We start from the raw sequence: 55,844 nt of genomic DNA on the forward strand, positions 1-55,844 counted from the left end.
TCGTCGCTCCTCACAGAGCGGTCAGGCGAGCACGGGAGATCCGGCCCGTCGTTCCGCATGGTAGCCCCGACCCAGCGACCCGCTCCTTGGCAGAAGGGTTCCCCAAGCGCAGGGCGTTCATGCTCTATCCAACCCCCTGCCGGGGGTGACATGTTCCCGATACGCCGCAAGCGAACGAGGTTTTAAGGGAGCACAAACACAATCGCGCGGTTATGCGATCGTCAGATCCTCCGACGACTTGCCATAACCGCGCGATCAAGGTTCAAGTTAGGGACTGTCCCCGCAGATCTTGCCCTCGCCAGGATCGTCCAGGCGGATGCGTCGCAAGGTGGAGGAGGAGCCAATAGCGGAGCTATTGACACCGGCTCCGCGCCCTTGCGGAGATTCGAAGGCCGTGAAGAATCTCCGTGGGTAGGGCGGCGACGCAGCCAGGTGCCGTCTGGACGACCCCAGTAGACAGCCGTTCCGAGCGACGCGACCCAGAGGTCGTGCCCGGCAAATCAAGCCCTGCCGCCCGCGGGGCGGCATCTGCCGGACACTGTCTAGTGCGCTTCCTCGTACGCCTGGACGATCGAGGCGGCAATGCGACCGCGCTCGCTCACAGGGTGTCCGTGGGCCTTCGCCCAGGCACGGATCTCCGCGCTCTTCTCGCGCGTCATCGCTCGCTGGCCCCCGCCGCCCGCACCACGACGGCGCCCACGGGCCTGCCCGCTGTCGGCGCGCCTCGCGCTGCTGACGAAAGGCGACAGAGCCTCGCGAAGCCTCTTCGCGTTGCCGTCGCTCAGGTCAATCTCATATGACGTGCCGTCAATCGCGAAGGTGACCGTCTCATTGGCCTCGCCGCCATCGAGATCGTCGATGAGAATCACCTGCGTGTGCTTGGCCATCCGGCAATCCTTTCGCAGCCCATAGTTTGATTCGTCAGCCAAACATATACCCGGTTTCCCCTGGCTGACAATTCATGATTGCGGATTCTCAGGAACCTCTGAGTCCGGTGACTTCTCGCGTGGCTCCCGTGCCGTGCGGAGGCCCGCCGCGTCGGAACGTACCAACTTTACGATGCCGTAGACGACCGCGCCGGCGACGACCGCGGAAGGTATCAAGGCGGACAATACCTCTGTCATTCTGCCTCGCTCGTGCCGGGGGTGTCATTAGGTGCACCCGAGGAAATTCCGAGGACGTGGCAAGGCTGCCGGCCTCTTGCCCGGGCCGGGCGCCCTGATACGACCATAGCGCCGGGAGGGACCAGGCGCGCCTTCCGGGGTGCCCCTGGAGGGCCGAGGTAATCCTCGTCTCTCCAGCGGCCTTACCGGATGCACTCGAAATCGTACCCAGAATGCCGACCCCGCCGGTCACCGATCCCGGGCCGTCCGGTCGTTTCAGCCGCTTGCGCGCTTCCCCGGCCACGGCCGGCGACGGGGTCACGCCTCCCACAACATGCCGTAGCCGCAGGTGAGGAACCTGACGATCCGTACGGACAGGCGTGGGGGAACACGCGTCAAGCGGCAAACACACCCCGCGGAAAAGGGCCGGACCGGGGACGTACGGCCGTTGAAGAGCTCGGCTGAAACGAGGAGCCGCGTCACGGCGGCCGGATCTTCACAAGGAGCCCGGCACCCTTCTCGTACGGCGTGCACGCCTTGCGTGATATACGCGCAAGCAGATCGTCACAGCCCGGAAGCCTCGTAAAAAGAGTGGACCACCGGTTCCGTCAAGATCGACAAGAGGGAGGTCCGAAGATCGAAAAAAGGAGCGGGGGGCACAATCACGCGGACGGCCCGGACGGTCGTGGCGCCGGAGTTTCCCACGGCCAAACGATCCCCGCATTCCGCGGACGCCGCCTCCGGGCGGCCGGAGCGGGCGGGCATCGGGGAGTGCCATAAGGGCCTGTGCGGCTCCATACGGCCCCATAAGCGCCCCTGACGGTTCCTTAAGCCGCCCGTGGGGGATATGACCCCGGAGACGGCGGGGGCGAGTCTTAAGGATTGGCGCCGGGGGCGGTCTCGCGGTCATTGGGCACCTCTCGGGACGGTAACCCAAGCATGACATGCCCCGTAGAGGCCGCAAGGATTTTCCGTCACAGCCACGCGGGCGCGGTGCGATCGGAGCCATAGCGACCCATAGAAAAACGGGGCCGATGGTCCGTTCCATCGACCCCGTCCGTCGTCTTACTTGACCTTGACCACTACGGTGTTGGCGACCTTGTCATGGAGCGCCTGATGCAGCGGCTTGTCCCACAACAGCCACAGCACGTTCAGAAGAGTGCCGAGGTTGGCGATGTAGGTGATAACGGGAATCCACTGCAGGAACTCGAAAGCGTAGAGCACGCCGGCCCGCTTGAGCGCCGCGTCCTGCGGAAGCCCACCCGCGTCGAGAGTGCCTCCGACCCGGACGACCTTGATGCCCATGAGTTTCTTGCCGAGCGTCTGGCCCTGTGCCCGCAGCATGAGGAATTCGTAGACGACCATGACGAGGCCGCCCAGGATCGCCGTGAGCAGCGACGCCAGGAAGTAACCGCTTCCGGGGTTGTAAACCCCGCTCCTAATGTCGACGCTCGCGTTGGTGACGACGATGGCCGCGACCACGACCGTGATGATCCCGAGCGGAATACCGACGATCACGCCATCGATGATGCGGGCGACGAGACGCTGCCACCACTCCGCGAGCGGAGCCGGGGCGCCGGGCGGGATCGGGCCGGCGGGCGCGTACGGCTGGCCGTAGCCGGGCTGACCATAGGCGGGCTGGCCGTACGGCTGCTGGCCATAACCGGGCTGCTGCCCATAGCCCGCCTGGGGGCTCGGCTGGGCGAACTGCTGCTGCCCGTACTGGTCCTGGCCGTACGGCTGCTGGGCCTGCGGCTGGCCGTAGCCCTGCTGGCCGTAACCGGGCTGCTGCTGAGCGCCGTAGCCCTGCTGCTGGCCGTACGGCTGCTGCGGGCCGGTCTGACCATAGCCCTGCTGGGGGTGACCCTGCTGCGGCCCGGTCTGGCCATAACCCTGCTGCTGCCCATAGCCCTGCTGCTGGCCGTACTGGTCCTGACCATATGGCTGCTGGGCCTGCGGCTGGCCGTAGCCCTGCTGGCCGTAACCGGGCTGCTGCTGAGCGCCGTAGCCCTGCTGCTGGCCGTACGGCTGCTGCGGGCCGGTCTGACCATAGCCCTGCTGGGGGTGACCCTGCTGCGGCCCGGTCTGGCCATAACCCTGCTGCTGCCCATAGCCCTGCTGCTGGCCGTAGTCCTGGGGACCGGTCTGCTGGCCGTACTGCTGCTGGGCCTGCGGGGCCTGCTGACCATAGCCCTGCTGGCCGTACGGCTGCTGCTGGGCGCCGTAGCCCTGCTGCTGGCCGTAGCCGCCCTGAGCGGGGTCGTAGGCGGGCGGCTGCTGCGGACCCGTGTGCTGCCCGCGATAGCTGACCACCGTGACGTCGGGGTCGTATTCCTGGGGTTGTCTGTCCGTGTTGTACCCGGGGTTCGATGACGGCGGTGGCGTTCCGTCCGACTCGTCCTGGGGGTACGGCGGCTGTCCGGTGCTCACCGTGTCACCTCGTTTCGAAGACGCATGCGCCGCACGTCTGTAGCACACGCTGATATTGCCAAAAGTAGCGACAGGCGTATCAACAGTCACCTTTGCAACAGTCGACAACCACCGTCAAGATCGATGATCAATGCCCATCAATGGTGATCAATGACGGTCGAGGTGCAGCAACATCCGGGTGTTCCCCAGCGTGTTCGGCTTCACGTGCTCCAGGTCGAGAAACTCGGCGACACCCTCGTCGTACGACGCCAGGAGCTCCGCGTAGACCTCAGGGGAGACCGGGGTGCCCTGGATGGGCCGGAAACCGTGCCTGGCGAAGAAGTCCACCGCGAACGTGAGGCAGAAGACCCTCCGCACGCCGAGGTCCCTGGCGGTCTCGATGAGCGCGGCGACGATCCGGTGGCCGATGCCCCCGCCGCGCGCCGCGGGGTCCACCGCGACGGTCCTGATCTCGGCGAGGTCCTCCCACAGCACGTGCAGCGCGCCGCAGCCGACGACCTGCCCGGCCGTCTCGGCCACCCAGAACTCCTGGACGTCCTCATACAGCGTGACCGTGCTCTTCTTGAGCAGGCGGGGCCCGTTGCCGGAGTACGCGTCGACGAGACGCCGGATCGCCCGGACGTCCGGCGTCCTGGCCCGGCGCACCGTCACGGCCGTGGCACCCGACTCACTGGGCGTCTGCGCGGCGACCTGCTCCATGACCGGTCAGCCTAGCCGCAGCGCGGCCTGATCCCATGCGCGGAGCGTCCCCCGGATAACGGTCATCCCCAAACGCCAGACCCCACATGAGTTCTGACCGTGTGTAGCCGCCCGGACGCGGACGGACGTACGGTCACACCCCAAGGCCACTGTCCACTTTTGTCCCAGTTTTTTCACCAGCCCGAGCAGCACATCCAAACTCTCGGATCGCTCCAAACCCCTGTGAACACGGACGTTTCACAACCGATCCCGTGATCCGACCGTGATCCTTTGGTTGTCAAACCTAGACGGGTTTCGGAGTTCTGGTTGAGCAAGAACTCGCGGTGCACTATCGTCCAGCGACGATGCCGGTCATCGTGAGCGCTCGCGGCGACCGGGCGCCGAATCTTCGAAGCACCGAGTGCGAAGGGGAGCCGGGGACCCAACTGCAGGATCCAGGATCGGTTCGGTCTCAGATCGACAAGGGGTGAATCCGCCAGGTAGGGCTACTCCGGCCCGAACCCGTCAGCTAACCCGGTAGGCGCTCAGCAGCGCCCCGCCGTACGGCCCCGTCTCGACGACGGGCCCGCCGCGGGGCGCACATGGGAGAGGAGCTCGGTTGCGCATGCGTGGCAAGAGGCCGGCGGGCAGGCACGCCCGCGGCCGGCGATCCGGATCCGGCACGGCCGGTCCGGGTCCCCTCCGCCGTTTGGCGTTCGTCGGACTCGCGATCAGCGCGATCACGTTCGGCGCCCCGGTCGTCAGCGCCACCGCCGACCCGAAGCCGAGCCTCAAGCAGCTCACCAAGCAGGTCGAGGACCTCTACGACGAAATCGAGACGCTCACCGAGCAGTACAACGGCGAGCGGGTGCGTCTGAAGGCGGCCGAGCGGTCCGCCGACCTCGCCAAGAAGAACCTCGCCAAGAGCGAGGCCGAGCTGGAGGTCCGCCGGCAGAAGGCGAGCGCCCTCGCGCAGCACTCCTACATGACCAACGGGCTCGGCAACGCGCTCGCGCTCATCGACAGCGACATCGACCCCCGGCGCTACCTCGACCAGGCCTCCACGACGTACGCGCTGGAGCTGCAGCAGAGCCAGGAGGTCGCGGAGGTCACCAAGGCCATGGACGCCGCCGCGCGGGCCAGGCAGAGCGCCTCCGCCCGGCAGGCCGAGGTCAAGAAGCTCCTCAGCGGCCTCGACGCCCGGCGCGACAAGATCACCAGTCTGATCAAGAAGACCGAGAGCAGCCTCTACCGGCAGGTCTCCCAGACGATCGGCAGAGAGACGCGCACGAGGACGGACTTCCCCATCATCGGTGACGGCAAGGCCGCCCAGGCGGCGCGCTGGGCCCTCGCGCAGCAGCTCAAGCCGTACGTGTGGGGCGCCGATGGGCCCGGCTCCTTCGACTGCTCCGGCCTGGTCATGGCGGCCTACCAGTCCGTCGGGATCAGCCTGCCGCACTACACGGGCGACCAGTGGACGGCCGGCACGCACATCCCGCGTGACCAGCTCCGCCCCGGCGACCTGGTGTTCTTCTACTCCGACCTGCACCACGTGGGCATCTACATCGGCAACGGCTACATGATCCACGCGCCGCGCACAGGAGACGTCGTCCACATCGCGAAGATCGACGGCCGGCCGTTCGCGGGCGCGGTGCGCGTCGCCGACTGAGTCTCTGGCCACGGGGCCTCTGACCACGGGGCCTCTGACCACGGAGCCTCTGTCACAGGGGCCTCGGTCTACGGAGCCCTTCGTCTACGGAGCGCCTCGGTCTGCGAGGGCCTCTGTCTGCGGGCGCTCTTCCACGGAGCCTTCCCGGGGGCCTTTCCGGGGAGCCTTCCCGGGGAGCCTTTCCGGGGGCCTTTTCGGAGAGCCCCTCCTCCGTTGGAGGGGCGCCGGTCCCTTTCGCAGCGAACGCGGCCGGACAACGCAGTCGGATAACGCGCTTAGATGAAACACTCAGATGAGGCGGCGGCGTGCCGCCCAGGCGACCGCCTCGATCGCCGTCGCCACACCGATGCGGTCGCAGATGCACCGCAACCGGCGCCGCACGGTTCGGCCGCTGACGTCGAGACTGCGGCCCACCCGGTCTGCTGTCACTCCCTTGGCCAGCTCCGCGAGGAGAAGCAGATCCTCTTCGGTGAGACCGGCACGCTCAAGGTCCGAGGCAGGATTGTCACCTCGGTAGACGACCTCGGGAACACCCATCGTCCGCCCTCCCCCACGACGATGTCGTCGGCCCACCCTTCAGGGAAGGTAAACGCCTCGCCTGAAGGTCGTCAAGGTCGGTGGCCGGAGCGGCGGTCGTACGCCTGCCTGGCCGCTTCGACATCCTCCATGTGGATCTCGGCCCAGCGCTTGATCGCTTCGAGCAGCGGCATGAGGTCCTCGCCCAGCGGCGTGAGCCGATAGTCGACCCTCACCGGCACCGACGGAGTGACCGTGCGTGACACCAGGCCGTCGCGTTCCATCGTCCGCAACGTCTGCGTGAGCATCTTCTGGCTGACTCCGGCGATCGTCCTCGCCAACTCGCTGTAGCGGCGCGGGCCGCCGGCGAGCGCGGTGAGCGCCAGGCTCACCCACTTGTCGCTGAGCGTGTCGAGCAGCTTCCTGGACGGGCAGGTCGCGACGTAGGCGTTGTAGCGCTGACGCGCCTCCTCGCGCCGCTCGGCCGCCGTCTGAGTCGCCATGTCTTCCCTTCTCCTCCCTTACGCACTTCCAGGTGCCTTCTTACCGAAAGAGAGTAGATCTTCCTACGCTCCGTGCCATCGCGAAAGGAGAAAGACGCTCATGAGAGCACTGATGGCACGGGATGGAGCCGTACGGATCGTCGACGTGCGGGAGCCGGATCCGGGGCAGGGGCAGGTGCGGATCAGGGTCGAGGCGGCGGCCGTCAACCCCGTCGACCTGGCCACGGCCGCGGGCGTCCTCGCCGACAACGGGCTCATGCCGCACCAGGAGACGTACGCGCTCGGCTGGGACGTCGCGGGCGTGGTCGACCGGGCCGGGCCGGGGGTGACGGGTCTGCGGCCGGGCGAGCGGGTCATCGGGCTGTCGGACCGGCTGACCGACCCGCTCAAGGCCCAGGCGGACCTGGTGGTGCTGGACGAGACGGCGGTGGCTCCCGCGCCCGTGGGGGTGGCCGCGCCCGAGGCGTCCACGTTGCCGCTGAACGCGCTCACCGCCGTCCAGGCACTCGACCTCGCCGGGCTCGCCGAGGGCGAGACCCTGCTCGTCACGGGGGCGGCGGGCGGCGTCGGCGGCTATCTCGTGGAGCTGGCCGTGGCGCGGGGGCTCCGGGTCGCGGCGGTCGCCGCGCCCGGCGACGAGACGGTGGTGCGGGGCTTCGGCGCGGAGTGGTTCGTGCCGAGGGGCGCCGACCTGGCGGCCGCGGTCAGGGCCGCCGTTCCCGGCGGCGTGCACGGCCTGGTGGACGCGGCGCTCGTCGGCCTGCCCGCGCTCGACGCCGTGCGCAACGGGGGCGCGTTCGTCGCCGTCAACGCCGGGCTGGCCCCCGTGCCGCTGCGCGGCATCCGGGTCTCCACGGTGTTCATCCGCGCCGACGCGGCCCAGCTGCGGGACGTCGCGAAGCTGGCCGAGGCGGGACGGCTGAGCCTGCGGGTCGCCGGCACCTACCCGCTGGAGCGGGCGGCCGAGGCGTACGAACGCCTGCGGAAGGGCGGCCTGCGCGGCCGGCTGGTCCTGCTGCCCTGAGTCTCCCGATCCCCTGCGTTTCCCGATGCTCTGGGTTCCCGGCGCGCTGCGTTTCCCGATGCTCTGGGTTCCCGGCGCGCTGGTTTCCCCTTCCGGCATGCCCGGCCGGGCATGCCGCGGGCCGGACGGCGATGCCGTCCGGCCCTTTTGTCGAAGGCGGCGATCAGGCGCGGCCGAGGAGCTCACGCACCCGGTCGCGGCCGACGGCCAGCAGCAGCGTGGGCAGCCGCGGGCCGGTGTCGCGGCCGACGAGCAGCCGGTAGAGCAGGGCGAAGAAGGCCCGCTGGGCCGCCTTCAGCTCGGGCGTGGCCGCCTTGGCGTCCATGTCGAGCCCGGCCTGCACCTTCGGCACGCCGTAGACGAGCGTGGTCAGCCCGTCGAGCGACCAGTGCGCGTCGAGTCCCTCCACCAGCAGGCGCAGCGACTCGCGGTCCTGCTCGCCGAGCGTGTCGAGCAGCTCCTTGTCGGGCGTCTCGCGCACCTGTGTGCGCTCCTCGGCGGGCACGTAGGTGTTCACCCAGTGCTGGGCGCGATCGAGCCGCGGCCGCAGCTCGTCGAGCCCGCCGATCTCCGGGTCGAACGCGCGCAGGATACGCAGCGTCTGCTCCTCGTCTCCGGTCGTGATGTCCACGACCGAGGCGAGCGTCCGGTAAGGCAGCCGCCGCGGCGTCTCGGGCAGGACCCGGGAGGCCGTGCTCGACGCCCGGCGGTAGGCCGCCTGGTCGGCCGGCAGCGCCGTGCCCTCCTGCACCTTCTTCGTCAGCGTGTCCCACTCGTCGTACATGCGCTGGATCTCCTGATCGAAGGAGACCTTGAACGACTGGTTGGGACGGCGGCGGGCGTACAGCCAGCGCAGCAACGCGGGCTCCATGATCGACAGGGCGTCGGCCGGGGTCGGCACGCCGCCCTTGGAGCTGCTCATCTTGGCCATGCCGCTGATGCCGACGAAGGCGTACATCGGGCCGATCGGCTGCGGCGCGTCGAACACCTCGCGGACGATCTGGCCGCCGACGACGAACGACGAGCCCGGCGAGCTGTGGTCCACGCCCGACGGCTCGAAGATCACGCCCTCGTACGCCCAGCGCATCGGCCAGTCGACCTTCCACACCAGCTTGCCGCGGGTGTGCTCGGACAGCAGGACCGTCTCGCTGTGGCCGCACACGCAGGTGTACGACATCGCCGTGGTCTCGTCGTCGTACGACGTGACCGTGGTCAGGTCGCGGTCGCAGACCGAGCAGTAGGGCTTGTAGGGGTAGTAGCCCCCGGCCCCGGAGCCGTCGTCCTCGCTCGCGGCCCCCGAGCCTTCGAGCGCGGCGGCCTCGTCGGCGTCCGTGACCTGCTTGGCCTTGGCCTTCTTGGTGCGGTACTGGTCGAGGATCGCGTCGATCCGCCGCCGCTCGCGCATGGCGAGCAGCACCTGCTCCCGGTATGCCCCGGAGGTGTACATCTGCGTCTGGCTGATGCCGTGGAACTCCACGCCCAGCTCGGCCAGCGCGGCGATCATCGGGGCCTTGAAGTGCTCGGCCCAGTTCGGGTATTCGCTGCCGGGCGGGGCCGGGACGGTGGTCAGCGGCTTGCCGATGTGCTCGTTCCAGGCGGGGTCGATGCCCACCGGAACCTTGCGGAAGCGGTCGAAGTCGTCCCACGAGATGATGTGCACGCACTCGTAGCCGCGCCGCCTGATCTCGTCGGCCACCAGGTGCGGGGTCATGACCTCGCGCAGGTTGCCCAGGTGGATCGGGCCGGACGGGCTGAGGCCGGACGCGCAGACGACGGGTTTGCCCGGTGCGCGCCGTTCAGCCTCGGCGATGACCTCATCGGCGAAACGCGCCACCCAGTCGGCGTCCATCACGTCAGTCCTCTCTGAACGGGATCCTGCCTTCTATGGTCCCGTACGCGAGGGAGTCGTCAGGACGCGTTACGGGCGTAGACCAGCCGCAGGCCGATCAGCGTGAGCCAGGGCTCGTGCACGTCGATCGTACGGGCCTCGCCGATGACGAGCGGGGCACCGGTGCCCGTGGCGACCACGGTCACGTCGTCGGAGTCGGAGGCCAGCTCGGCCGTCATCCGGTCCACGATGCCGTCGACCAGGCCCGCGAAGCCGTAGATGATGCCCGACTGGAGGGCCTCCACGGTGTTCTTGGCGATCACCGACCGTGGGCGCACCAGCTCCACCTTGTGGAGCTGGGCCCCGGCCGTGGCCAGCGCGTCCACCGAGATCTCCAGGCCGGGCGCGGTCACCGCCCCGACGTACTCGCCCCGGGCCGAGACGGCGTCGAACGAGGTGGCCGTGCCGAAGTCCACGATCACACACGGCCCGCCGTACAGGGTGGTGGCGGCGAGCGCGTTCACGATGCGGTCGCTGCCGACCTCCTTGGGGTTGTCCATCCGGACCGGGACGCCGGTGCGGACGCCCGGCTCGACGACCACCGCCGTGACGTCGCCGTAGTAGCGCCGCGACATCTCCCGCATCTCGTTGAGCACCGACGGCACCGTGGAGCAGATCGCGATGCCGCTGATGTCGGCGTCCTTGAGAAGCGGCGACTGCCCGAGGAGACCCTGGAGCACCACCGCGATCTCGTCCGCCGTACGGCGGGGGTCGGTGGCGATGCGCCAGTGTTCGATCACCTCTTCACCCTCGAACAGGCCAAGCACCGTATGGGTGTTGCTGACGTCGATGGTGAGCAGCATTCCCTGATTATGCATCACGAAGATCTAGACCAAGGTCGAGTGCCGGGGCCGAGTGTGTGAGCGCGCCCACGGCCAGGTAGTCGACCCCGGTCTCGGCGACCGCGCGGGCCACGTCGAGGGTCAGCCCGCCGCTCGACTCCAGCCGCGCCCGGCCGGCCACGAGCCGTACGGCCTCGGCGAGCTGGTCCACGGTGAAGTTGTCGAGCAGGATCTCGTCGGCCCCTTCGTCCAGAACCGGCTCGATCTGGTCGATGCGGTCCACCTCGACCTCGATCAGCACGCCGGGGAAGGCCTGCCGTACGGCGCGGAACGCCTCGGCGACGCCTCCGGCGGCGACGACGTGGTTGTCCTTGATCAGCGCGGCGTCGTGCAGGCCCATCCGGTGGTTGACCCCGCCCCCGGCCCGTACGGCGTACTTCTGCAGGGCGCGCAGCCCCGCCAGGGTCTTGCGGGTGTCGCGGATGCGGGCGCCGGTGCCCTCGACGGCGTCCACCCAGCGGCGGGTCTCGGTGGCGATCCCGGACAGGTGGGTGAGGAAGTTGAGCGCGGTGCGCTCCATCGTGAGCAGGTCCCTGGTCGTGCCCCGCACGGTCATCACCACGTCACCGGGGCGCACGCGGTCGCCGTCGGAGGCGTGCCGCTCGACCTCGACCGGCCCGGCGGCCTGCCGGAAGACGGTCTCGGCCACGGCCAGCCCGGCGACCACGCCCTCCTTGCGGGCCACGACGTCGGCGACGGACCGCTGGCCGGCCGGGATGGTGGCGACCGAGGTCACGTCCTGTCCCCCGGCCAGGTCCTCCTCCAGCGCGGTCCGGACGAGGCCGAGCACCGCGTCCGGGTCGAGTCCGGCCTTCTCCAGCTCGGTCCGCAGTTCCTCGTGAGGCGTGTACGTCAAGGTCAGTCCCTCCGCCGTCAGGGCGATGTCGATGTGCGCCCGCCAGTGGGCGTCGTCGCGGTCGGGGTGGTCCTCCCGCCAGTGCGAACCGCGGGTCTCCTCTCGTACGGCCGCTGCGGCGACCAGCGCGGACGCCACCGTGAGGAGGTTGGTCGCCTCCCACGACTCGGTGCAGGGCTCGACCGCGACCGGCGTCCAGCGGGCGTCGGAGAGCGCGCGGGCGACCTCCGCCAGGCTGCGGTCGCTGCGCAGCACCCCGGCGCCCCGGCTCATGTGGCTCTGCACCCTCGTCCGCGTACGGGGGTCGACCAGGCCCTCGGGACGGTCGTCCGGCGCGGGCTCGCCCGGGGCGGGCCGTTCCGCGACCAGGTCGGCGGCGATGCGCTCGCCGTAGACGAGCCCTTCCAGGAGGGAGTTGGAGGCCAGCCGGTTGGCACCGTGCACGCCCGTGCAGGCGACCTCTCCGCAGGCGTACAGGCCGGGCACGCTGGTCCTGCCGTACAGGTCGGTGCGCACGCCGCCGCTCGCGTAGTGGGCGGCGGGGGCGACGGGGATGGGCTCGGTGACGGGGTCGATGCCGTGCTCGCGGCAGACGGCGAAGATCGTGGGGAACCTGGAGCGCCACTTCTCCTCGCCGAAGTGGGTGGCGTCGAGGTAGACGTGGTCGGCGCCGGTCCGCGCCATCTGGCGCATGATCGCCTTGGCGACCACGTCGCGGGGGGCGAGGTCGGCCAGCTCGTGCACGCCCCGCATGAAGCGCTCGCCGTTCGCGTCGATGAGCACGGCGCCCTCGCCGCGCACGGCCTCGGAGACCAGCGGCTGCTGGCCGGTCGAGCCCTCGCCCAGCCACAGGACCGTGGGGTGGAACTGCACGAACTCGATGTCCCTGACCACCGCGCCGGCCCGCAGCGCGAGCGCCACGCCGTCCCCGGTGGACACGACGGGGTTGGTGGTGGCCGCGTAGACCTGGCCCATGCCGCCGCTGGCCAGCACCACGGCCCCGGCCCGTACGGCGCCGACGCCGTCGCGAGCGCCCTCGCCCATGACGTGGAGCGTGACCCCGCAGGCGCGGCCCTCGGCGTCGCGGAGGAGGTCGAGGGCGAGGGCGTGCTCGATGACCTCGATGCGGGGCTCGGCCAGCACCGCCTCGGCCAGGGCCCGCTGCACCTCCGCGCCGGTCGCGTCGCCGCCCGCGTGGACGATGCGGTTGCGGTGGTGGCCGCCCTCGCGGGTGAGCTGGAGCTCGCCGTCGACGTCGCGGTCGAACTCCGCGCCGTGGCTCATCAGCCGCTTCAGCGCGTCGGGGCCCTCGGTGACCAGGACGCGCACGGCCTCCTCGTCGCACAGGCCGACCCCGGCGACGAGCGTGTCCCTCAGGTGCTCGTCGGGGGTGTCCTCGGGGTCGAGGACGGCGGCGATGCCGCCCTGCGCCCACCGGGTCGATCCGGCCGACAGCACATCCTTGGTGACCACGAGCACCCGCGCCCGTGGGTCGAGTTCGACGTGGCGCAGCGCCACGGTGAGGCCGGCGATCCCCGACCCGATCACGACCGCGTCGGCTTCGACGGTCCAGCCGGGTGCGGGGGCGGTGAGTCTGCGTGCGAGCGCGACCATGAGGGGGTCCCCTTTCGTCATAATGACGATAACGCCCCCGGGTCGATGGTGCCGCCCCGGCCCCTCCTACAAGAGACGTGCCGCAGGACCGGCGCCCGCGCCGGGCGCGACGCCTGTGCCGGGGGTGGCGCCCGTGCCGGGGGCGGCGCGGTGCAGCGTTGGCGTCCGTCGCGGGGCTGGTGTCAGGAACGAGGGCGGTGTCCGTCGCGGGGCTGATGTTCGTCGCGGGGCCGGTATTCCGTCGCGGGTGCGGTGTCCGTCGCGGGTGCCGTGTCCGTCGCGGGTGCCGTGTCCGTCGCGGGTGCGGTGTCCGTCGCGGGTGCCGTGTCCGTCGCGGGTGCGGTGTCCGTCGCGGGTGCGGTGTCCGTCGCGGGTGCGGCGTTCGTCACAGGGGCGGCGCAGAGCTGGGCGGTCAGAGTTGCGCAGGCCCATTCCTCCCATTGGTCCTGCGACCAGCCGCGGTCCCGCACGAAGAGCAGGTACAGGTCCGGGCTTAGCAGGCAGAACAGCAGGTCCGCCGCCGTCTCGGCGGAAACGCCGGGACGCACGCCGGGTTTGCCGGAAAGCGCCTCGGCCGCAGCCCGCTGCACGATGTAGCGCGGGTCGGAGCCGTCCGACCACTGCGCGGCGATCTGCGGGTCGGCGGCGCGGGCGGACTCGATCATCGGCATGAGCGGGGCGACCCGGCCGAGGATCTCGCTCGTGCCGCGTACGTGCGCGCGCACCTGCCCGGCCGCGGTGGGCTCGGCGCACGCGGCGCGGAACCACTCACGATCCATGACGGCCACCGGCTCGGTGTCGCCGGCGATGGACGTGTCGACGACCTCCTTGAACAGCGCACGCTTGTTGCCGAAGACGAAGTAGACCGTCTGGACGGCCACGCCCGCCCGGTCGGCGACCTCCTGCAGGCTCGTCGCCCCGTAACCCTGCGCGACGAACAGCTCCCGCGCCGCCTGGATGACCTTCTCGCGGGTGCGGCGTGAACGCTCGGCCCGCTTGTCCGGCCGCTTGACGGTTTCCATGGCGCGAGTATATCTCTAGAGTTAATCACTAGAGTTCACCTCTAAAAACATGGAGCCGGGGCATGGAGAAGCCGAACATCACCGACGCAGGCACCGGACGAGACCTGGAGGAGGCCGTACGCCGAAGGCTGGAGAGCTACTACCGGGACGGCAAGCCGCCCTGGGACACCGGCGTGACGCCGCCCGAGCTGGTCACCCTGATCGAGGGGCACAGCGAGGGACACAGCGATGGGCACGGCGCGAGGGACGGCGAGGGGAACGGGGCGGGGAGCGGCCGGGCGCACCTGTCCGGCAACGTCGGCGCGGGGAACGGCGGTGCGCACGGGGCCGGCGACAGTGAGACAAGGAACGGCCGGGCGGGGAACGGCGCGCTGCCGCCCGGCCGCGCCCTGGAGCTCGGCTGCGGCACCGGAACCAACGCCATCTACCTGGCCCGGCACGGCTGGGAGGTCGTGGCCGTCGACCTGATCGACCGTGCGATCGAGGAGGCCAGGAAGCGGGCCGACGCGGCGGGAGTGGCCGTACGGCTGCTGCAGGGAGACGTCACCCGGCTCGACGAGCTGGACGCGCCCGGCCCCTTCGACCTGTTCTTCGACCTGAGCTGCTTCTGCGGCATCCCGCCGCACCGCCGCGACGCCTACGCCGCCGGGCTCACCCGCCGCGCCGCCCCCGGCGCACGGCTGCTGATGTTCGGGTATGGCCCGGACACGCTCGACGACGCGCTCTCCGGCGTCACGGCCGACGAGCTGCGTGCCAGGTTCAAGGGCTGGGAGCTGGTCGACGTCACGCCCGGGACGAACCCGTTCCCCACCTTCTGGTTCACGCTGCAGGCGCGGAACGTCTGAGTCTCACGCAGCGGGGAAGGCCGAGACCACGCCGCCGGCCCGGGGACGGCTGAGGGCACCGGCCGGAGACGCCGCCCGGAGCGCGCCACGGGCCGGGTGCGGCCGAGCCCGCGCAGCAGAGGGGGGCGCCGCGGCCTCGCATGATACCCCTACCCGGTATCCCTACAGGGTCAGCACCATGTTGTCGATGAGACGGGTGGTGCCGACCTTGGCCGCCACCGCCAGGATCGCCTCGCCGCGATGGTCCTCGGCCACCGGGGCGAACGTCGCGGGGTCGGCCAGGATCAGATAGTCGAGCAGCAGCGGCGGGTCGAAGCGGGCCGCCTCCTCCAGCACGGCCCGGGCGGCGTCGAGGATCCCGGCCGGCCCGGCGGTCCCGGCCCGCGCCGCCCCGGCCCGCAGCGCCCGCGACAGCGCGAGCGCGGTGCGGCGGTCGGCCTCGGACAGATACCTGTTGCGGCTCGACAGGGCGAGGCCGTCCGGCTCCCGCACGGTCGGGGCGCCGACGATCGACACCGGCACGTCGAGGTCGGCCACCATCCGCCGGATCAGCGCGAGCTGCTGGGCGTCCTTCTGCCCGAAGACCGCGACGTCCGGCCGCACCAGGTTGAACAGCTTGAGCACCACGGTCAGGACGCCGTCGAAGTGGCCGGGCCGGAACGCTCCCTCGACCACGCCGCCCATGCCGCCGGCCGAGACCTGCACCTGGCGGTCCGGCAGGTACATGTCCTCGGCCGAGGGCGCGAAGACCACGGCCACGCCCTCCTCCTCGCACACCTGGAGGTCGGCGTCGAACGTACGGGGATAGCGGGAGAAGTCCTCGTTGGGACCGAACTGCAGGGGATTGACGAACACGCTCACGACCACGTGGTCGGCGTGCTCGCGCGCCAGCCGAAGCAGCGACCGGTGGCCCTCGTGGAGCGCCCCCATCGTGGGGACCAGGGCGATCCTTCCGGGGCCGAGCTCGTCCCTCGCCTTGTCGAGGGCGGCGCGGTCGGCGGCGACGGTCAGGTCCATATGTTCCCTCCCAGGGCGTCCAGCAGGCGTTCGGCCGCCTCCGGTTTGAGCAGGCCCGCCGCGAGCGCCCGGTCGGCGGTGAGCCTCGCCAGGGCGACGTACGCGTCCGCGGCCTCGGGGGCGGCCAGGATGAGCGCGTCTACGTGCTTGCGCACGGTGCCCGCGTCGCCGCGGACCACGGGCCCGGTGAGCCCGCTGATGCCGAGACGCAGCACGTTGTCGAGTGCCGCGCTGAGCAGGGGGCCGAGCATCCGGCCCGGATGGTCCACGCCGATCTTCGCGAGCAGTTCCTGCGACTCGGCGACCAGCGTCACCATGTGGTTCGCGGCGCCGGCCAGGGCGGCGTGATAGAGCGGGCGGTCGCGGTCGGCGATCCACACGGGCTCGCCGCCCATCTCGATCACCAGCGCCTCGGCCACCGGCCGCAGCATGTCGGGCGCGGTGACGCCGAACGAGCAGCCGTTGAGCCGGGTCAGGTCGTCGCTCCTGCCGGTGAACGTCATCACGGGGTGGAGCGCGAGCGGCAGCGCCCCCTCCTGGGCAGCGGGGTCGAGCACGCCCAGGCCGTACGCGCCGCTGGCGTGCACGAGCAGCTTGCCGCGCAGGTCGGCGCCGGTTGCGGCGAGGCCGGAGACGAGGCCCGGCAGCACGTCGTCGGGCACGGTCAGCAGCACGAGCTCGGACCGCGCGATCACCTCGTCCGGCCTGCTGAGGTTCAGGCCGAGGCGGTCGGCGGCGCGCCGCGCCGACGCCTCGGATACGCCGCTGGCCGCCACCACGCGATGGCCCGCGAGCATGAGCGCGGCTCCGAGCACGGAGCCGACCCGTCCCGCGCCGAGCACTCCCACGGCGAGCCGCGCCGGGCGGTCACTTGTGTCCATGACGCCTCCCCTCGGTTCAGCGTAGCGGCGGCGCTCCCGCCGGCCCGGGCGTGGCCCAACGGTCGGATTTTGTCCCGTTTCTCACGGGCCTATGTTGAGCCATAAGTACGAAAGTGACTACTTTTCGTCACGGCCCCGGCGTGTCGGTAACGTACACCGGTGTGGAGGTCACCTGGCGGGAGGCCATGCGGCGGGCGCTCTACGGCGCGGAGGGCTTCTATATACGGGAGCGTCCCGACCGGCACTTCCGCACGTCGGTGCATGCCTCACCGGTCTTCGCGGAGGCCGTGCTGCGCCTGCTCCGGCGGGCCGACGCCGACCTCGGCCGCCCCGACCCGGTCGATCTCGTCGACATGGGCAGCGGCAACGGCCTGCTGGCCGCCCGCGTGCTCGCCGCCGCGCCGCCGGACCTTGCGGAGCGGCTGCGGGTCACCGCCGTGGACCTGTCCCCCCGGCCCGGCGATCTCGATCCCCGCGTCGCCTGGGAGCCGGAGGCGCCGTACGGGATCGCGGGCCTGGTGATCGCCAACGAGTGGCTCGACAACGTGCCGCTCGACGTCGCCGAGATGACGCCGGACGGCCCTCGCCTGGTGCTCGTGGACACCGCCACCGGCGACGAACGGCTCGGGCCCGCGCCCTGCCCCGAGGATCTGGCCTGGCTGGAACGCTGGTGGCCGCTGCGCTCACCGGGGGAACGCGCCGAGATCGGCCGTACGCGCGACGAGGCGTGGGCCTCGCTGATCACGCGGCTGGCGCGCGGCACGGCGGTCGCGATCGACTACGCCCACCTGTACGGCCACCGGCCCCCGCTCGGCACGATCACGGGATATCGCGACGGCGCGGTGGTGCCGGCCACGCCCGACGGGTCGTGCGACATCACGGCCCATGTCGCGCTGGACGCCTGCGCGGCGGCAGGCGAGCGGGCGGGGGCGCGGGAGACCACGCTCACCACGCAGCGGGAGGCGCTGCGCGACCTCGGGGTCACCGGCGCCCGGCCGCCGCTCGCGCAGGCGTCCGCCGATCCCGCCGGATATGTACGCGCGCTCGGCCGGGCCTCACAGGAGGCCGAGCTGATCGACCCGGCGGGGCTCGGCGGCTTCGGGTGGCTCGCTCAGACGGTCACCTTGAGCGACTCCAGGCCGCGCATGATGTAGCTGGGCTTCCAGGCGGGCTCCTCGGCGAGCTCCAGCTTGGGCGCGAGCCGCAGCAGGGCGCCGAACGACTCGGCCATCTCGACCCGCGCGAGCGGCGCGCCGAGGCAGAAGTGGATGCCGGCGCCGAACGAGATGTGCGGGTTGTCGGTGCGGCCGATGTCGAGACGGTCGGGGTCGGCGAAGACCTCGGGGTCGCGGTTGGCCGAGCCGAACAGCAGCGCGATCTCCACTCCCCGGGGGATCGTCACCCCGCCGACCTCGATGTCCTCCAGCACCCACCGCTCGAACATCTGCGCCGGGGTGTCGTAGCGCAGCAGTTCCTCGACCGCCGTCGGCATCAGGCCGGGGTCGGCGCGCAGCCGCTCCAGCTCGCCCGGGTTGCGGAACAGCGCCCACCACCCGCTGCCGGTGGCGTTGACCGTGGCCTCGTGACCGGCGTTGAGCAGCAGCACGCAGGTGCCGATCAGCTCGTCCTCGGTCAGCCGGTCTCCGTCGTCCACCACCTGGGCCAGCGCCGAGATCATGTCGTCGCCCGGCCGCTCCCTGCGCGCCCTGGCCAGCCCGCGCAGGTAGTCGGCGAACTCCGTGGCCGCGCGTACGGCCGTGTGCTGGGCCTCCAGCGAGGGGTTCAGCTCGTACATGCCGCAGATGTCGGCCGACCAGGGACGCAGCAGGTGCCGGTCCGACTCGGGCACGCCCAGCATCTCGGCGATCACGGTGACCGGCAGCGGCTCGGCCACCTCGGCCAGCAGGTCGCCGCCGCCGCGTTCGACCAGTGCCTCGGTCAGCTCGGTCGCGATCTTCCGTACGCGGGGGCGCAGCGACTCGACCATGCGGGGCGTGAACGCCTTGGACACCAGGCGGCGCAGCCGCGTGTGGACCGGCGGCTCGACGTCGAGCATCCCGGCCCGGATCACCCGCCAGAACGGTTCCTGGAACTCCGGCTCGGGCTCGCGGCCGAACGCCTCATGCGTCGCCACGTGCAGGTAGGACCGGCCGAGGCGCCGGTCGCGCAGCAGCGCGTTCACATCCGCGTGGCGGGCGATCAGCCACTGCCCTGTCGGCTCGAAGAAGCTGACCGGCTCGTTGTCGCGCAGGTCGCGGTAGGCGTCATAGGGGTGCGCGATGAACTCGGCGTTCCAAGGATCAAACTTCACAATGGACAACAATACGGATGAAAGGCCTCGCTCGGGAGTGCGGGCGTACGGGTCCCTCATGGCGTACGTTGGGGCGATGCCCAAGCGCCGCGCACCGCATCGCAGGGAACCCCGCGAACTCGGCGACCTGCCGTACGCCGGTCACCTGGAGCCGTTCGACGGCCGGCTCGATCACGGCGGCGACTACGACACGGTCCTGTTCGACGGACAGGAGTTCGAGGACGCCGACGCCGGAGGCGCCCGGTTCATCGAGTCGGCGTTCACCTCGGTGACGTTCATCGGCGGCCGATACCGGCGCGCCCGGTTCTCCGACGTGTGGCTGAACGGCGTGCGCTGGGTGGGCGGCGACCTCACCGAGTCGGTCTGGGCGGACGCGGAGATCGTCATGAGCGCCCCGGCCGGCACGGCGCTGCCCGGCGCCGAGCTGCACCAGGTGTTCTTCCACCGCTGCAAGCTCGACTCGGTCAACTTCCGCGCGGCCGACCTGCGGGAGGTCTCGTTCGTCGAGTGCACGCTGCGCGACGTGGACTTCGCGGGCGCCACGCTGACCGGCGTCGCCTTCCCCGGCTCCACGCTCGAACGGGTGCGGTTCGACAAGGCCCGCATGTCCCGGGTCGACCTGCGCGGGGCGGTGTCGCTGGGGATCTCCGACGGCTACGACGCGCTGCGCGGCGCGACCATCAGCGGCGTCCAGTTGATGCAGCTCGCGCCGATGTTCGCCCACGTCCTGGGGGTCACGGTCGGCGACGACTGACTCCGCCCGGGTCATCCGCACTTGCGCCCGGAGGGAGGTGCCGGGTTATAGTGCCGTCCAGGTCATGAGTGCCAGCGTCAAGCCCCGGCTTGCTGGCCGGCAACCCTCGCGCTCGCGGCGGGGTGCCCCGGGTGAGGACCGGGCTCGGCACGAGGTGTGCCGGGCAAGCGCGGGCTCCGCCTTCCGACGCCATGGCCGGGGTCCCCGACCCGAGGAGGCTTGGCGTTGTCCGCACTCACGTTCGTCCAGCAGGCCGTCACCCGCATCTCCGACGAGCCCGAGCTCGCCCCCGTCCTCCTGCCGGCCGTCGTCGGCGCCGATCTGGAGGTGCCCGTCAAGGGTGGCAGGCTCGTGCCGTACGCGAACCTCGATTACGCGGCGAGCGCGCCCTGTCTCGAGCCGGTGAACGCCGCCGTCGCGGCGGCGCTGCCGGCCTACTCCAGCGTCCACCGGGGTGCGGGCTACGCCTCGCAGCTCACGACCGCCAGGTATGAGCAGGCCAGGCACACCGTGCGGGCCTTCGTCGGCGCCCGCCCCGGCGACGCGCTGATTTTCGTGCGCAACACGACCGACGCCATGAACCTGCTGGCCCGCAGCCTCCCGCAGGGCACAACCGTCGTCGTGTTCGAGACCGAGCACCACGCGTCGCTGCTGCCCTGGCCCGACGCCGTACGGCTCGCGCCGCCCGCCTTCCCCGGCGAGGCGCTCCGGGCGGCCGACGAGGCGCTGGCCGCGATCGAGGGCCCGGCCCTGCTCGTCGTGACCGCCGCCTCCAACGTCACCGGCGAGCTGTGGCCGATCGCCGGGCTGGCCCACATCGCCCACCGGCACGGCGCGCGGATCGCTGTGGACGCCGCCCAGTTCGTCCCCCACCGCGGGCTCAACCTCGCCGCGCTCGACCTCGACTATGTGGCCTTCTCCGGGCACAAGCTCTACGCCCCGTTCGGCGCCGGGGTGCTCGTGGGGCGCCCCGACTGGCTCGCCGACGCCGACCCGTACCTGCGCGGCGGCGGAGCCGTACGGTCGGTGGGCGAGACCACCGAGTGGAGCGACGACCCCGAGACGCGGCACGAGGCGGGCACCCCCAACGTGCTCGGCGCGATCGCGCTCGCCGCCGCCTGCGACGCGCTGACCGCGACCGGCTGGGCCGCGCTGGTGCGCGAGGAGGAGCGGCTGCTCGCCCGCCTGCGCGCCGTGCTCGCCACGATCCCCGGCGTCCGCGAGCTGTCGCTGTGGGGTCAGGATCACCCGCGCGTCGGCATCGTGTCGTTCGTCGTCGAGGGCCGTACGGCCCGGGAGGTCGCCGAGGCGCTGTCCGGCGACTGGGGCATCGGCGTCAGGGACGGCAAGTTCTGCGCCCACCCGTTCGTCCGCCACCTCCTCGGCGGCGGGCAGGACGGCGGCTGCGCCGACGGCACGGTCAGCGCCGTACGCGCCTCGATCGGCATCGGCACCACCACCGAACACGTCGACCGCCTCATCGAAGCCCTTCGCGAGATCGCCGCCGCCTGACGGGGGTTACCGAGCCGGCGGAGGCTTTCGCTCGTGCGGGGCGAGCGTGAAAGCATGGACGGTATGACGACCGAGCAGGAGGGCGTGCGCCGAGAACAGATCGTGGGGATCGGCGCGGGCGCCGACGCCGTGCAGGCGAGGGAGCTGGCCACCGAGGACATGATCCTCAACATCGGCCCGCAGCACCCGTCCACCCACGGCGTGCTGCGGCTGCGGCTCGTCCTCGACGGCGAGCGCATCACGGCCGCCGAGCCGATCGTCGGCTACATGCACCGCGGCGCGGAGAAGCTGTTCGAGGTGCGCGACTACCGGCAGATCATCGTGCTGGCCAACCGGCACGACTGGCTGTCGGCGTTCGCCAACGAGCTGGGCGTCGTGCTCGCGGTCGAGCGCATGCTGGGCATGCAGCCCCCGCCCAGGGCGGTGTGGGCCAGGACGCTGCTGGCCGAGCTCAACCGCGTGCTCAGCCACCTGATGTTCCTCGGCAGCTATCCCCTGGAGCTCGGCGCGATCACGCCGGTCTTCTACGCCTTCCGCGAGCGGGAGACCCTGCAGCACGTCATGGAGGAGATCTCCGGCGGCCGCATGCACTACATGTTCAACCGGGTGGGCGGGCTGAAGGAGGAGCTGCCCCTGGGCTGGCTCGACCGCGTCACCGCCGCCGTCGCGGCCGTGCGGCGGCGGCTGCCCGACATCGAGGAACTGATCGCCGGCAACGAGATCTTCCTGGCCCGCACCCGCGGCGTCGGCGTGCTCGACCGCGAGACGATCATGCAGTACGGCGTGAGCGGCCCCATCGCGCGGGCCTCGGGCGTCGACTTCGACCTGCGGCGCGACGAGCCCTACCTCGCGTACGGCGAGCTGCCGGTGAAGGTCGTGACCCGGTCGGCCGGGGACTGCCAGGCCCGGTTCCAGGTGCTGCTCGAACAGGTCAAGGTCTCCCTCGACCTCGCCGACGCCTGCGTGGAGCGGCTGCGGCACCTGCCGCCGGGGCCGATCAACCAGCGGCTGCCGAAGGTGCTGAAGGCGCCCGAGGGCCACACGTACGCCTGGACGGAGAACCCGCTCGGCCTGAACGGCTACTACCTCGTGTCGCGCGGCGAGAAGACGCCCTGGCGGCTCAAGCTGCGCAGCGCCTCCTACAACAACATCCAGGTGCTGCGGGAGATGCTGCCGGGCAACCTGGTATCCGACATGATCGCCATCCTCGGCTCGATGTTCTTCGTGGTGGGCGACATCGACAAGTAGCCGGTTACGCTTCCCCGGAGGGCTCGCCGGGCACCCGGCAGCAGTGTTCGAGGAACAGCGCCGCGCAGATCAGGATCACGCAGGCCACGAACGACCCGCCGCCGACGAGCGCGTCCTGGCGAGGCTGATCGAGGTCGAGCAGTTCGAGCACGTGCACCACGAACCCGGCGAAGATGCCGCCGAACGCCGCTCCGGCGTACGCCGTGGCCTTGGCCAGCGCCGCCAGGCGGGCGACGGCCAGCGGCTCGACGGGCTTGGTGTTCGGGCGGCGCAGGATCCGAGCCCGGGTCAGCCACCCCGTGTACGCCTCACCGATGGCCAGCAGCAGCGTGGTGGGGATCGCGGTCCACGGCAGGGTCGGCACCGTGGAGTAGAACCGCAGCAGCAGTCCCCAGGTGAGCAGACCGAACACGAGCACGAGACCGACGAGCACGCCGGGGTTGGTGGGCTTCAATCGGGGTCTCCTCGTCTCAGGCCGGGGGTTCGAGCACGAGGTCGGGCCGCGGCCGCACCCCGCTCTGGTCCGTGCCGGCCAGCAGGTTCGCCACCGGCCCGCGTCCGGGCAGCACCGCCGCCGGATCGGCCTGTGCCCACGGAACCAGCACGAACGCCCGCTCGTGCGCCCGAGGGTGCGGGAGCGTGAGCTCGGGGTCGTCCGACGTGAGGTCGCCGACCGTGATGAGGTCCACGTCGAGCGTGCGCGGGCCCCACCGCTCCCTGCGCTCGCGGCCGAACGCGTTCTCCACGCTGTGCGCGCGGTCGAGCAGCGTACGGGGGTCGAGCAGGCTCTCGGCGACGACGACCGCGTTGAGGTAGGGACCCTGCTCGGGGCCGCCGACCGGATCGGTCTCGTAGACCGGCGACACCGCCACGCACGTGAGCCCGGGGGCGTCGAACAGCGAGTCGACGGCTCCCTGGAGGTTTTCCATACGGCGGCCGAGGTTGCTGCCGAGCGCGATCACGACCCTCATGCGCGGCCCCTTCTGATCGTCACCACCACGTCGCCGAACGGCAGCGGGATGGGCGCCGCCGGTTTGTGCACGCTGACCTCTACCTCCTCGACCAGTTCGTGGGCCAGGCAGGCCGCCGCCAGCCGCTCTGCGAGGGTTTCGATGAGGTTGACCGGCTCGCCCTCCACGATGCGGACGAGCTCCGTCGCCAGCGCCCCGTAGTCCACGGTGAGCGTGAGGTCGTCGGCCGCCGCCGCCGGAGCGGTGTCGAACGACAGGGCCACGTCGATCACGAACTCCTGGCCCAGCTCGCGCTCCGCGGGCAGGCAGCCGTGCCTGCCGCGGGCCCGCAGGCCCACCAGCCGCACGGTGTCCCGACCGGTCGCCGCCCGCGCCGTCACTGCTCCTGGTCCTCCTCGTCGTCGTCGCTCTGCAGCACCGGTGAGCCGTGGTAGAGCCACAGCCGCCAGCCGGTCCCGGTGCGCACATAGGTGCTGGAGGCGACGACCCGGCCCGCCGCGAAGCCCGGCTCGTCGGTGTCGGCGGCCGTGAGGATGTTCTCCGCGCAGGTGATCACGGCGACGTCCCCGATCACGGCCGTCTGCACGTCGGTCAGCACGAACTGGATGTACGGCGTGTTCGCCATGATGAGCGCCCAGGAGCGCAGCACCTCCGACCGCCCGGTCAGCATGGGCCAGCCGGGGTGGACGCACATGGCAGGTCGCCCCGGGACGTCCTCGATCCAGATCTCCGACATCCTGTCGAGGTCGCCGCTCTCGATGGCGTTGTAGAACGCCTCGTTGAGCTCCTCGATGTCCTTCATCGGCGTCCCTGTCGGCATCTCGTCACCGGCCCTCGTCGGCATGTCGTACGGCTGCTGCCCCCCACGCGGCGGCCACCCGCACCGCGTCGGCGTTCGGCCGCACCCGGTGCACCCGGACGCACCACGCGCCGGCCTGCGCCGCGAGCGCGGTGACGGCGAGTGTGGCGTCGTCGCTGCCGTCGAACGGCCGGGGCTCGCCGTCCGGCCCCGCCAGCAGGCGGCCGAGGAAGCGCTTCCTCGACGCCCCGATCAGCAACGGGCGGCCGAGGCCGTTCAGCTCGCCGATGCCGGCCAGCAGCGCCCAGTTGTGCTCGGCGTTCTTGGAGAACCCGAGGCCGGGGTCGAGCACGATCTGCTCCTCCCGCACGCCCTCGGCCAGCACGGAGTCGACCCGCTTGCGCAGCTCCTCCGCCACCTCGGTCACGACGTCGCCGTAGATGGCCCGGCTGTCCATGTCGCGGCTGTGCCCACGCCAGTGCATCACGACGTACGGCACGCCGGTCGCGGCCACCACCCGGGGCATCACCGGGTCGGCCAGCCCGCCGCTCACGTCGTTGACGAGCTTCGCCCCCGCCGCGACGGCCGCCTCGGCCACCTCCGCGCGCATGGTGTCGACGCTGACCGTCACGCCCTCCTCGGTGAGCGCGCGGATCACCGGCTCGACGCGGCGCAGCTCCTCTTCGAGGGACACCCGCGCCGCGCCCGGGCGGGTGGACTCCCCGCCCACGTCGACGATGTCGGCGCCCTCGGCCACCAGGTCGAGGCCGTGCCTGATCGCCACGTCGGGGTCGAACCACTGCCCGCCGTCCGAGAACGAGTCGGGGGTGACATTGACCACGCCCATGACCAGACAGCGCCCAGAGTCGGGCATACCGGGCACACTTGCTGCGGTCATGGGGTCAAGACTAGTGCCCCGGGACTCGTTGCCTGCCGGGCAGGAGCGGTGTCCCAATCGGCCGTCGTCCGCGCTCAGCCGCGCAGGATCAGCGACATGGCCTCGGCCCTGGTCGCCTCGCTGGAACGGAAGTCACCCCGGACGGCCGACGTGATCGTCTTGGCGCCGGGCTTGCGCACGCCGCGCATGGTCATGCACATGTGCTCGGCCTCGATGACGACGATCACGCCGCGCGGCTCGAGCACCTGCATCAGGCCGTCGGCGATCTGGGAGGTCATCCGCTCCTGCACCTGCGGCCTGCGGGCGTAGACGTCCACCAGCCTGGCCAGCTTGGACAGGCCGGTGATGCGCCCCTTCTCGTTGGGGGTGTAGCCGATGTGGGCCACGCCGTGGAACGGGAGCAGATGGTGCTCGCAGGTGGACATCACCTCGATGTCCTTGACGAGCACCATCTCGTCGTGGTCCGCGTCGAACATCGTGGTCAGCGCGTCTTCGGGCCGCTGGCCCAGGCCGGCGAACTGCTCGGCGAACGCGCGGGCCACGCGGGCCGGGGTGTCCCGGAGCCCGTCGCGATCGGGGTCCTCCCCGATCGCGAACAGGATCTCCCGGACCGCCTTCTCGATCCGGTCGTGGTCGAAGCCGGAGGGCGGCCCCGCCATGGGTTCGGCCATGGATCAGGCCTCGTCCCGCTGCGTCGACTGGTCGTTGACCCACGGAGTGGAGCTGCTCCCGCCCGCGGGCAGCGCCGAGCCGTTGCCGTTCGCGCGCTCCTTGGGCGTGATGACCGGAGGACGGTCGGACGGCAGACGCTTGCCGTAGCCGGCGTACGAGGGACGCTTCTCCTTCTGCACGACCGGCGAGAAGATCTCGAGGACCTGCTCGCGGGAGAGCGTCTCCTTCTCCATCAGTTCGAGCACGAGGTTGTCGAGCACGTCGCGGTATTGGACCAGGATCTCCCACGCCTGGTCGTGCGCGCTCTCGATGAGGCGGCGGACCTCCTCGTCGATCGCCGAGGCGATCTGCTCGGAGTAGTCGCGCTCGTGGCCCATCTCACGGCCGAGGAAGACCTCACCGTTGCCGCTGCCGAACTTGCGGGCGCCGAGCCGCTCGCTCATGCCGTATTCGGTGACCATGCGGCGGGCGATCGAGGTCGCCTTCTCGATGTCGTTGGACGCGCCGGTGGTGGGCTCGTGGAAGACGAGCTCCTCCGCGGTGCGGCCGCCGAGCAGCATGGCGAGCTGGTCCATCATCTCGGACCGGGTCGCGAGGAACTTGTCCTCCATCGGCAGCGTCATCGTGTAACCGAGCGCGCGGCCTCGGGACAGGATCGTGATCTTGTGGACCGGGTCGGAGTTGGGCAGCGCGTGCGCCACCAGGGCGTGGCCGCCCTCGTGGTAGGCGATGATCTTCTTCTCCTGGTCCGACATGACCCGGGACTTGCGCTCGGGACCGGCCATCACGCGGTCGATCGACTCTTCGAGCGTGTTCATCGTGATGAGCTTCTGGTCCTGCCGGGCGGTCAGCAGGGCCGCCTCGTTGATCACGTTCGCGAGGTCGGCGCCGGTGAAGCCGGGCGTCCTGCGGGCGATCACGTCGAGGTCGACGTCCTGCGCGAACGGCTTGCCGCGGCCGTGGACGCGCAGGATGCCCTTGCGGCCCTCCAGGTCGGGCCGGTCGATGACGACCTGCCGGTCGAAGCGGCCGGGGCGCAGCAGCGCGGGGTCGAGGATGTCGGGGCGGTTGGTCGCGGCGATGAGGATCACGCCGCCCTTGACGTCGAAGCCGTCCATCTCGACGAGGAGCTGGTTGAGGGTCTGCTCGCGCTCGTCGTGGCCGCCGCCGAGGCCCGCGCCGCGGTGCCGGCCGACGGCGTCGATCTCGTCGATGAAGATGATCGCCGGGGCGTTCGCCTTGGCCTGCTCGAACAGGTCGCGGACGCGGGAGGCGCCGACGCCGACGAACATCTCGACGAAGTCGGAACCGGAGATCGAGTAGAACGGCACGCCCGCCTCACCCGCGACGGCGCGGGCGAGCAGGGTCTTGCCGGTGCCGGGCGGGCCGTACAGCAGCACGCCCTTGGGGATCTTGGCGCCGATCGCCTGGAACTTGGCCGGGGCCTGGAGGAACTCCTTGATCTCCTGGAGCTCCTCGATGGCCTCGTCGGCCCCCGCGACGTCGGCGAAGGTCGTCTTCGGGGTGTCCTTGGTGATCAGCTTCGCTCGCGACTTCCCGAAGTTCATCACCCGGGAGCCGCCGCCCTGCATCTGGTTCATGATGAACAGGAAGATCAGGACGATGATGATGATCGGCAGGAAGCTGACGAGCAGGCTGACGAGGAAGTTCTCCTTCGCCACGTCGACGGTCCAGCCCTGGGGGGGCTTGGCCTGCTCGAGCGCCTGCGTGAGCTGGACGCCCTGACCCTCGACCCACAGCGCCTGGATGCGGTCGGTCGACTTGTTCCCGACCTCGATGGGCCGGTTGAGCGTCAGCTCGACGCGCTGGTCCTTGTCGACCACGGTCGCGCTCTTGACATTGCCCTGCTGGATCTGCTGGACGACCGTCGAAGTGTCGGCGGTGGTGTAGTTGCCGCCGCCCCCGAACATCGTGGTGACGAGCAGGAGAAGCAATACGATGCCCAGGATCCACAGCAGTGGGCCACGTGTAAATCGCTTGAGATCCATCCGTTGCGGAACCCCGGCGGGCCCGTCCCTTCCTGACCAAGGCCTGCCCCGGGAAACCCCGGGGTCGCGGCATCCCTTACCGCTCCTTCTGGCTACCGCGGGGCGGCCGACCGGCCCCTCCCACGGATATCCGAAGGTACACCCGGCAGCCGCGTCGGGTAACTGCCCGAGCGGCTCCGGCTTTGCCTTTCCAACGTACGTCAGCCAAGCCCGTGTTCCCCGACCTGGCGCCCAATAACGCCTGATTCGAGGGTCACTTCGCTAAGGGCTTACTCCCCTCCGTACACATGAGGCGCAAGAGTCCCGATGAACGGCAGGTTGCGATACCGCTCGGCGTAATCGAGCCCATACCCGATGACGAACTCGTTGGGGATGTCAAAACCGACGTAACGGACGTCCAACTCGACCTTCACCGCGTCCGGCTTGCGCAGCAGCGTGCAGATCTCCACGGACGCCGGGTTACGCGACTTCAGGTTGTTCATCAACCACGAGAGAGTCAAGCCGGAATCGATGATGTCCTCGACCACGAGCACGTGCCGACCGGCGATGTCGGTGTCGAGGTCCTTCAGCACCCGCACAACACCGGACGACACGGTCCCCGCGCCGTACGAGGAAACGGCCATCCAGTCCATCTGCACGGGCACATGCAGCGCGCGGGCGAGATCGGCCATGACCATGACCGCGCCCTTGAGCACGCCGACGATCAACAGTTCATTGCCGGCGTAGTCGGCGTCGATCTGCCCCGCCAGTTCCCTGATCTTCTCCTGCAGCTCCTGCTCCGAGATGAGGACTTTGGAGAGATCCCTGCCCATGTCTGCTGCGTCCACCTGGGGTTTTCCTTACGCGAGCGAGAGTTTGTCCACGGCGAACACAAGGGTGCCATAGCGCCTGACCACCCCCACCCCCCCGGGTAGGTCCACCCCCTTCTGCCCGTGCCAGCCGGTCACCAGCCGCTCGACCGCCTCGATGTGCACGGCCGCGAGCGCGGCGGCGTTCGCACCGGCCTCCACGGCCGCCCGCTGGATGACCCGCCGCCGCACCGCCCCCGGCACGTCCGCCAGCACGGAGACGTCCAGCTCCCCCGCCGGGCCCCGCGACTTCGTGTGGACGGCGTCCGCCCACGCGTCCAGGGCGTCGGCGTCGTCCCTGCACAGCCGGGCCGTACGGGCCAGCGCCTCGGCGATCCCCGGCCCCAGCGCCGCCTCCAGCGCCGGGAGGGCGTCGTGCCGCACCCGCACCCTGGTGTACGCCGGATCGTCGTTGTGAGGGTCGTCCCACGGGCGCAGGCCGAGCGCGTCGCACGCCTGCCTGGTGCGCGCCCGGCCGAGCCCCAGCAGGGGCCGCCGGTAGATCCCCGAGACCTCCGCCATGCCGGACAGCGACCGCGTGCCGCTGCCTCGGGCCAGCCGCAGCAGCACGGTCTCCGCCTGGTCGTCGCGCGTGTGGCCGAGCAGGACCGCGGCGGCGCCCAGCCGGTCGGCCGCCTCGGACAGCGCGGCGTAGCGGGCGTCGCGCGCCGCGGCCTCCGGGCCTCCTGCCGTGCCGACCGTGACGGTCAGCACCTCGGCCGGGCCGAGGCCGAGCGTGGGCGCGAGCCGTACGACGTCACGGGCCCGGCCGGCCGAGCCCTCCTGCAGGCCGTGGTCGACGGTGAGCAGCCCGGCGCGCAGGCCGAGGCGCGGGGCCGCGAAGCCGGCGGCCGCCGCCAGCGCCAGCGAGTCGGCGCCGCCGCTGCAGGCCACCAGGACGAGCGCACCGGACGGCTCCCGCGACTTCCGCGACTCCCGGGAGGCGGCGAGATCCGCGAGCGACAGCCGTACGGCGCGGCGGACGTCGGCGACGGCGGGATGCGGGCCCATGCGGCCATTCTGGCCGCCCCGGGCGGGCATGGGGAAACGCCCGTCCGGCGGGAACGGATGAGCGGGCGCGATCAGGCGATGGTCAGGCGGAGCCGGGTGGGTCCGCCCCGGGCGCGCGCCGGGTGAATCCGGCCCCAGGCGGTGGTCAGGTGGGGCCGGGCAGGCGCGATCAGGCGATGGTCAGGCCGGGCCGGGCCGGGCCGCCCCGGGCGCGCGCCGGGTTGATCCGCCTCAGGCGGTGGTCAGGACGCGGGACATCCAGGCGTGCGGGTCGGTGATCTCCTCGCGGTCGGGCAGGGTCTCCGGCGAGGTCCAGACCTTGTTGAACGACTCCATGCCGGCCTCGTCCACGACGGTGCGGACGAAGTGGGAGCCCTCGGCATACTGCTTCATCTTCAGCTCGATGCCGAGCAGACGGCGTACGAGCTGGTCGAAGCGCGAGCCGCCCTCGCGGCGGCGCTGGAACTTGGCGCGGATCTCGGCGACCGACGGCACGACGGACGGGCCCACCGCGTCCATGACGTAGTCGCCGTGCCCCTCCACCAGCGTCATCACGGCGGTCACACGGTCGAGCACGGCCTTCTGCTCGGGCGTCTGGATGGCCTCGATCAGGTTGCCCTCACCACCCCGGAAGGCGTCGGCGACCGCGTCGGAGGCGGCGCGCAGGCGCTCCAGCAGGGTCGTCAGGTCCATCTCGGACGCGAGGAGGAACTCGGTCATCTGACCGCGGACGTACTCCCGCAGCCAGGGGACGCCGGTGAACTGCACCCGGTGGGTCTCCTCATGGAGGCACACCCACAGGCGGAAGTCACGGGGATCGACGCCCAGCTCGCGCTCGGCGTGCACGATGTTGGGCGCCACCAGCGTCAGGCGGCCGGTCGGGGCGTTGCCCGAGGGGTCGGGCGGGAGGAACAGCTCATACTGCCCGAGCACCCGGGAGGCGAGGAAGGCCAGCACCGCGCCGACCTCCAGCCCGGTGATACGCGAGCCGACCGCGCCGACGACCGCCGGCATGTTCGACATCTTCTGCGTCAGCGGCTCCAGCACCACCCGGAAACCGTCCACGTTCGCACGGATCCACCCGGGACGGTCGACCACGGTCGCCGCCTCGGGCGTCGCCGAGTCGATGCGGGTGAACTCCCGCACGTGCCCCTCGGCGTCCCGCGACAGCCTCCGCAGTTCGAGGACCGCCTGCCTGGCCTCCTCGCGGCTCACCTGAGGGCCGGGCCGCACAAGGCGGACCCCGGTCGCGACGGCCAGATCCCAGTCGATCACCTGCATACCCACCACCGTACGTTCTCCGACTTCTCACCGCGCATGCAGGCGCGTGAGGGGCGCGGCCGTGTTCTGGACTGAGGAGCGCGCGCAGCGAGGAACGAGCGAGCACGCACCGAGGGAAGCGCCCACTGCGCGCCTCCGGCACGACCCCACGGCCTGGAAGCGCCCCGAGCCGCGCGAGCGGAGCGAGTGCAATCCAACACAGTTGCTAGCTCTGGGAGACGATCGTGGCCATTTTGTCGAGGGCGGTGATCGCCTCCGGGGGGTTGGCCACTTGGTCGGCCATGAACGCGAAGGTCAGCAACCGGCCCTCTGATGTGTACGCGATGCCCGCCAGGGTGTTCACCCCGTTCAAAGTGCCCGTCTTCGCGCGCACCAATCCGGCGCCGGCCTTCGTATCGGACTTCGAATATCGATCGTGGAGAGTTCCGGTGAAATGCGCGACCGGCAGGCCGCTGATCAGCGAATGCAGCTCCGGATGGGCGGGGGACGCCGCCACGGACAGGATGTGGGCGAGGGCCGTCGGCGTGATCCTGTTCCTGGTGGACAGCCCGCTGCCGTCGTGGACCTCCACACCGCCGCCCACGCCGAGGCGGGTGAGCACGCGCCCGACCGCCGTGGGCACGCCCTGGAAGGTGTGCGGGAGGCCCTCCTTGATGGCGGCCTGACGGGCGAGCGCCTCGGCGAGGTCGTTGTCGCTGTGGGTGAGCATCCGCTCGACGAGCGCGTAGATCGGGCCGGACTCCACCCGGGCCAGCTCCTGCGCGGTGGGCGCCGCCTTCGCGGAGTCGACATCCTTGCCCACCTTGATGCCGTTCTTCCTGAGCAGCGTGGCGAACGCGTCGGCGGTGGCCTGGGCCGGGTCCGGATAGCGGGCGCCGTTGGCGGCCCGGCCCTCGTCCATCATGAGCGCGGACACCGGGGCGACGCTGCCCTCCGGGATGTACGTCGGCTTCCAGCCCGGCGCCGTCCGCGGCCCGTTGAACAGGGACGCGTCGTACGACAGGTCAACCGAGGTGACCTTGGCCGCCTTGAGGGCCTTGGCCGTGCTCGACGCCAGCCGGGCGAGCGACGCCGGGCGCGGGTAGGTCTTCTCCTGCTCGGCGGCGCTCGTACGCGGACCGGCGAGGGTCGGGTCGCCGCCGCCGACCAGGACGATCGACCCCGCGGAGGCCCCCCGTACGACCCGGGTGGCCAGGCGGGCGTCCGGTCCCACCGTGGCCAGCACCGTCAGCCCGGTGACGAGCTTGGTGGTCGAGGCCGGGGTGATGGCGGTGCCCGAGCGGCCGTCGAAGATCGGCGTTCCCGTCGCGACGTCGAGCACGATCCCGGCCACGCTGCCGCCGAGGGCGGGGTCACCCATCGCAGCGGTGAGCCGGGTGGTCAAAGTACCCTTGGCGGGGAGAGCCCCGTCCCCCGCCGCGGCCAGAACCGGACCCGCGGTCACCAGGGGGATCGGGGTCGGCTTCGGGGACGCGACCGGAGCCGGGGTCCTGTCGGCGTCATGGGTGATCCAATAAGTGCCCGCGAGGACGACGAAGATCTGCAGCAGGGCGAGGGTGGCCACCACCATCCACCGCTCACGTCGCACCACAACGCCCTCATTTCGCGCCGACCTTGACCACGCCTACGAGACATTAACGCCAGCCCGGGAGACCGGGGACTCATGCGGAGGAACGAGTGGAGTTCGACGTTGTCGTTGAGATCCCCAAGGGACAACGGAACAAGTACGAGGTTGACCACAAGACCGGCCGCATACGTCTGGACCGCCTGCTTTTCACGTCTACCCAGTACCCCGCCGACTACGGGTTCATCGAGAACACCCTCGGTGAGGACGGAGACCCGCTCGACGCGCTGGTCCTGCTCCAGGAGCCGACTTTCCCGGGTTGCCTGATCCGCTGCCGCGCTGTCGGAATGTTCCGGATGACCGATGAGAAGGGCGGCGACGACAAGGTCCTGTGCGTTCCCGCGACCGATCCCCGGATGGAGCACATCCGTGACATCCACCACGTCGCGGAGTTCGACCGGCTGGAGATCCAGCACTTCTTCGAGGTCTACAAGGACCTGGAGCCCGGCAAGTCGGTCGAGGGCGCCAACTGGGTGGGCCGCACCGAGGCCGAGGCCGAGATCGTCGCCAGCATCCAGCGCTTCCAGGAGACCGAGCACCACGACGAGGAGCACTAGGTCAGCCGGGCCTGGTGGCGCCGACCAGATCGTGGCGCCAGATGGGCGAGATGCGCACCACGTCCCCCGTCTGGGGGGCGTGGACCATCATGCCGCGCCCGATGTAGATGCCCACATGATGGATGTCGCCGGGATTCTTGCTCAACCGGCCGTAGAAGATGAGGTCTCCGGTGCGCAGATCCTTGAGCGGGACGTGCCGTCCCGACGTCCACTGCGTGCCGGTCCAGTGATCGAGTGAGACCCCGGCCCGCTGCCAGGCCCGCATCGTCAGCCCCGAGCAGTCGAACCCGGACGGGCCTGCGGCGGCCCACACATACGGCTTGCCGATCTGTTTGAGCGCCCATTGGGCGGCCATCTCGCCGGGTCCCGACCCGAGCCGCCCGGCCCAGGCCGGCGGTTTCAGACTTCTGCGTGCGGGGAGCGCCGTCCGCCGCGCCACGTGCCGGGCCTTGGCCCTCGCCTCTTTCAGCTCGTCGACGCGGTCGCGCGCGGCTTCCAGGCGCTTGGAGATCTCCGCTTTCTCCTGCTCGATCTTCTTGGTCTGTTCGAGCTGTTCTTCGACGGCCCGCTGTGCCGCGTCCCTCGCCTGTCGCACCTCTTCGGCGCTCTGCGACTGCTCGGAGTAGGCACGGGCCGCCTGTTCTCGGAGGATCTCGAAGACCTGTTGCGCGTCTTTCAGCCGTTGCAGCGAAGCGGCCTGCTCGTCGCCGAGCTGCGTCAGCACGCTGGCTCTTCGCAGGAAGCCGTTCACGTCGCCGATGCCGCCGAGCATGGCCGCGGCGGATGGTGACAGCCGCAGCGTGCCGTACCCCTCGGCCACCCTCGCCGCCACCTCTCCGCGCAGCCGCGCGACCTGGTCGGCCGCCTGGCGGACCCGCCGCGCCGACTGCTCGTATGTGGCCTGCGCCTGCTCAAGCTGGACGAGCTGCCCGTTGTACGCCTCCACGAGCCGCTCGGCCTCGGTGTTCAGCGCCTCACGGCGGGCCTGCGCGGCGGCGAGATCGGCCTCTGCCTTGCCCAGTTCCTTCGCGCGCTCCTGCACCTGCTGCCGCGCCTTGGCGACGTCCTTCGCCGACGGTTTCGGATCGGCTCCCGCCGGTGCTCCGAAGGTCAGGACGAGACTTGACCCGAGCCCGGCGACCAGCCCCGATGCTCTGAGGAGTGGCAATTCCTTCCCCTTCCCTGCTCCACTCCCCTCACTTCCCGGCGACTACTCTCCGTACACATTTAAGTTACGCCCAGTAATCAACCTATGCGGTAGATCGTCCCGTTTAGGCGGGGAAAGCCTTTCGGGGTCCTCCGGGCCCTCCCGTCCCTGGGATGCTGGAGGCGTCACGCCGCTCCGTCGCGCGTTCGGAGCCGCCGTCCCGGGCGCCTCCGGGCAGAGCCGGCGGGGAGCCGCCGTCCCGGCCGGGGCGAGCGGGAGCCGGACCGTCGCGGTGCGAGCCGCCCCGGACGGGGCCACGGGGCTTGGACCGCGGCGAGCCGTCCTGCCTGACGCGCGGCGTCTTCCCGCCGCTCGGCGTCTTTGTGCCGCCTCCGGCGGCTTGTGCCTTACCGCCGCCCGGCGTCTTCGCGCCACCCGGTGCTTTTCCGCCGCCTGGCGTCTTCGCGCCACCTGCGGCGGCCGGTGCCTTCACGCTCGCGGGGTTCCGTGGCCTTCCGGCCGGGAAGCCCTGCGCACCGGCTCCGGCCGCGTGCGCCACTGGCCGGCCGCCGTGTCCGATCCGCCACGGCGGTACGGAGGAGGGCCCGCGGTGGTGAGCGGAGAGCTTGCGGGAGGGCACGGACGTCGGCGGCCAATTTATGGGCGTACGGGGATGATGCTGGTGGTCATGCCAGGGCGGGCGGTGTCCGGGCCAGTGCGCGGGAGGTGGTCCGCCCCTGGGCGGCCACCCCGGGCGGGGTCCGCCGGGGCCGTGCCCACCAGAGCCCGGCCAACCGGAACCGGGCCAACCCGAGCCGCCAGGGGTCGGGCCGGTGCCCGGAGTGCCGGGGGTGACGGGGGTGACGGGCGTGATGGTGGGCTCGGGCGTCGGGCCGGACGGCGAGACGCCCGAGCCCTGCGAGGACGACGTCGCGGGATGCGCGGACGGCTGCCCGTGCGGCGCGGGCCGGTGCGGCCGGTTGGCCGAGGGCGGCACAGGGGCGGGCAGCGGCGCCGGGCGCGGCAGGGCGACCGGCCGCGCGGGAGGTACGGGCGCGACCGGCTCGGCCAGACCCGGGGAGACCGAAGGCACAGGCGAGCCCTCGTCGGCCCCGTCTGCCTCGGTCCCGTCGGCCCCGCCGGTCCCGTCGGCCCCGGTCCCGCCGGTCTCGTCGGCCTCGCCCGGCGACCCCTCGGGAGAGGCGGCACCGGACGGGCCGGCCGACGCCTCCATCGGGGGAAGCCGGAGCGGGCCGATCGTGTCGGCGGCCTGCTCGCGCAGGTCACCGGCGAACTGGGCGAACACGAGCGCGATCGTCGCCACCGCCGCCAGTGCGGCCACGGCCCCCGCCACCGCCTGCGCCAGCCTGCCCTCGCGACGGCCGGCTCTCGGGAAGCCCGCGGCGTTGAGCCTGCCGACGCGCTTGGCGACGTACCGCCGATAGGGGACGAGCTCGGGGTCGATGAAGCTGCTGAGCACCCGCACCCGCAGGGTCTCGGGCAGGGCGATCTGCGGGAGCAGGCCGAACACCTTGGCCGGGGAGATCTGCCGGACGCGCTGGCGCGCGCAGGTCTCGCACCGCGCCAGATGCCGCAGGAGCTGGGCCCGCGTCTGCGGGGTGAGCTCTCCCGTGAACCCCGCGAGGATGGCGGAGGCCCGCGCGCAGTCGTGGGTGGCACGCCGGGCCAGCAGCTCGACGGTCACCGTCTCGCGCAGGCGTTCGGTGGCCGCGTCGAGGAGCCCCTCGGCGTACCGCTCGCCGGCGCCGAGCACGGCGGCCAGGTCCCGGCCCGCCAGACCGTGCCGGGTCACGAGTTCGAGCACCTCCCGGTCTTCGACCGACAGCGCGCCCACGGCGCTGCTCGCGACCAGGCGCAGGTCGGCCTCGGCCCCCTCGGCGGTGACGCCGGGGAAGGGCACGGTCACGATGGGGATCGGCCCGGTGTCGGGGCCGTCCTCCTCCGCGTCCGGCGTACGGCGGCGCATGCACTCGCCGCGGGCCAGGGCGTACAGCCAGGGACGGAACCTGTCCGGGTCGGCCAGCGAGCCGACAAGGGCCTCCGCGGCGATCAGCGTGTCGCGCAACGCGACCTGGGCGGCGTCGGGCCCGGCCAGCAAGGTGCGGCAATATCGGTAGAGATTGCCCGCATATGTGTCATAAAGGGCGGCCAGCGCTCCCGGATCCCGGGCCTGCAACGCCTCGACCAGGACGCCATCATTCATATAACTGAGAGTAAATGCTCAGTAACTCCCCGCTCCACCCATTCTTGCGAAGTGGCGCTCCTACATCGTCAGCTTTTACACTCCGCTATCCCGTTAATTTGCTGGAGTTCGCCGTTTTATTTCACGACTAATCGCGAAAAATCCGGCCCATGGCACAAGACGCCGTACGGGCGTCTGTCACTCCCGCACAACCATGCCCGCCTCGGCGCAGCCGCGGGTGAGCGCGTCGAGGCCGAAGGCGTCCACCGGGCCCAGGGCGCCGGTGCCGTGCACCCCCTCGGCCAGCGCCGTCGTCGCCGCCCACGCCAGCACACCGGCCGTGAACTCGTACGGATCGCCGCCCGCCAGATGGACGGCGGCCAGGCGGCGGCCTGCCGCGTCGTACGCCTCGGCCACGATGTGCGATGACACGCCCACCGCCGCAGGCGCCGCGCTCCCGCCCGTACGGAGCACCCGATCGGCCAGCGCGTCGGTCGCCCGCCGGACCCCCGGCAGCGCGGCGATGACGGGCGTGGCCTTGGCCAGCACGCCCGCGACCCTGGTGAGCCCACCCAGCCAGCCGAGATAGACGTTCACCTCGCGCAGGCCGGGATGAGCGGGCGGCAGCGTGAAGTGCTCGGAGGCCCCGATGGCCAGGCCGTGCCGCACACGGCCGTCCACCAGGAACTTGCGGGTGCGGCCATACTCGGGGACGATCCGGCCCTCGCGGAAGCCGTACATCGGTTCGAGGACCATTCCCAGCGCGGAGGCGCGCGTGCCGGCGCTGGCACGCCGCGCCGTGCCGCTGCCCTCCACGAAGTAGCCGACGTCCACGCGGACGGCTCCCGATCCGGCCTTGCGCAGGGCCAGAGACGCGGCGAGGTTGCCGGGCACGTAGTCGTACCCGAAGGCGGTGACCAGGGCCGCGCCCCGGGCCGCCGCGGCGGGGCCGTACCGCTGGAAGATCCGCTTGACGAACGTGGGCTCTCCGGCGGTGTCGAGGTAGACCGCGCCCGCCTCGGTCGCGGCGGCGACCGCGGCCTCCCCCCACCGGACGAACGGGCCGACGGTCGAGATCAGCACGTCACCCGGGCTGACGATCCTGCGTACGGACTCGGGGCGGCCCACGTCGGCGATCGCGATGGGCAGTCCCCCACCCAGCGCGTCGGCGAGGGCGGCGAGCCGCGTCTGGTCCCGGCCGGCCAGCAGCGGCCTGGCCCCGCGCGCGGCGAGCGCCTCGGCGGTGAGCCTGCCGGTGAAGCCGGTGGCTCCGAACAGCACGATCCTCGGGGTGGCCATCCCGCTACGGTAACCCGCCCGTCCTGTCAAGATCGTCAGTGGGCCGCTCACTGGCGCCGGTCGTTGGGCGGCGGATATCCACGGTCCTTGTCGAACGGCTCCGTCGTCGGCGGGATCGTGTGCAGCGAGACGGCTCCCGCCTGCGCCAGGTCCTCGTATGTCTTGGCGGTCGAGCCCCAGGTCGTGGCCTGCACGTCGGTCGCGCCGGCCGTTCCGCGCACGCCATCCACGGTGATGACGAACCTGCGCTTGCCCCCCGGCCGCACGTCGTCCACGTAGGACGTGGCCCCGCCGACGAGCTTGCCCGCCGCGTCACGCAGCAGGGCCGTGACGGCGAGGGCGGCGGCGGGCTTGCGGAACGGGTTCACCACGTAGCCGGTGACGAGATAGGACCCGTTCGTCAGCTTGTCGGTGCGGACGTCCGAGATCGGGAACTTGAGGAACGCCGACGGGGCGCGCGGGATGGACCGCCACGAGGCGGGGCGATAGTCGATCTTCACGCGGACCGGCTGGGCGGAGCTCGGGGCCTGACCGCTGAAGGCCAGCGGGCGGCCGGGCGGCACGGCGTCCAGCGGCTGCTCCAGGTGGACGACCTCCTTGCCGGCGGCGTCCACGGCCGTGATCACGGCGACGGCGTTCTCCCCGAAGTGCCAGCGGTTGGGGTTGCTCAGCACCCCCGCCCAGGTCACCGCATATCCGGCCCCCGAGCGTACGATCGAGGACACCTGCTCCTTGAGGGCCAGCGGTCGCGGGCCCTCCTGCTTGTTCTCCCTCGCGCACGACGCCATCGCCAATGCGGCGAGGGCGAGTGCGACGGTCATGTGGCAACGTCGCGTCACTTAGCCGTCATAACCGCTGAATGGGACGCCACCTCCGGGACACGCGCACTCCCGCCGCTATCTTTACCGGCCGTCTATCGCGGGCGGACCACGCCTGTCTCGCCCGGCCATGCCTCTTTTCCCGGAAGGCGGAAGTATGGAGACGGGGACATACCGGAGGGAGGAGGACACGGTGGATCTCGGGGAGCTGGGGTCGTTCCTGAGGTCGCGCAGAGACCGGCTTCGTCCGGAGGCCGTCGGCCTGCCGGGCGGCAGCCGGCGACGGGTGCCCGGCCTGCGCAGGGACGAGGTGGCGGAGCTGGCGAGCCTGTCCGCCGACTACTACACCGAGCTGGAGCAGGGGCGCGGCCAGACCCCGTCCGAGCCGGTCCTGTGCGCCCTGGCCCGCGCGCTGCGCCTGGCCCCGGACGAGACCGCCCACCTGTTCCACCTGACGGGCCATCCGGCGCCGTTCGGGGCGGAGCCCGTGCAGATGCAGGCGGCGCTACAGCAGCTCATGATGCGGCTCGACGACACCCCCGCCATGGTGATCACCGACATCCACGAGGTGGTAGTGCAGAACCACGCCGCGCAGGTCCTCGTCGGCCCGCAGGCGGGGCCGACCGGGATCAGGGCCAGCTTCCTCTATCACTGGTTCACCGACCCGGCCACCCGCGACCTCTATCCCGCGGACGACCACGACTACCACTCCCGGCTGCTCGTCTCCGATCTGCGCGCCGCGGTCGCGCGTCGTGGCCCGGCGGACGCCGTCAGCCGCGCGCTGGTCGGCCACCTGCTGGACGTCAGCGAGGAGTTCGCCGGGCTGTGGCGGGCGCACGAGGTCAAGGTGCGCCACGAGGAGTACAAGCGCGTGGTGAATCCGGTGCTCGGGACCCTCAAGGTGACGTGCAACAGCATCGTCACCGCCGACGCCGCCCAGCGGCTGCTCTGGTTCGTCCCCGACGACGCCGGTGTCGTGCCGAGGCTGCACGAGCTCGACCCCGCCGACGTCTGGCGCGACACGCCCGGGCCGGCGTTCGGGCTGGTCAGAGGCCGGGATTGAGGCTGGGGCCGAGGCTCGGATTGAGGCCAGTGGTCGAGGCCGGGGTCGAGGCCGGGGGAAGCCGGGGTCGTGTCGAGGCTGGGGTTGAGCACCCCTGGCTGTCCCGGAGCAGGCACAGCACGCTGGTCAAGGCGGCGCGGGGGCGTCGGCCGCGACAGACGGAGGAAACCATGCGTGCAGCACTCGCCACCGGGGCCGGCGCCCCGTTGTCCCTGGTCGAACGTGAGATCCCGGAGCCGGGCCCGGGCGAGGTCCTGATCAGGGTCACCGCCTGCGGCCTGTGTTTCACCGACCTCAACCTGCTTCGCGGGCACTACCCGTTCGCCCGCTTCCCGGTCGTTCCCGGCCACGAGATCACCGGCACGGTCGCGGCGCTCGGCAGCGGCGTCACCGGACTGTCCGTGGGCGACGCGGTCGGGGCCCAGTTCCTGTACGACTCCTGTGGTCACTGTGACTACTGCGTGTCCGGCGACCAGATCCTCTGCCCGGCCAAGCGCATCACCGGCATCACGAACGACGGCGGCTACGCCGAATACGGCCTGTTCAAGAGCGGATATGTGACCCCGCTCCCGGCCGGGCTCGACCCGGTGGCCGCGGCGCCGCTGATGTGCGCGGGCCTCACCGCGTTCAACGGCCTGCGCCGGGCCGGTGCCACGGCGAACTCCCGGGTGGCGGTCATCGGCGCCGGCGGCATCGGCGCCCTCGCCGTCCGGTACGCCGTCGCGATGGGCGCCCGGGTCGCCGTGATCGGCCGCTCGGCCGAGGGCGAGGCGGCCGCCAAGGAGCTCGGCGCGGAGACGTACGTGGCGAGCCGCGACACCGACCCCGCCGCCGCACTCAAGGCGTGGGGCGGCGGCGCGGACGTCATCCTGAACGCCGCCCCCTCCAACGAGGCCGCCTCCGCCGTCCTCACCGGGCTCGCCCCGGACGGCACGCTGGTGCTCTGCGGCTACGACAACACGCCGCTCACCCTCAGCGCCCAGCCGATGGTGCTCAACCGGCTGCACGTCATGGCGTCCCCGTCCGGATCGCCCCACGATCTGCGCGACACGCTGGCCTTCTCCGCCCGGCACGGCATCCTGCCCGCGGTCACGCCGATCGGCCTCGACGGAGCCCCGGAGGCTCTCGACGCCATGGGCAGCGGGTCCGGCGGCGGCCGCCGCGTCATCACGTTCGCCTGACTCGTGTTCGCCTGACTCCAAGGAACACCGATGAGCAAGACCATTCTGATCACCGGTGCGAGCTCCGGCTTCGGCGCGCTGTCCGCGCGCGCCCTGGCCCGCGCCGGGCACACCGTGTACGCCGCCATGCGCGCCACCACCGGGCGCAACGCCCCTCGCGTCGCCGAGGCGGCCGAATTCGCCAAGGAGCACGGCGTCGACCTCCGTACGGTCGAGCTGGACGTGCTCTCGCAGGAGTCGGTGGACGCCGCGGTCGCGACCGTCCTGGCCGAGGCGGGCGCCATCGACGTGGTCGTCCACAACGCCGGCCACATGGTGCTCGGCCCCACCGAGGCGTTCACCCCCGAGGAGCTCGCCGCCGTCTACGACACGAACGTGCTGGGCAGCCAGCGGCTCAACCGGGCGGTCCTGCCGCACATGCGCGAGCGGGGGCACGGCCTGCTGCTGTGGATCGGCTCCAGCTCCACCAGGGGCGGCACCCCGCCCTACCTCGCGCCGTACTTCGCCGCCAAGGCCGCGGCCGACGCCTTGGCGGTGTCGTACGCGGCCGAGCTGGCCCGCTTCGGCATCGAGACCACGATCGTCGTCCCCGGCGCGTTCACCTCGGGCACCAACCACTTCGCCAACGCCGGACACCCGGCCGAGCAGGCGGTGATCGCGGCCTACGACGAGCGGTACGGCGCGCTCATGGAGCAGGTGGGCGAGCGGCTGGCCGCGCTGCAGCCGCCCGGCGCCGACGCCTCACTGGTCGCCGACGCCGTCGTCCAGGTCGTGGACACCCCGCACGGCACGCGGCCCTTCCGGGTGCACGTGGATCCGGTGGACGACGGGTCGGCCGAGGTGAGCGAGGTCGCCGACCGCGTCCGCGCCCGTTTCCTCACCCGCATCGGGCTGGCGGACCTGCTGCACCCTGTCTGATCTTCTTCCGCGCCTGACCTTCTCCGGCGCCTGATCTTCTCCGGCGCCTGACCTTCTCCGGCTCGGCTATCGGGGGCGGACCACGCGCGTCTCGTCCCAGACCGGCTCGGGCGACTCGTACACCCGCCCGTCGGAGCCGAAGACCATATAGCGGTCGAAATCGGCCGCGAACCAGCGGTCGTGCGTCACCGCCAGCACCGTGCCCTCGAAAGCGTCCAGGCCCTGTTGCAGGGCCTCGGCGCTGGCGAGGTCGAGGTTGTCGGTCGGCTCGTCGAGCAGCAGCAGCGTCGCGCCCGACAGTTCGAGCAGCAGGATCTGCAGGCGGGCCTGCTGACCGCCCGACAGCGTCTCGAACCGCTGCTCGGCGACCCGCCCGGCGAGCTCGTAGCGGGCCAGGGCCTTCATCGCCTCGTTCTTCAGCCGGGCGTGCTCGGTCATGACGATCTCGCAGGGCGTACGGCCGAGCAGCTCGGGCCGGGCGTGGGTCTGGGCGAAGTGCCCGGGGACGACCCGCGCGCCGAGCCTGACCGTGCCGGTGTGGCGCACGTCCTCCCCGGCCAGCAGCCGCAGGAAGTGCGACTTGCCCGAGCCGTTCGAGCCCAGCACGGCGACCCGCTCGCCGTACCAGACCTCCAGATCGAAGGGCTTCATCAGCCCGGTCAGCTCCAGGCTCTCGCAGATCACGGCTCGTTTGCCCGTACGGCCGCCGCGCAGCCGCATGCTGATGACCTGGTCCTTCGGCGCGAGCTCCGGCGGCCCCGCCTCCTCGAACCGGCGCAGCCGGGTCTGCGCGGCGTGGTAGGCCGGGGCCATGCCGTCGTTGTATGTGGCCTTCTGCTTGAGCATGACCACCAGGCGCTTGAGCTTGGCGTGCTCCTCGTCCCAGCGCCTGCGCAGCTCGTCGAGCCGCTCGTTGCGCTCCCGCCGCGCCTCGGCGTACGTCGCGAAGCCGCCGCCGTGGATCCAGACGTTGCCGGACTCGACCGTGACGATCCGGTCGGCGGCGTTGGCGAGCAGCTGCCGGTCGTGGGAGACCAGCAGCACGGTCTTGGGCGTCTCGCGCAGCGCCGTCTCCAGCCACACCTTGCCCGGCACGTCGAGGTAGTTGTCGGGCTCGTCGAGCAGCAGCACCTGGTCGGGCCCGCGCAGCAGGGCCTCCAGCACCAGCCTCTTCTGCTCACCGCCCGACAGCGTGGCGACCTCGCGATACTTCACCCTGTCGTACGGCGTGCCGAGGGCGGCCATCGTGCAGGCGTCCCAGAGCACCTCGATGTCGTAGCCCCCGGCGTCGGTGTAGTCGGTGATCGCCTGGGCGTACCGCATCTGGGTCTTCTCGTCGTCCCGCTCCATCATCGCCAGCTCGGCGGCGTCGAGCCGTTCGGCCGCCGTCCTGACCCGTTGCGGCGCGACGCTGAGCAGCAGGTCCTGCACCGTGCGGCCGTCCCGGATGTTGCCGACGAACTGCCGCATCACGCCGAGCCCGCCCGAATGGGCCACCGTGCCCTCGACCGGCTGGAGATCGCCCGCGATCATCCGCAGCAGGGTCGTCTTGCCCGCGCCGTTCGGCCCGACCAGGGCCGCCTTGACGCCCTCCCCCACACGGAACGACACGTCGTTCAGGAGCGTCCTGCCGTCTGGCAGCACATGTGTCAGATGCCCGACCTCGACGTGTCCCACAGCGGCGTTCCCTTCTCGCTCCTGGCGCAGGCTACTTGCCGGGTTCACGATCGGCATCCCAATTCCTCGGCGGCGGCTTCGAGCTGAGTGGCGGCACGCGGGCGAGGCGCACCCCTGGTGGCCCGGCGCCCGGTCTTTTCCGCAGTGCCGGGGTTCCTTGACCTGGTGGCGAATCGTCCGGAAATAGCCTGGCTTTTCAGGGGATTTCCGAGTCAAAGGGGCCGGATATGTCAACGAATCCGATCCTCGACTGCCCGCTCGACCAGGTGCCGGAGGGCCCGGAGTTCATCGAGGCCGCCATGCGATGGCACTTCAGCCCCGAGACCGGCTCGCCGTACTGGCTGGAACGGGCGAAGACGCTCGGCTTCGACCCGCGCGAGGACGTGCGCACCTTCGAGGACCTGCGCCGCTTTCCCAACGTGGCCAACGAGCTGCGCGGCGTCCGGGTGGAGGACCTGATCCCCCGGGGGTACGGCCCGGACGCGGACGTCATCGGCGTGTACGAGAGCGGCGGCACGACCGGGCCGCCCAAGCGCGTGGTGCTGCTGCGCGACTGGATGGAACGGCTGATGCACCACACCGAGAAGGATCTGCAGGTGAAGGGTTATCCCGAGAGCGGCCACTGGCTGGCGCTCGTGCCGACCGGGCCGCACGTCTTCGGCGAGCTGGTCCGCTGGCAGGCCGCGCGGCGGGGCGGCGTCCCCTTCACCGTCGACATGGACCCCCGATGGGTCAAGAGATGCATCGCCGAGGGCCGCGCCGACGAGGCCGAGCGCTACGCCGAGCACCTGGTCGACCAGTGCGCCCACATCCTGGAGACCCAGGACGTGCGGGTCCTGGTGACCACGCCGCCGCTGCTGACCCGGCTGGCCCGCAGGAACGCGCTCATCGACCTGATCAACGCGAAGATCGACGTGATCGGCTGGGGTGGCGCGCACATGGATCCCGACACCCACTATCTGCTCCGCACGGAGGTCTTCCCGGACGTCAAGCTGTACGGCACGTACGGCAGCACGATGATCCTCGGCGGGCTGGGCGAGCGCATCGTGCCGCCGGAGCAGGACATCGTCATCTTCGACGCCTTCTCCCCCTACATCACGTTTTCCGTGATCGATCAGGAGAGCGGCGCGCCCGTCCGATACGGCGACCGCGGCCAGGTGGTGATGCACCACGTCAGCAAGAGCTTCCTGCTGCCCAACAACCTCGAACGCGACCTGGCCACCCGCGTGGCGGCGCCGCCGGGGCAGCTGGGCGACTCCGTCGCCGACGTCGGCCCGCTCCCCACCTTCGAGAACGAGCAGGTCATCGAGGGGGTGTACTGATGGACGAGCTGATCCGGCTCGACGCGCTTGGAGCGGGCGGGGCCTATCACAGCCGCAGCCGGTTGACGATCACCGAGCTGACCGGGACGCCGGTCGCCGAGCTGAGCCTGGTGCCGCGGCTGTTCGTGCAGCGGACGATGGCGGCCCTGCGCGAGGCGCGCACCCTGCCTGCCCACGATCGGGCGGCGGCCCTCGCCCGCGCGGGACGGCTCTTCGCGACCGGCGTGGTGGACGGCATCCCGGCGGAGAGATACCAGCACATCGTCAGCCGCGTCTCCGGGATGCCGATCACCGTGGTCCGTTCGGCGACCGAGGGCATCGGGCGGCGCGCCGCCGAGGCGTACCGCACCACCCGGTACGCCCGTCCGCAGGGCGCGGTGGACGACTGGCGCGACCCGCTCACCCGCAACGGCCACGCGGTCTGGACCCGGCGCGGCGACGTCTTCGCCGTACACGCCGCGGGCAACCACCCGGGCGTGCACACGCTGTGGCTGGAGGCCCTGGCGCTGGGCTACCGGGTCGCGGTGCGGCCGTCGCGGCGCGAGCCGTTCACCCCGCACCGCCTGATCACGGCGCTGCGCGAGTCGGGGTTCGGCGACGACCAGGTGGTGCTCCTGCCGACCGACTACGCGGTGGCCGACGACGTCATCCGCGACGCCGACCTCGCCATGGTGTACGGCGGCGAGGAGGTCGTGAACAAGTACGGCAACGACGTCAGGGTGCTGCCTCAGGGCCCGGGACGGTCCAAGATCCTGCTCACCGGACGCGACTGGGAGTCCCATCTGGGGACGATCGTGGAGTCGATCAGCGCCTTCGGCGGGACGGCCTGCGTGAACGCGACCGCCGTCTTCGTGGAGGGCGATCCCGCACCGGTGGCCGAGGCCGTCGCGGAACGGCTCGCGGCGATCCCGAGCCTGCCGCCGGAGGACGACGGCGCGGTGCTGCCCGTCCAGCCGGTCGCGGACGCGCACGCGATCGAGAAATACCTGCTCGACCACGTGAACGGCGCGACGCCCGTGCTCGGCGGCGACGGCGTGGTGGACGACCTGGGCGACGGCAGCGCGGCGCTGCGGCCGGCCGTCTTCCGGGTGAACCGGCCAGATGCGCCCCAGACGGGCATCGAGCTGGCGTTCCCCTGCGTGTGGTTCGCGCCCTGGAGCCGGGCGGACGGCGTCGAGCCGCTCAGGAACACGCTCGTGCTGACCGCGATCACGGATGACGAGGGGCTGGTCGACCGGTTGGTGGAGGATCCGTCGATCAGGAACGTCTACCTGGGGGACACCCCCACCTATCTGATGCCGCCGTGGGTGCCGCACGACGCCTACCTCGGCGAGTTCCTCATGCGCACAAAAGGTGTCATCCGCACTTAGCGCGCTGTGCGCCCTTAAACAACCGCAAAAGGCCCAGTAGATTGCGGGCATGCACAGGACGAGACGGTGGCGGCGCCGCCTGCTGTGGACGCTCGCCGTCGTCGTGGTGCTCGCCGTCGTCGCCGTCGGCGGCGCGGGCTGGTACTACTCCGGCCTGGTCATCGACCCCGTCCACACCTCCGGCTATCCCCTGGAGGTGACGGCCGTCGACGGCGACCAGGTCACCATCAAGGGCGGCTCCGACACGGCCGCCCCCGGCACATACGGCCTGACCTGGGCGGACGGCAACGCGCTGCTGGGCCAGGTGGTCACGAGCGGGGCCGGCACGGTGACCAGGAAGGTCGCCGAGGTCGTGCGCGGCGAGCTGCGTCCCGGCGTGCGGGCCTACTTCGACCGCTGGCTGTGGGGCCACGGGACCCCGGCCGCCGCCGGCGTGCCGTACACGGACGTGAAGATCCCCTCGCCGCTCGGCGACTTCCCCGGCTGGCGGACCGAGGGCACCTCCACGACCTGGGTGATCGCCGTACACGGCCGCAACGGCGGCCCGGCGGAGGCTCTGCGCGTGCTGCCGGTCTTCCACAGCCTGGGGATGCCGGTGCTGGGCATCACCTACCGCAACGACGAGAACGCCCCGGCGAGCGAGGACGGCAAGCTCCACCTTGGCGCCACCGAATGGCAGGACGTCGCGGCGGCCATCACGTACGCCAGGAAGCAGGGCGCGACCGGCATCGTCCTGTACGGCTGGTCGATGGGCGGGGGCATCGTGCCGATGACCGTGCGCAACCTGCCCGGCGAGCCGATCAAGGCCATGATCCTCGACAGCCCGGTCATCGACTGGCGGGCGCCGATCGCCCTCGGGGCCGAGCAGATGGGCGTGCCCGGCTTCCTCGTATCGGTGGGCGAATGGGTCATCGAACGACGCACCGGCGTGTCCTTCGACGACATCGACCACCTGCGGCACGCCCGCGAGTTCACGATCCCCACGCTGGTCTTCGTGGACGACGACGACGCGACCGTGCCGACCGGTCCGGCGCTGCGGTTCGCCGAGGCCCGCTCCGACATCGTCAGGCTCGTACGGACCAGCGGAGGCGGGCACACCGGCTCCTGGAACGCGGACCCCGGGCGTTACGAGCGTGAGGTCAAGGAGTTCGTCTCGTCCCTGTGACAGGAGCCGGGGACCACGACGGTCATCGAGCCGCCGACCGGGGTGAAACAGAGCCGTTCGTACACGCGCCCGGCCGGGTCGCCCTCAGACACGGCCAGGCCCGGCCGTCGGCCGCCGCCCTCTCCCGTACGGCGGCCGGCATGCGCGTGCCGAGGCCGGAGGGCGTGCGGGCGGGATGGCGGAAGACCTCCACCACCCAGGGCCGGCCGTGGTGGAGCATGACCGGCACGCCGCCCGCCCCGGTCAGAAGCACGCGTTCCACACGAGGGAGGATCTCGGAGCCCGACGAGGCCGGGCGACACCCTTTTCCGGACCGGAAGCTCCGCCGCGTCTACGTGCAGGGATGACCCACTTCCTCCGGGGTTGAGCATGGGCTTCGGAGACGGAGTCGGAAAAAGATGGCGTGGCCCGGGAACAACAACTCCGGACACGTGGTTGGATGAAGTGTGGCCGGTGTGCAGGTGTCCCCGGGCCTCACCTAATTTGCCTTCGCGGACTACCGTTCGGCTGGAGCCGCGTTGTGCCTTTCGCCGAGAGGCGACCCGGCACCGGCACCACACGTGCGGGACCCCGGCAGGAGATCCTCCTGCCGGGGTCCTGGCGTCTACGGGGTCTTCCGATGTCTCTGCGGAGTCTTCTCGGCGGTGAACGGTTCACCGCCGCAGGACGCCTGAGCCCTGCGGATATCAACCTCCTTACCCCTTTGCATCCACTTTTGTCGGCTGAGGGTGACAAGATGCGTCCGTGCCTGATTTGGATCCGCAGTCGATCGCCTCCTACTGGGACGCGGAGGCAGACACCTTCGACGACGAGGCCGACCACGGGCTGCGCGACCTCCGGGTCCGCGCGGCCTGGGCGGGACGGCTGCGGTCCTGGATGCCGCGGCCTCCCACCGACGTCCTCGACCTGGGTTGCGGCACCGGGTCGCTGACGCTGCTGCTGGCCGAGCAGGGGCATCGGCCGGTGGGCGTCGACCTGTCCCCCAGGATGGCCGAGACGGCCCGGGGCAAGCTGGCCGCCGCGGGCTTCACCGCACCCGTCCTCACCGGCGACGCGAGCGACCCGCCGGCCGACGCCGGCACCTCCTTCGACGTCGTCCTGGCCCGGCACCTGCTGTGGACCCTGCCCGCGCCGGAGCACGCGTTGCAGACCTGGATGGGCCTGCTGCGCCCACACGGCCGGCTGATCCTCATCGAGGGCAACTGGCAGGCCTCCGGAGACGGCCCGCCGTACGTGCCGGGCGCCCACTCTCTGCCCTGGCTCGGCGGGGTGAGCGCCGAACCACTCGTCGAGGTGCTCCGGCCGTACGCGTCGAGTGTGGCGGTGGAACCGCTGACCGACCCGGTTCTGTGGGGAAAGCCCGTCCACGACGAGCGATACGCCGTCATCGCCCACCGCTGAGCTGCGTAATTCGCGGAAAACACACAATGCCGATTCCGTAAACGTCTCGGCAATTAGTCGAAGCATATTGCCGGCGAAATGCGCGGGCAAAGCGCGGCCTGGTCATCGCGTCGTAGCCGACAGCCACGTCCAAGGGCGCACATGGAATTCCGCAGCGGTCGGCCCGGGAGGGGTCAACTCGCCTGGACGGGCTCCGGAGGCGTGTGCCAACGATTGAGATACGACCCGATCGCTGATCGGAGAGGAGTATCTCTATGCACGGCACTCGATTCTCATTACTGCTGGGTCCGGCAGTCCTGTCCGCAGTCACGCTCTGGCCGGCCATCGCATCGGCCGCCACCACCGCCCACCCCACCGGCCTCGCCGCCGCGCTGAGCGCGCCGCGGGCCGACGAGCCGAGCACCGACCTCGGCGAGCAGTCGGAGGAGGCGGCCCGGGAGAGCGGACGCGCGTACCAGGAGGAGAGCGGGTACGGGCGGGAGAGCGCCCAGGAAGAGGAAGGTTCGTCGGGCGAGGAGTCGAGCGGCAGCACCCAGTCGGAGAGCGACCTCGGCCATCAGCGCTCGCGGTCCTCGCTGAACGAGTCGTCACTGGGCCAGTCGTCGCTGCGCGAGTCGTCACTGAGCCAGTCGTCGCTCAGCGAGCAGTCGTCCAGCCGTCCGATCAGCTACACGCGGACGATCACGTACCAGCGCCCGGTCACGCAGACGCGGATGGTGACTGAGAGCCGTCCGGTCACGTTCACCCGGCACGTCACCTACCAGCGCCCGGTCACCGAGACGCGTACGGTCACCCGGATGCGCCCGGTCACCGAGACGCGCCAGATCACCTATCAGCGTCCCGTGACCTACACGCGCATGGTCACCGAGACCCGGCCGGTCATCCACCAGGAGACCTTCCAGCGTCCGGTCACCCAGACGCGGTACGTCACCGAGTCACGTCCTGTGACGCGGTACGTCACCTATCAGCGTCCCGTGGTGAAGTACGTCACCGAGCGCCGCGCGGTCACCCACCAGGAGACCTTCCAGCGGCCCGTCACCGAGACGAAGTTCGTCACCGAGACGCGCCCGGTGACCCGCCAGGAGACCTTCCAGCACCCGGTCACGCAGACGCGCTTCGTCACCGAAAGCCGTCCGGTCAACTACACCCGGATGGTGCCGGAGACCCACGAGGTGAAGTCCACGCACTGGGTCACCGAGAGCCGTCCGGTCAGCTACACGCGCATGATGACCTACCAGCGCCCGGTCACCGAGACCAAGTACGTCACCGAGTCGCGGCAGGTCACCAGCTACAGCCGGCCCATGATGCACCAGTCCTCCTCCAGCGGCAGCAGCGAGGAATGCGACTGATGAGCCGGGAAGCCAAGCCCTGACATCCAGTCGGGCCACGAGGGGCACGAGCGGTTCCCGCCCGTGCCCCTTCCGCACGTGCGCCCAGCGTCATTCGTCGAAGACGTCACAGCGCCTGGAGTCGTCCGGGTCGTCCCTCAGACACCCTTCGTCCACGGCATTGGACACCCCGGGCAGATCGATCGCCGCACTCAACACGGCCTGGGGGTCGGCGCCGAGGACGAGTTTCAGGCGGAAGGACTCCGGCATGTCCTCGACTCTGGTCGCCGCCGGCAGCGCGGGGTCCGCCTCGCTTCTGCGGAAGTTCTCGAACGCCGTCCGTGCTCTGCCCCACCCCCATGACCAGGGCGATCTCGGCGTCCGCCAGGTCGAGGTAGCAGCGCAGCACCAGCGCCTCCCGCTGGCGCCGGGGCAGCCGGGCCAGCGCGAGCAGCACCGCGAGCCGCACCAGGCCGACCCGGTGCTCGCGATACAGGCCCGCCAGATCGGCCCGGGGAGGCGGTGCGGGCGGAGCGAGCGCCGTCGGCCATAGGGATTCACGATCCATGCAGTGTGAACGCGCACCCCCGCCGATCCGCTGCTCGCGGATTTCCGGCCGCACACGTGCGAAGGCCCCTCCGGACGATGGTTTGGAGGGGCCTCGCGACGTCGCGACCCGGTGTCACGCCTCGCCGGCGTGGGCCGCCAGCACGCGCCAGCCGTACTCGCCGGTGTGCACCCAGGTGCGCGTGTAGCGCAGCCGTCCGGCGAAGGGCTCGCCGGCGAAGGTGCCTTCGAGCGTGCCGAGGAAGCACGTGACCCCGGTCGTCCCCGAGACGACGACGGTGAGGTCCTCCTCGGCCACCTTCGTCATCACCTGCGTACGCGAGCGGTGGTTGTGGAGATCGAGCTGTTTGGCCTCCGTGTGCAGGCGGCCGTCCGGCGGTCCCGTGAAGACGAGCCGCTCGTCGAGCAGCCGGTCGAGCTCCTCCACGTCACCGAGGAGCTGCGCCTTCTGCAGCCGCCGCTCGGCCTCGTACAGCTCGTCCAGAAGAGTGCCTGCCATGTCGGTCCTCTCCGTCGTGGCGCGTCTCCGGCGACACAACGGTAGTCCCGAGCGGCTCGTTACCCGGCGTTCCGCCTGCTCCCTGGAAAGTTGCAGAACGGGCAGAACGGTTCGCGCTGGACGCACACCTTCACGGAGTCGCTGTCGTTGGCCGGATCGAGGTCGAGCTCCTCGCCGCCGACGGTGGCGGTGTTGACCGTCTCCGCGACCGCGGTGGCCTTCGCGCGGACGACCAGCGTGGCCGTCGCGCCACTGGCCAGCGTTCCCACCGCCCACGTGCCCCCGGCGTACGTGCCGGTCGACGGCGTGGACGACAGGAAGGCGAGGTTGGCGGGCAGGACGTCCTTGACGGCGACGCCGGTGGCGTCGTTGGGCCCGGCGTTGGCGACCGTGACCCGATAGGTGACGGTCTCGCCCACGGTGACCTCGGTCCGGTCCGCGGACTTGACCACGCTCAGGTCGACGGCCGGGTTGACCTCGGTGACGGACCAGATGGCGCTGGACATCGGCGCTCCCTCGGGCCCCGTCCAGCAGCCGGGATCGGCAACTTCCTCGACGACATCTTCTTCGGCACCCCGGCGTCGGTGCCGAGACGCCCGCGGTGGGACAGCCGCCAGTAGAGCTTCTGCCCGGGGGTCGTCGGGCGGTCCTGGTAGAGGGTCGAGACCTGGTTGGCGTTGAGCTCCGCGAACTGCGCGCCCTCCGCCGCCGGAACGTTCATCCGGGGGCTCCAGATCTCGATCCTGTGGTCGGTGGCGGTCGTCCGCCAGCCCGGCACCGCGTTGGGACCGCTCTGCGAGGCGTCCGGCAGCGAAGCCCATGTCCCGGTGACGACGGGCCTCTCGAACCCGCCGTTGACCAACGCCACCTGCTCGGGGCACGACGCGGGGTTCGGCGCCGCCGCCCGCGGCGTCACCGTGGCCGCGGCCTCGGTGCGTACGGGCGCGGCTCCGGCGAGGACCGCGTCGGACAGCGTCAGCGGGACAGCCGCCGCCACCAGGGCGGCGATGGGATAACACATCCTGCGGATGCGCCTCATCGATCAACGTCCTCTCGTCGTGGCGATTCACCAGGCCGTACGACCGGCGCCGGCACCGCACGGAAGATTCGTGCGGCGGGGACGAGAGGAGCGGCACGACACGTGCGGCCGTGCCAACAGTTGGCCGGACTTGTTCTCTGCCGACCCTGCGCAGGGAAGATCTGGATCTATGTCGACGGCTCCCGCGGCCAGAACCGGACCAGGAACCGCTCCCGCGGATCCGCGTCGTCATCGGCCCGCGTGCACACCCGTACGTTCCACAGCCGTTCCGGCTCGCCGAGCAGCAGGAAGCCGTCCTGCACGTCCGAGTACAGCGTCGTCGCGCAGACTTCGCCGGTCTCCGAGCGGAACACGCCGGTGACGACATCCGCCCACGCGTCGCGCTGGTCCCCCGGCTCGTCGTCCCACGCTTCGAGCGTGAGGCTCACGAGGTCGTCCTCCGCCGAGAGCGCGAGGCCGCGGTGGTCGGACGGCTCGAAGGGGTCCCAGGACGACGACACGTCCACGACGAAGAAGGTCCCGTCGTGGACGTGCAGCTCACAGTCGCTACGCGAGATCAGGGGCATGCGGACCGCCGGTGGTGAGAGACGGATGACGTACGACCGCCGCCCTGAGCAGCCGGTCGTGGAGGAGCCGGGCGTCGGCGTCGAGGAACGCCGCCAGCCCGCCGGCGAGCAGGAGCACCAGCCCGATGTCGGGAACGAAGGCGAGGAAGGGGAAGGCCAGCGTGCGCAGGGCCGCCCTGCCCGCGCCCAGCCGTCCACCCGTCCGCACGTCGACGACGCGTACGCGCAGCAGCCGCTTGCCGAGCGTCCGGCCCCACACGGCGTGCTGCACCCAGACATAGAGGAGCAGTATGAGCAGGTCGAGCAGCTCTTCGGGCCGCACGCTGCCCTCCAGCACGTCGCCGAGCCGTCCCAGCAGGCCCTGGTCGAACCAGGTGAACCAGACGCTCGGATCGACCAACGACCAGGCCGGTTCCACGACCAGGCGGAGAGCAGCGACGACGACCAGGTAGTCGATCAGAGCCGCCACCGGACGACGCCACGCCGTCCCGCCGACGGCCGGCTCTTCCCGGGCCGCCGTACGCGACGCGGCGAACACCAGCGCCGCGGCCAGCAGGAGGCACCGCTGGTTCGGTCCCCAGCTGTCGAGCACCCTGCGGAACCACTCGGCGCTGAGTATCGGAACCGTCTGCAAGCAGCCCTCGGGCTCGACGTACATCGGGGTGAGGGGCTCGACGACGGCGATCACGACGAGAAGCCCCGCGACGCGCCTGCCGACGATCGCGCGATCCGTGTCGCGCACGTACGCCAGGAGCCCTAGGAGCACGGCCAGAGCGGGAACCGCCCAGCTCTCGGCGGTTTCCACCACCCTCGACAGGTCATCGCGCAGCGTGGACAGCGGCCATTCGTCGCCGCCCGGCCTGCCGACGCACCCCTGGATCACGAAGGGCCCGTTCTCCACCCGCCGCAGCTCCCATGTCGGAACGGCGGCCAGGGCGACCGCGGCCAGCCAGGCCGGAACGGCGAGCCAGGCCGGCAGGCGTGGGCGTCTCACGCCCGGTCCATGTCCGGCAGGAACGGGTGCACCACGACCCGGCATGATCATCTCCTCCCGCGAGCCCCCAACCTAACGGCCGGGCGGCTGGCGGGAACCCGAAATGATCAGGAAAAGCGGCGGTACGGCTCAGCGGGCGGCGCGCACGGCCTCCCGCGCCGCGCGGGCGAGCTTCTCGTCGTACGGCCGGCCCAGCTCACGCGCGAGCTCGATCGTGCGGTCGAGCAGCGCCAGCGCCTCGTCATGGCGGCCCGCCACGCGGCAGGTCTCGGCGTAGGTGTGCAGGAAGTCGATCTCCAGTTGCACCTCGGCCAGCGGTTCCAGCAGCTCGAAGGCCCGCCGGTGGTGGTCGAGCGCCTTCTCCAGCGAACCCGCGATCCGCAGCGCGACACCGAGATAGTTGTGGCACCACGCCTGGTTGTGCTGGAGATTGTGCTGCTCGGACAGCGTCAACGCCTCGTGCAGCCTGCGCTGCGACTCCGCCGGGTCGTCCGGCGCCAGCGCGAGACCGAGCGTGACGAGCCCGGTGACCCGCGCGGGCCCGTCCGCCAGGGCGAGGGACGCCCGGGCGAGTTCGGCGGCTTCGTCGCGCCGCCCGAGGTGGAGCGTCACCCACCCGTCGAAGGCCAGCGCCTGCGACTGCCCCATCCGGTGCCCGAGCTTCTCGAACAGCTCGCGTGCCCGCCGGAAGTGCGCCTGCGCCGCTTCGAGGTCGCCGAGGTCCCGCCGTACGAAACCGATGCGCAGCGCGAGGGCGGCGGCGGTGTCGTCGTCCGGCCCCGACCGCTCGGCCGTCTCGTAGGCCGACAGCGCCTCGCCGAGGCGTCCGGCGGCGGCCCGGGCGAAACCGAGGTCCGCGAGCAGCGCGGCCCGCTGCCGATCGCGGCCGAGACGCCCAGCGGCGTCCGCGGCGGCTTCGAGCAGGCGCGCCTGGTCGTCGGTGCCGCGGTGGCGGAAGAACCAGACCCGCATGGCCTGCGGCAGCTCGGCCACCACCTCGTCCATGCCCAGCCGTACGGCGGTGTCGAAGCAGGCCACCAGGTTGACGTATTCGAGGTCGAACCACGCCATCGCCTTCGCCGGGTCTCCCGGCGCGGGGTCCTTGCGGTGCGGTGAGGGCAGCGTGCGGTCGTGGGCGACGGCCTGCGCCAGATAATGCGTCAGCACCCGGCGCAGCGCGGCTTCGGCCCGTGGCTCCTCCTCGGCGGCGAGGTCTGCCGCGTACTGCCGGAGCAGATCGTGCATCCGATATCGCCCCGGCGAGGGCTCCTGCACCAGGTGGGCGTCGACCAGTTCCTCCAGCGCGGCTGCGGCACGGTCGGGCGGCATGTCGGCGAGCGCGCCCGCGGCCGAGGCGTCGAAATCGGTGCCCGGCAGCACGCCCAGCAGCCGGAACATCCGGCGCTGAGCCGTGTCGAGCTGCTGCAGCGACATGCCGAACGCCGCGTCGAAACGGCTGGGGGTGGCGCGCAGCCGTTCGGCCAGCACGGCCACCGTCCAGCCCGGACGGTGGCGAAGCCGCGCGCCCGCCATCCGCAGCGCCAGCGGGAGCCCGCCGCACTGGCGCAGCACCTGGCCGACCGCCTCCTCTTCGGTGAGCGACAGCCCGGCCGCCCGGCCGAACAGGTGCGCCGCGTCGTCGTCGGCCAGCGGCTCCAGGGACACCGGCGGCACCGCGTCCAGGCTGACCAGCCGGTGACGGCTGGTGACCAGCACCGCGGACTTCCCCGCGCCAGGAAGCAGCGGACGCACCTGCTCGGCGTCGACCGCGTTGTCGAGCACGACGAGGACCCGCAGGCGCGACAGCTCCGACCGCCACAGCGCCGCACGTTCGGCGGTGCCGGCCGGGGGATGCGTGACGTCCAGCGCGCCCAGCAGCCGGCCCAGCGCGGCGTGCGGCTCCA

Annotated in this window: 53 protein-coding genes and 2 riboswitches (1 of these 55 running past the window's edge); of the genes, 17 read left to right on the forward strand and 36 right to left on the reverse strand. The window is 71.3% G+C overall.

The genetic code is table 11. From position 1 onward, the window contains the following. Positions 1-542: 542 nt before the first annotated feature. The 3 genes from HCK04_RS33695 to HCK04_RS33705 form a co-directional block, all read right to left on the reverse strand. The gene (locus tag HCK04_RS33695; protein WP_142651406.1) at positions 543-887 is read right to left on the reverse strand and encodes an Lsr2 family protein; all 345 of its coding nucleotides are present in this window, start codon (positions 885-887) and stop codon (positions 543-545) included. A gap of 1,281 nt (positions 888-2,168) precedes the next feature. Beyond that, positions 2,169-3,533: an RDD family protein gene (locus HCK04_RS33700; protein WP_142651407.1), complete on the reverse strand. Its 1,365-nt coding sequence runs from the start codon at positions 3,531-3,533 to the stop codon at positions 2,169-2,171. 147 nt (positions 3,534-3,680) lie between these two features. Then, positions 3,681-4,232 carry an amino-acid N-acetyltransferase gene (locus HCK04_RS33705; RefSeq protein ID WP_142651408.1) on the reverse strand — a complete coding sequence of 184 codons (552 nt, stop codon included), beginning with the start codon at positions 4,230-4,232 and terminating at the stop codon, positions 3,681-3,683. 384 nt (positions 4,233-4,616) lie between these two features. Further along, positions 4,617-4,770, forward strand: a riboswitch (cyclic di-AMP (ydaO/yuaA leader). A 150-nt stretch (positions 4,771-4,920) separates the two neighbouring features. On the opposite strand from HCK04_RS33705, the gene HCK04_RS33710 reads away from it, so the two are divergent. Continuing rightward, the gene (locus tag HCK04_RS33710; RefSeq protein WP_240972072.1) at positions 4,921-5,880 is read left to right on the forward strand and encodes a C40 family peptidase; all 960 of its coding nucleotides are present in this window, start codon (positions 4,921-4,923) and stop codon (positions 5,878-5,880) included. Positions 5,881-6,168: 288 nt separating this feature from the next. Here the strand turns inward: HCK04_RS33710 and HCK04_RS33715 are convergent, their stop codons facing one another. After that, positions 6,169-6,417: a LuxR C-terminal-related transcriptional regulator gene (locus HCK04_RS33715; RefSeq protein ID WP_142622380.1), complete on the reverse strand. Its 249-nt coding sequence runs from the start codon at positions 6,415-6,417 to the stop codon at positions 6,169-6,171. A 71-nt stretch (positions 6,418-6,488) separates the two neighbouring features. Beyond that, on the reverse strand, positions 6,489-6,899 hold the full coding sequence (locus tag HCK04_RS33720) for a helix-turn-helix domain-containing protein (protein WP_142651410.1): 411 nt from the start codon (positions 6,897-6,899) through the stop codon (positions 6,489-6,491). Positions 6,900-6,999: 100 nt separating this feature from the next. Here HCK04_RS33720 and HCK04_RS33725 point away from each other — a divergent pair, with 100 nt between their 5' ends. Continuing rightward, positions 7,000-7,923: an NADP-dependent oxidoreductase gene (locus HCK04_RS33725; protein ID WP_142651411.1), complete on the forward strand. Its 924-nt coding sequence runs from the start codon at positions 7,000-7,002 to the stop codon at positions 7,921-7,923. A 163-nt stretch (positions 7,924-8,086) separates the two neighbouring features. Here HCK04_RS33725 and lysS read toward each other — a convergent pair whose 3' ends face one another. The 4 genes from lysS to HCK04_RS33745 form a co-directional block, all read right to left on the reverse strand. Beyond that, positions 8,087-9,772: a lysine--tRNA ligase gene (lysS, locus tag HCK04_RS33730; RefSeq protein ID WP_142651412.1), complete on the reverse strand. Its 1,686-nt coding sequence runs from the start codon at positions 9,770-9,772 to the stop codon at positions 8,087-8,089. A 59-nt stretch (positions 9,773-9,831) separates the two neighbouring features. After that, the gene (locus HCK04_RS33735) at positions 9,832-10,614 is read right to left on the reverse strand and encodes a type III pantothenate kinase (RefSeq protein WP_142651413.1); all 783 of its coding nucleotides are present in this window, start codon (positions 10,612-10,614) and stop codon (positions 9,832-9,834) included. Positions 10,615-10,621: 7 nt separating this feature from the next. Beyond that, positions 10,622-13,123: an L-aspartate oxidase gene (locus HCK04_RS33740; RefSeq protein ID WP_142651450.1), complete on the reverse strand. Its 2,502-nt coding sequence runs from the start codon at positions 13,121-13,123 to the stop codon at positions 10,622-10,624. A gap of 182 nt (positions 13,124-13,305) precedes the next feature. Continuing rightward, entirely contained in the window at positions 13,306-14,145 is an 840-nt protein-coding gene (locus HCK04_RS33745; protein ID WP_205831048.1) for a TetR/AcrR family transcriptional regulator, read from the reverse strand. A 62-nt stretch (positions 14,146-14,207) separates the two neighbouring features. On the opposite strand from HCK04_RS33745, the gene HCK04_RS33750 reads away from it, so the two are divergent. After that, complete coding sequence (locus tag HCK04_RS33750; protein WP_240972073.1) at positions 14,208-14,990, forward strand: class I SAM-dependent methyltransferase; 783 nt, start codon at positions 14,208-14,210, stop codon at positions 14,988-14,990. A gap of 162 nt (positions 14,991-15,152) precedes the next feature. On the opposite strand, the gene panC is transcribed toward HCK04_RS33750, so the two are convergent. Beyond that, positions 15,153-16,007: a pantoate--beta-alanine ligase gene (panC, locus tag HCK04_RS33755; RefSeq protein WP_142651414.1), complete on the reverse strand. Its 855-nt coding sequence runs from the start codon at positions 16,005-16,007 to the stop codon at positions 15,153-15,155. Then, positions 15,998-16,888: a DUF2520 domain-containing protein gene (locus HCK04_RS33760; protein WP_142651415.1), complete on the reverse strand. Its 891-nt coding sequence runs from the start codon at positions 16,886-16,888 to the stop codon at positions 15,998-16,000. The genes panC and HCK04_RS33760 overlap by 10 nt, the downstream gene beginning before the upstream one ends. 140 nt (positions 16,889-17,028) lie before the next feature. Between HCK04_RS33760 and HCK04_RS33765 the strand changes: the two genes are divergently transcribed. Further along, a complete protein-coding gene (locus HCK04_RS33765) occupies positions 17,029-18,042 on the forward strand; it encodes an SAM-dependent methyltransferase (protein ID WP_312845786.1) in 1,014 nt (337 codons plus the stop codon). Here HCK04_RS33765 and HCK04_RS33770 read toward each other — a convergent pair. Then, a complete protein-coding gene (locus HCK04_RS33770; RefSeq protein WP_221890015.1) occupies positions 18,000-19,199 on the reverse strand; it encodes a cytochrome P450 in 1,200 nt (399 codons plus the stop codon). The two genes, HCK04_RS33765 and HCK04_RS33770, sit on opposite strands and share 43 nt — an antisense overlap. Positions 19,200-19,275: 76 nt before the next feature. Here HCK04_RS33770 and HCK04_RS33775 point away from each other — a divergent pair, with 76 nt between their 5' ends. The 3 genes from HCK04_RS33775 to HCK04_RS33785 all read left to right on the forward strand — a co-directional run bounded on the left by HCK04_RS33775 (position 19,276) and on the right by HCK04_RS33785 (position 22,713). Beyond that, positions 19,276-19,953 carry a pentapeptide repeat-containing protein gene (locus HCK04_RS33775; protein ID WP_142651416.1) on the forward strand — a complete coding sequence of 226 codons (678 nt, stop codon included), beginning with the start codon at positions 19,276-19,278 and terminating at the stop codon, positions 19,951-19,953. Between the two features lie 60 nt (positions 19,954-20,013). Beyond that, a riboswitch (SAM riboswitch) is annotated at positions 20,014-20,129 on the forward strand. Between the two features lie 88 nt (positions 20,130-20,217). Continuing rightward, positions 20,218-21,465, forward strand: a complete 1,248-nt coding sequence (locus HCK04_RS33780; RefSeq protein WP_142651454.1) for an aminotransferase class V-fold PLP-dependent enzyme — start codon at positions 20,218-20,220, stop codon at positions 21,463-21,465. 63 nt (positions 21,466-21,528) lie between these two features. Beyond that, positions 21,529-22,713, forward strand: coding sequence for an NADH-quinone oxidoreductase subunit D (locus tag HCK04_RS33785; protein ID WP_142651417.1), 1,185 nt, complete (start codon positions 21,529-21,531; stop codon positions 22,711-22,713). 4 nt (positions 22,714-22,717) lie between these two features. On the opposite strand, the gene HCK04_RS33790 is transcribed toward HCK04_RS33785, so the two are convergent. From HCK04_RS33790 to dacB, 11 genes are all read right to left on the reverse strand, one after another. Further along, complete coding sequence (locus HCK04_RS33790; RefSeq protein ID WP_142651418.1) at positions 22,718-23,167, reverse strand: DUF3180 domain-containing protein; 450 nt, start codon at positions 23,165-23,167, stop codon at positions 22,718-22,720. A 16-nt stretch (positions 23,168-23,183) separates the two neighbouring features. Beyond that, positions 23,184-23,684 carry a 2-amino-4-hydroxy-6-hydroxymethyldihydropteridine diphosphokinase gene (gene folK / locus HCK04_RS33795; protein ID WP_142651419.1) on the reverse strand — a complete coding sequence of 167 codons (501 nt, stop codon included), beginning with the start codon at positions 23,682-23,684 and terminating at the stop codon, positions 23,184-23,186. Further along, entirely contained in the window at positions 23,681-24,064 is a 384-nt protein-coding gene (folB, locus tag HCK04_RS33800) for a dihydroneopterin aldolase (protein WP_142651420.1), read from the reverse strand. Before folB ends, folK begins: the two co-directional genes overlap by 4 nt. Beyond that, entirely contained in the window at positions 24,061-24,528 is a 468-nt protein-coding gene (locus tag HCK04_RS33805; protein ID WP_240972074.1) for a nuclear transport factor 2 family protein, read from the reverse strand. Before HCK04_RS33805 ends, folB begins: the two co-directional genes overlap by 4 nt. Then, positions 24,509-25,381, reverse strand: a complete 873-nt coding sequence (folP, locus tag HCK04_RS33810; RefSeq protein WP_142651421.1) for a dihydropteroate synthase — start codon at positions 25,379-25,381, stop codon at positions 24,509-24,511. Before folP ends, HCK04_RS33805 begins: the two co-directional genes overlap by 20 nt. A 74-nt stretch (positions 25,382-25,455) precedes the next feature. Then, positions 25,456-26,052, reverse strand: coding sequence for a GTP cyclohydrolase I FolE (gene folE, locus HCK04_RS33815; protein ID WP_142651422.1), 597 nt, complete (start codon positions 26,050-26,052; stop codon positions 25,456-25,458). Positions 26,053-26,055: 3 nt separating this feature from the next. Beyond that, the gene (ftsH, locus tag HCK04_RS33820) at positions 26,056-28,062 is read right to left on the reverse strand and encodes an ATP-dependent zinc metalloprotease FtsH (protein WP_142651423.1); all 2,007 of its coding nucleotides are present in this window, start codon (positions 28,060-28,062) and stop codon (positions 26,056-26,058) included. Positions 28,063-28,331: 269 nt separating this feature from the next. Continuing rightward, positions 28,332-28,889: a hypoxanthine phosphoribosyltransferase gene (hpt, locus tag HCK04_RS33825; RefSeq protein WP_221890016.1), complete on the reverse strand. Its 558-nt coding sequence runs from the start codon at positions 28,887-28,889 to the stop codon at positions 28,332-28,334. Positions 28,890-28,901: 12 nt separating this feature from the next. Continuing rightward, positions 28,902-29,921, reverse strand: coding sequence for a tRNA lysidine(34) synthetase TilS (gene tilS, locus HCK04_RS33830; protein ID WP_142651424.1), 1,020 nt, complete (start codon positions 29,919-29,921; stop codon positions 28,902-28,904). Between the two features lie 231 nt (positions 29,922-30,152). Beyond that, the gene (locus tag HCK04_RS33835) at positions 30,153-31,202 is read right to left on the reverse strand and encodes a zinc-dependent metalloprotease (protein WP_185949083.1); all 1,050 of its coding nucleotides are present in this window, start codon (positions 31,200-31,202) and stop codon (positions 30,153-30,155) included. A 205-nt stretch (positions 31,203-31,407) separates the two neighbouring features. Beyond that, entirely contained in the window at positions 31,408-32,793 is a 1,386-nt protein-coding gene (dacB, locus tag HCK04_RS33840; RefSeq protein WP_260617505.1) for a D-alanyl-D-alanine carboxypeptidase/D-alanyl-D-alanine-endopeptidase, read from the reverse strand. A gap of 86 nt (positions 32,794-32,879) precedes the next feature. Between dacB and HCK04_RS33845 the strand changes: the two genes are divergently transcribed. After that, positions 32,880-33,383, forward strand: coding sequence for an inorganic diphosphatase (locus tag HCK04_RS33845; RefSeq protein WP_142651425.1), 504 nt, complete (start codon positions 32,880-32,882; stop codon positions 33,381-33,383). A 1-nt stretch (position 33,384) separates the two neighbouring features. Here HCK04_RS33845 and HCK04_RS33850 read toward each other — a convergent pair whose 3' ends face one another. The 4 genes from HCK04_RS33850 to HCK04_RS33865 form a co-directional block, all read right to left on the reverse strand. Beyond that, positions 33,385-34,551, reverse strand: a complete 1,167-nt coding sequence (locus tag HCK04_RS33850) for a C40 family peptidase (RefSeq protein WP_142651426.1) — start codon at positions 34,549-34,551, stop codon at positions 33,385-33,387. 103 nt (positions 34,552-34,654) lie between these two features. Further along, entirely contained in the window at positions 34,655-36,754 is a 2,100-nt protein-coding gene (locus tag HCK04_RS33855; RefSeq protein ID WP_142651427.1) for a hypothetical protein, read from the reverse strand. Positions 36,755-36,931: 177 nt separating this feature from the next. Beyond that, positions 36,932-38,032, reverse strand: coding sequence for a saccharopine dehydrogenase NADP-binding domain-containing protein (locus HCK04_RS33860; protein ID WP_142651428.1), 1,101 nt, complete (start codon positions 38,030-38,032; stop codon positions 36,932-36,934). A gap of 47 nt (positions 38,033-38,079) precedes the next feature. Further along, positions 38,080-38,853, reverse strand: coding sequence for an FxLYD domain-containing protein (locus HCK04_RS33865; RefSeq protein WP_142651429.1), 774 nt, complete (start codon positions 38,851-38,853; stop codon positions 38,080-38,082). A 154-nt stretch (positions 38,854-39,007) separates the two neighbouring features. Here HCK04_RS33865 and HCK04_RS33870 point away from each other — a divergent pair, with 154 nt between their 5' ends. The 3 genes from HCK04_RS33870 to HCK04_RS33880 all read left to right on the forward strand — a co-directional run bounded on the left by HCK04_RS33870 (position 39,008) and on the right by HCK04_RS33880 (position 42,012). Beyond that, a complete protein-coding gene (locus HCK04_RS33870; RefSeq protein ID WP_168066496.1) occupies positions 39,008-39,913 on the forward strand; it encodes a helix-turn-helix transcriptional regulator in 906 nt (301 codons plus the stop codon). A gap of 170 nt (positions 39,914-40,083) precedes the next feature. Then, positions 40,084-41,094: an alcohol dehydrogenase catalytic domain-containing protein gene (locus tag HCK04_RS33875; RefSeq protein ID WP_142651431.1), complete on the forward strand. Its 1,011-nt coding sequence runs from the start codon at positions 40,084-40,086 to the stop codon at positions 41,092-41,094. Positions 41,095-41,124: 30 nt separating this feature from the next. Further along, a complete protein-coding gene (locus tag HCK04_RS33880) occupies positions 41,125-42,012 on the forward strand; it encodes an SDR family NAD(P)-dependent oxidoreductase (protein WP_142651432.1) in 888 nt (295 codons plus the stop codon). A gap of 66 nt (positions 42,013-42,078) precedes the next feature. On the opposite strand, the gene HCK04_RS33885 is transcribed toward HCK04_RS33880, so the two are convergent. Further along, the gene (locus tag HCK04_RS33885) at positions 42,079-43,689 is read right to left on the reverse strand and encodes an ATP-binding cassette domain-containing protein (protein ID WP_142651433.1); all 1,611 of its coding nucleotides are present in this window, start codon (positions 43,687-43,689) and stop codon (positions 42,079-42,081) included. A gap of 227 nt (positions 43,690-43,916) precedes the next feature. Between HCK04_RS33885 and HCK04_RS33890 the strand changes: the two genes are divergently transcribed. Genes HCK04_RS33890 through HCK04_RS33900 form a run of 3 tightly spaced genes read left to right on the forward strand, consistent with a single transcriptional unit; the run spans position 43,917 to position 47,546 of the window. Further along, complete coding sequence (locus tag HCK04_RS33890; protein WP_142651434.1) at positions 43,917-45,011, forward strand: phenazine antibiotic biosynthesis protein; 1,095 nt, start codon at positions 43,917-43,919, stop codon at positions 45,009-45,011. After that, positions 45,011-46,381: an aldehyde dehydrogenase family protein gene (locus HCK04_RS33895; RefSeq protein WP_142651435.1), complete on the forward strand. Its 1,371-nt coding sequence runs from the start codon at positions 45,011-45,013 to the stop codon at positions 46,379-46,381. Before HCK04_RS33890 ends, HCK04_RS33895 begins: the two co-directional genes overlap by 1 nt. A gap of 49 nt (positions 46,382-46,430) precedes the next feature. After that, positions 46,431-47,546: a prolyl oligopeptidase family serine peptidase gene (locus HCK04_RS33900; RefSeq protein WP_142651436.1), complete on the forward strand. Its 1,116-nt coding sequence runs from the start codon at positions 46,431-46,433 to the stop codon at positions 47,544-47,546. 22 nt (positions 47,547-47,568) lie between these two features. Here HCK04_RS33900 and HCK04_RS33905 read toward each other — a convergent pair whose 3' ends face one another. Beyond that, positions 47,569-47,808, reverse strand: a complete 240-nt coding sequence (locus HCK04_RS33905; RefSeq protein WP_142651437.1) for a hypothetical protein — start codon at positions 47,806-47,808, stop codon at positions 47,569-47,571. Positions 47,809-48,290: 482 nt separating this feature from the next. On the opposite strand from HCK04_RS33905, the gene HCK04_RS33910 reads away from it, so the two are divergent. Further along, the gene (locus tag HCK04_RS33910; RefSeq protein ID WP_221890017.1) at positions 48,291-48,947 is read left to right on the forward strand and encodes a class I SAM-dependent methyltransferase; all 657 of its coding nucleotides are present in this window, start codon (positions 48,291-48,293) and stop codon (positions 48,945-48,947) included. A gap of 254 nt (positions 48,948-49,201) precedes the next feature. Next, positions 49,202-50,296, forward strand: a complete 1,095-nt coding sequence (locus HCK04_RS33915; RefSeq protein ID WP_142651438.1) for a hypothetical protein — start codon at positions 49,202-49,204, stop codon at positions 50,294-50,296. A gap of 90 nt (positions 50,297-50,386) precedes the next feature. On the opposite strand, the gene HCK04_RS43050 is transcribed toward HCK04_RS33915, so the two are convergent. Beyond that, entirely contained in the window at positions 50,387-50,545 is a 159-nt protein-coding gene (locus tag HCK04_RS43050) for a hypothetical protein (RefSeq protein ID WP_240972082.1), read from the reverse strand. Between HCK04_RS43050 and HCK04_RS44455 the strand changes: the two genes are divergently transcribed. Then, the gene (locus HCK04_RS44455; protein ID WP_346776137.1) at positions 50,544-50,828 is read left to right on the forward strand and encodes a hypothetical protein; all 285 of its coding nucleotides are present in this window, start codon (positions 50,544-50,546) and stop codon (positions 50,826-50,828) included. The two genes, HCK04_RS43050 and HCK04_RS44455, sit on opposite strands and share 2 nt — an antisense overlap. A gap of 129 nt (positions 50,829-50,957) precedes the next feature. On the opposite strand, the gene HCK04_RS33925 is transcribed toward HCK04_RS44455, so the two are convergent. The 6 genes from HCK04_RS33925 to HCK04_RS33945 all read right to left on the reverse strand — a co-directional run. Beyond that, positions 50,958-51,341, reverse strand: a complete 384-nt coding sequence (locus tag HCK04_RS33925) for a nuclear transport factor 2 family protein (RefSeq protein ID WP_142651440.1) — start codon at positions 51,339-51,341, stop codon at positions 50,958-50,960. Positions 51,342-51,400: 59 nt separating this feature from the next. Continuing rightward, positions 51,401-51,847 (reverse strand): DUF11 domain-containing protein, encoded by a 447-nt coding sequence (locus HCK04_RS33930; protein WP_205831051.1) that lies wholly within the window; start codon positions 51,845-51,847, stop codon positions 51,401-51,403. After that, entirely contained in the window at positions 51,796-52,380 is a 585-nt protein-coding gene (locus tag HCK04_RS41545; protein ID WP_205831052.1) for a hypothetical protein, read from the reverse strand. Before HCK04_RS41545 ends, HCK04_RS33930 begins: the two co-directional genes overlap by 52 nt. A 167-nt stretch (positions 52,381-52,547) precedes the next feature. Next, entirely contained in the window at positions 52,548-52,946 is a 399-nt protein-coding gene (locus tag HCK04_RS33935) for a hypothetical protein (RefSeq protein ID WP_142651441.1), read from the reverse strand. Further along, positions 52,927-53,940 carry an RDD family protein gene (locus HCK04_RS33940; protein WP_168066498.1) on the reverse strand — a complete coding sequence of 338 codons (1,014 nt, stop codon included), beginning with the start codon at positions 53,938-53,940 and terminating at the stop codon, positions 52,927-52,929. The genes HCK04_RS33935 and HCK04_RS33940 overlap by 20 nt, the downstream gene beginning before the upstream one ends. 129 nt (positions 53,941-54,069) lie before the next feature. Further along, positions 54,070-55,844, reverse strand: partial view of an XRE family transcriptional regulator gene (locus HCK04_RS33945; protein WP_205831053.1) — the 3' portion only. 472 nt of this gene lie beyond the right edge of the window; only the last 1,775 of its 2,247 coding nucleotides appear in the window; its start codon lies off the right edge, out of view; the stop codon is at positions 54,070-54,072.

The sequence above is a fragment of the Microbispora sp. CL1-1 genome, from assembly GCF_012034195.1.
Taxonomy (GTDB): Bacteria; Actinomycetota; Actinomycetes; order Streptosporangiales; family Streptosporangiaceae; genus Microbispora.

Coding starts and splice junctions, on each gene's coding strand:
- HCK04_RS33695 (WP_142651406.1), bottom strand. CDS start 887: ATGGCCAAGCACACGCAGGTGATTCTCATCGACGATCTCGATGGCGGC.
- HCK04_RS33705 (WP_142651408.1), bottom strand. CDS start 4,232: ATGGAGCAGGTCGCCGCGCAGACGCCCAGTGAGTCGGGTGCCACGGCC.
- HCK04_RS33715 (WP_142622380.1), bottom strand. CDS start 6,417: ATGGGTGTTCCCGAGGTCGTCTACCGAGGTGACAATCCTGCCTCGGAC.
- HCK04_RS33720 (WP_142651410.1), bottom strand. CDS start 6,899: ATGGCGACTCAGACGGCGGCCGAGCGGCGCGAGGAGGCGCGTCAGCGC.
- HCK04_RS33725 (WP_142651411.1), top strand. CDS start 7,000: ATGAGAGCACTGATGGCACGGGATGGAGCCGTACGGATCGTCGACGTG.
- lysS (WP_142651412.1), bottom strand. CDS start 9,772: ATGGACGCCGACTGGGTGGCGCGTTTCGCCGATGAGGTCATCGCCGAG.
- HCK04_RS33735 (WP_142651413.1), bottom strand. CDS start 10,614: ATGCTGCTCACCATCGACGTCAGCAACACCCATACGGTGCTTGGCCTG.
- HCK04_RS33740 (WP_142651450.1), bottom strand. CDS start 13,123: ATGGTCGCGCTCGCACGCAGACTCACCGCCCCCGCACCCGGCTGGACC.
- HCK04_RS33745 (WP_205831048.1), bottom strand. CDS start 14,145: ATGGAAACCGTCAAGCGGCCGGACAAGCGGGCCGAGCGTTCACGCCGC.
- HCK04_RS33750 (WP_240972073.1), top strand. CDS start 14,208: ATGGAGAAGCCGAACATCACCGACGCAGGCACCGGACGAGACCTGGAG.
- panC (WP_142651414.1), bottom strand. CDS start 16,007: ATGGACCTGACCGTCGCCGCCGACCGCGCCGCCCTCGACAAGGCGAGG.
- HCK04_RS33760 (WP_142651415.1), bottom strand. CDS start 16,888: ATGGACACAAGTGACCGCCCGGCGCGGCTCGCCGTGGGAGTGCTCGGC.
- HCK04_RS33775 (WP_142651416.1), top strand. CDS start 19,276: ATGCCCAAGCGCCGCGCACCGCATCGCAGGGAACCCCGCGAACTCGGC.
- HCK04_RS33785 (WP_142651417.1), top strand. CDS start 21,529: ATGACGACCGAGCAGGAGGGCGTGCGCCGAGAACAGATCGTGGGGATC.
- folK (WP_142651419.1), bottom strand. CDS start 23,684: ATGAGGGTCGTGATCGCGCTCGGCAGCAACCTCGGCCGCCGTATGGAA.
- HCK04_RS33805 (WP_240972074.1), bottom strand. CDS start 24,528: ATGCCGACGAGGGCCGGTGACGAGATGCCGACAGGGACGCCGATGAAG.
- folP (WP_142651421.1), bottom strand. CDS start 25,381: ATGACCGCAGCAAGTGTGCCCGGTATGCCCGACTCTGGGCGCTGTCTG.
- folE (WP_142651422.1), bottom strand. CDS start 26,052: ATGGCCGAACCCATGGCGGGGCCGCCCTCCGGCTTCGACCACGACCGG.
- ftsH (WP_142651423.1), bottom strand. CDS start 28,062: ATGGATCTCAAGCGATTTACACGTGGCCCACTGCTGTGGATCCTGGGC.
- tilS (WP_142651424.1), bottom strand. CDS start 29,921: ATGGGCCCGCATCCCGCCGTCGCCGACGTCCGCCGCGCCGTACGGCTG.
- HCK04_RS33835 (WP_185949083.1), bottom strand. CDS start 31,202: ATGCAGGTGATCGACTGGGATCTGGCCGTCGCGACCGGGGTCCGCCTT.
- HCK04_RS33855 (WP_142651427.1), bottom strand. CDS start 36,754: ATGAATGATGGCGTCCTGGTCGAGGCGTTGCAGGCCCGGGATCCGGGA.
- HCK04_RS33860 (WP_142651428.1), bottom strand. CDS start 38,032: ATGGCCACCCCGAGGATCGTGCTGTTCGGAGCCACCGGCTTCACCGGC.
- HCK04_RS33865 (WP_142651429.1), bottom strand. CDS start 38,853: ATGACCGTCGCACTCGCCCTCGCCGCATTGGCGATGGCGTCGTGCGCG.
- HCK04_RS33870 (WP_168066496.1), top strand. CDS start 39,008: ATGGAGACGGGGACATACCGGAGGGAGGAGGACACGGTGGATCTCGGG.
- HCK04_RS33875 (WP_142651431.1), top strand. CDS start 40,084: ATGCGTGCAGCACTCGCCACCGGGGCCGGCGCCCCGTTGTCCCTGGTC.
- HCK04_RS33880 (WP_142651432.1), top strand. CDS start 41,125: ATGAGCAAGACCATTCTGATCACCGGTGCGAGCTCCGGCTTCGGCGCG.
- HCK04_RS33890 (WP_142651434.1), top strand. CDS start 43,917: ATGTCAACGAATCCGATCCTCGACTGCCCGCTCGACCAGGTGCCGGAG.
- HCK04_RS33895 (WP_142651435.1), top strand. CDS start 45,011: ATGGACGAGCTGATCCGGCTCGACGCGCTTGGAGCGGGCGGGGCCTAT.
- HCK04_RS33900 (WP_142651436.1), top strand. CDS start 46,431: ATGCACAGGACGAGACGGTGGCGGCGCCGCCTGCTGTGGACGCTCGCC.
- HCK04_RS33915 (WP_142651438.1), top strand. CDS start 49,202: ATGCACGGCACTCGATTCTCATTACTGCTGGGTCCGGCAGTCCTGTCC.
- HCK04_RS44455 (WP_346776137.1), top strand. CDS start 50,544: ATGTCCTCGACTCTGGTCGCCGCCGGCAGCGCGGGGTCCGCCTCGCTT.
- HCK04_RS43050 (WP_240972082.1), bottom strand. CDS start 50,545: ATGCCGGAGTCCTTCCGCCTGAAACTCGTCCTCGGCGCCGACCCCCAG.
- HCK04_RS33925 (WP_142651440.1), bottom strand. CDS start 51,341: ATGGCAGGCACTCTTCTGGACGAGCTGTACGAGGCCGAGCGGCGGCTG.
- HCK04_RS33930 (WP_205831051.1), bottom strand. CDS start 51,847: ATGTCCAGCGCCATCTGGTCCGTCACCGAGGTCAACCCGGCCGTCGAC.
- HCK04_RS41545 (WP_205831052.1), bottom strand. CDS start 52,380: ATGAGGCGCATCCGCAGGATGTGTTATCCCATCGCCGCCCTGGTGGCG.
- HCK04_RS33935 (WP_142651441.1), bottom strand. CDS start 52,946: ATGCCCCTGATCTCGCGTAGCGACTGTGAGCTGCACGTCCACGACGGG.